This is a genomic window from Microbacterium sp. NPDC058389, assembly GCF_042722305.1.
Classification (GTDB): domain Bacteria; phylum Actinomycetota; class Actinomycetes; order Actinomycetales; family Microbacteriaceae; genus Microbacterium.
Window position 1 is genome coordinate 56,965 of sequence record NZ_JBHXJQ010000017.1, and the last position, 42,508, is coordinate 99,472.

General features: G+C 72.1%; 41 protein-coding genes and 2 tRNA genes (1 of these 43 cut by a window edge). 30 read left to right on the top strand and 13 right to left on the bottom strand.

The genetic code is table 11. The features are described 5' to 3' along the window. The 5 genes from ACFWJ8_RS17990 to ACFWJ8_RS18010 form a co-directional block, all read left to right on the top strand. A protein-coding gene (locus tag ACFWJ8_RS17990; RefSeq protein ID WP_378814116.1) for a hypothetical protein crosses the window boundary here: on the top strand, positions 1–288 show its 3' portion. 672 nt of this gene lie to the left of the window's left edge; only the last 288 of its 960 coding nucleotides appear in the window; its start codon lies off the left edge, out of view; it ends in the stop codon at positions 286–288. Positions 289–323: 35 nt separating this feature from the next. After that, positions 324–1,127: an inositol monophosphatase family protein gene (locus ACFWJ8_RS17995; RefSeq protein ID WP_378814118.1), complete on the top strand. Its 804-nt coding sequence runs from the start codon at positions 324–326 to the stop codon at positions 1,125–1,127. Between the two features lie 379 nt (positions 1,128–1,506). Further along, the gene (locus tag ACFWJ8_RS18000) at positions 1,507–3,234 is read left to right on the top strand and encodes a peptidoglycan DD-metalloendopeptidase family protein (RefSeq protein ID WP_378814120.1); all 1,728 of its coding nucleotides are present in this window, start codon (positions 1,507–1,509) and stop codon (positions 3,232–3,234) included. A 63-nt stretch (positions 3,235–3,297) separates the two neighbouring features. Then, positions 3,298–3,369, top strand: a tRNA-Thr gene (locus ACFWJ8_RS18005). A gap of 35 nt (positions 3,370–3,404) precedes the next feature. Continuing rightward, positions 3,405–3,478 (top strand) — tRNA-Met (locus ACFWJ8_RS18010). A 137-nt stretch (positions 3,479–3,615) separates the two neighbouring features. Here the strand turns inward: ACFWJ8_RS18010 and ACFWJ8_RS18015 are convergent. Then, positions 3,616–3,966: a metallopeptidase family protein gene (locus ACFWJ8_RS18015; protein WP_378814122.1), complete on the bottom strand. Its 351-nt coding sequence runs from the start codon at positions 3,964–3,966 to the stop codon at positions 3,616–3,618. A 296-nt stretch (positions 3,967–4,262) separates the two neighbouring features. On the opposite strand from ACFWJ8_RS18015, the gene ACFWJ8_RS18020 reads away from it, so the two are divergent. The 4 genes from ACFWJ8_RS18020 to ACFWJ8_RS18035 all read left to right on the top strand — a co-directional run bounded on the left by ACFWJ8_RS18020 (position 4,263) and on the right by ACFWJ8_RS18035 (position 7,329). Then, positions 4,263–5,522 carry a DUF1524 domain-containing protein gene (locus ACFWJ8_RS18020; protein ID WP_378814124.1) on the top strand — a complete coding sequence of 420 codons (1,260 nt, stop codon included), beginning with the start codon at positions 4,263–4,265 and terminating at the stop codon, positions 5,520–5,522. An 82-nt stretch (positions 5,523–5,604) separates the two neighbouring features. Continuing rightward, a complete protein-coding gene (locus ACFWJ8_RS18025; RefSeq protein WP_378814126.1) occupies positions 5,605–5,940 on the top strand; it encodes a nuclear transport factor 2 family protein in 336 nt (111 codons plus the stop codon). Between the two features lie 117 nt (positions 5,941–6,057). Continuing rightward, positions 6,058–6,357, top strand: coding sequence for a sigma factor (locus ACFWJ8_RS18030; RefSeq protein WP_378814128.1), 300 nt, complete (start codon positions 6,058–6,060; stop codon positions 6,355–6,357). 57 nt (positions 6,358–6,414) lie between these two features. Further along, positions 6,415–7,329, top strand: coding sequence for an NADP-dependent oxidoreductase (locus ACFWJ8_RS18035; protein WP_378814130.1), 915 nt, complete (start codon positions 6,415–6,417; stop codon positions 7,327–7,329). A gap of 23 nt (positions 7,330–7,352) precedes the next feature. Here the strand turns inward: ACFWJ8_RS18035 and ACFWJ8_RS18040 are convergent, their stop codons facing one another. Together ACFWJ8_RS18040 and ACFWJ8_RS18045 are read right to left on the bottom strand one after the other, a co-directional pair. Further along, positions 7,353–8,156 (bottom strand): hypothetical protein, encoded by an 804-nt coding sequence (locus ACFWJ8_RS18040; RefSeq protein ID WP_378814132.1) that lies wholly within the window; start codon positions 8,154–8,156, stop codon positions 7,353–7,355. A 114-nt stretch (positions 8,157–8,270) separates the two neighbouring features. Next, a complete protein-coding gene (locus ACFWJ8_RS18045; RefSeq protein ID WP_378814134.1) occupies positions 8,271–8,612 on the bottom strand; it encodes an ATP-dependent DNA ligase in 342 nt (113 codons plus the stop codon). Between the two features lie 271 nt (positions 8,613–8,883). Here ACFWJ8_RS18045 and ACFWJ8_RS18050 point away from each other — a divergent pair, with 271 nt between their 5' ends. Continuing rightward, positions 8,884–9,219 (top strand): hypothetical protein, encoded by a 336-nt coding sequence (locus tag ACFWJ8_RS18050; protein ID WP_378814136.1) that lies wholly within the window; start codon positions 8,884–8,886, stop codon positions 9,217–9,219. Between the two features lie 24 nt (positions 9,220–9,243). Here ACFWJ8_RS18050 and ACFWJ8_RS18055 read toward each other — a convergent pair whose 3' ends face one another. The 3 genes from ACFWJ8_RS18055 to ACFWJ8_RS18065 form a co-directional block, all read right to left on the bottom strand. Beyond that, a complete protein-coding gene (locus ACFWJ8_RS18055; RefSeq protein WP_378814138.1) occupies positions 9,244–9,801 on the bottom strand; it encodes a hypothetical protein in 558 nt (185 codons plus the stop codon). An 82-nt stretch (positions 9,802–9,883) separates the two neighbouring features. Then, entirely contained in the window at positions 9,884–10,285 is a 402-nt protein-coding gene (locus ACFWJ8_RS18060; RefSeq protein WP_378814140.1) for a hypothetical protein, read from the bottom strand. Positions 10,286–10,289: 4 nt separating this feature from the next. Beyond that, a complete protein-coding gene (locus ACFWJ8_RS18065) occupies positions 10,290–11,051 on the bottom strand; it encodes a CDP-alcohol phosphatidyltransferase family protein (protein WP_378814141.1) in 762 nt (253 codons plus the stop codon). A 74-nt stretch (positions 11,052–11,125) separates the two neighbouring features. On the opposite strand from ACFWJ8_RS18065, the gene ACFWJ8_RS18070 reads away from it, so the two are divergent. From ACFWJ8_RS18070 to ACFWJ8_RS18115, 10 genes are all read left to right on the top strand, one after another. Next, positions 11,126–12,121, top strand: a complete 996-nt coding sequence (locus tag ACFWJ8_RS18070) for a zinc-binding alcohol dehydrogenase (protein WP_378814143.1) — start codon at positions 11,126–11,128, stop codon at positions 12,119–12,121. Next, on the top strand, positions 12,118–12,513 hold the full coding sequence (locus tag ACFWJ8_RS18075; protein ID WP_378814145.1) for a 6-pyruvoyl tetrahydropterin synthase family protein: 396 nt from the start codon (positions 12,118–12,120) through the stop codon (positions 12,511–12,513). Before ACFWJ8_RS18070 ends, ACFWJ8_RS18075 begins: the two co-directional genes overlap by 4 nt. Next, positions 12,510–13,625, top strand: coding sequence for a glycosyltransferase family 4 protein (locus ACFWJ8_RS18080; RefSeq protein ID WP_378814147.1), 1,116 nt, complete (start codon positions 12,510–12,512; stop codon positions 13,623–13,625). Before ACFWJ8_RS18075 ends, ACFWJ8_RS18080 begins: the two co-directional genes overlap by 4 nt. Beyond that, positions 13,622–14,440, top strand: coding sequence for an SAM-dependent methyltransferase (locus ACFWJ8_RS18085; protein ID WP_378814149.1), 819 nt, complete (start codon positions 13,622–13,624; stop codon positions 14,438–14,440). The genes ACFWJ8_RS18080 and ACFWJ8_RS18085 overlap by 4 nt, the downstream gene beginning before the upstream one ends. Positions 14,441–14,451: 11 nt before the next feature. Continuing rightward, on the top strand, positions 14,452–15,420 hold the full coding sequence (locus ACFWJ8_RS18090; RefSeq protein WP_378814151.1) for a lysylphosphatidylglycerol synthase domain-containing protein: 969 nt from the start codon (positions 14,452–14,454) through the stop codon (positions 15,418–15,420). Between the two features lie 10 nt (positions 15,421–15,430). Then, on the top strand, positions 15,431–16,183 hold the full coding sequence (locus tag ACFWJ8_RS18095; RefSeq protein WP_378814153.1) for a RibD family protein: 753 nt from the start codon (positions 15,431–15,433) through the stop codon (positions 16,181–16,183). After that, positions 16,180–17,862: a CDP-alcohol phosphatidyltransferase gene (locus tag ACFWJ8_RS18100; RefSeq protein WP_378814155.1), complete on the top strand. Its 1,683-nt coding sequence runs from the start codon at positions 16,180–16,182 to the stop codon at positions 17,860–17,862. The genes ACFWJ8_RS18095 and ACFWJ8_RS18100 overlap by 4 nt, the downstream gene beginning before the upstream one ends. An 18-nt stretch (positions 17,863–17,880) precedes the next feature. Beyond that, entirely contained in the window at positions 17,881–18,375 is a 495-nt protein-coding gene (locus ACFWJ8_RS18105) for a GNAT family N-acetyltransferase (RefSeq protein ID WP_378814157.1), read from the top strand. A 19-nt stretch (positions 18,376–18,394) separates the two neighbouring features. After that, a complete protein-coding gene (locus ACFWJ8_RS18110) occupies positions 18,395–19,396 on the top strand; it encodes a LacI family DNA-binding transcriptional regulator (RefSeq protein ID WP_378814159.1) in 1,002 nt (333 codons plus the stop codon). 113 nt (positions 19,397–19,509) lie between these two features. Then, positions 19,510–21,393, top strand: a complete 1,884-nt coding sequence (locus tag ACFWJ8_RS18115; RefSeq protein WP_378814161.1) for a glycoside hydrolase family 127 protein — start codon at positions 19,510–19,512, stop codon at positions 21,391–21,393. 21 nt (positions 21,394–21,414) lie between these two features. On the opposite strand, the gene ACFWJ8_RS18120 is transcribed toward ACFWJ8_RS18115, so the two are convergent. Continuing rightward, positions 21,415–22,797, bottom strand: a complete 1,383-nt coding sequence (locus tag ACFWJ8_RS18120; RefSeq protein WP_378814162.1) for an alpha/beta fold hydrolase — start codon at positions 22,795–22,797, stop codon at positions 21,415–21,417. Between the two features lie 325 nt (positions 22,798–23,122). Here ACFWJ8_RS18120 and ACFWJ8_RS18125 point away from each other — a divergent pair, with 325 nt between their 5' ends. From ACFWJ8_RS18125 to ACFWJ8_RS18150, 6 genes are all read left to right on the top strand, one after another. After that, entirely contained in the window at positions 23,123–25,219 is a 2,097-nt protein-coding gene (locus tag ACFWJ8_RS18125) for a heavy metal translocating P-type ATPase (RefSeq protein WP_378814191.1), read from the top strand. 88 nt (positions 25,220–25,307) lie between these two features. Beyond that, positions 25,308–26,264 carry a DUF2510 domain-containing protein gene (locus tag ACFWJ8_RS18130; RefSeq protein ID WP_378814163.1) on the top strand — a complete coding sequence of 319 codons (957 nt, stop codon included), beginning with the start codon at positions 25,308–25,310 and terminating at the stop codon, positions 26,262–26,264. After that, the gene (locus tag ACFWJ8_RS18135) at positions 26,261–27,067 is read left to right on the top strand and encodes a sulfite exporter TauE/SafE family protein (protein ID WP_378814164.1); all 807 of its coding nucleotides are present in this window, start codon (positions 26,261–26,263) and stop codon (positions 27,065–27,067) included. Before ACFWJ8_RS18130 ends, ACFWJ8_RS18135 begins: the two co-directional genes overlap by 4 nt. A gap of 62 nt (positions 27,068–27,129) precedes the next feature. Next, complete coding sequence (locus tag ACFWJ8_RS18140) at positions 27,130–27,579, top strand: MaoC family dehydratase N-terminal domain-containing protein (protein ID WP_378814166.1); 450 nt, start codon at positions 27,130–27,132, stop codon at positions 27,577–27,579. Beyond that, positions 27,576–28,007 (top strand): MaoC/PaaZ C-terminal domain-containing protein, encoded by a 432-nt coding sequence (locus ACFWJ8_RS18145; protein WP_378814168.1) that lies wholly within the window; start codon positions 27,576–27,578, stop codon positions 28,005–28,007. The genes ACFWJ8_RS18140 and ACFWJ8_RS18145 overlap by 4 nt, the downstream gene beginning before the upstream one ends. A 3-nt stretch (positions 28,008–28,010) precedes the next feature. Continuing rightward, a complete protein-coding gene (locus ACFWJ8_RS18150; protein WP_378814170.1) occupies positions 28,011–29,147 on the top strand; it encodes a UDP-N-acetylmuramate dehydrogenase in 1,137 nt (378 codons plus the stop codon). A 233-nt stretch (positions 29,148–29,380) separates the two neighbouring features. Here the strand turns inward: ACFWJ8_RS18150 and ACFWJ8_RS18155 are convergent, their stop codons facing one another. Then, the gene (locus ACFWJ8_RS18155; protein ID WP_378814172.1) at positions 29,381–30,583 is read right to left on the bottom strand and encodes a pyridoxal phosphate-dependent aminotransferase; all 1,203 of its coding nucleotides are present in this window, start codon (positions 30,581–30,583) and stop codon (positions 29,381–29,383) included. Between the two features lie 147 nt (positions 30,584–30,730). On the opposite strand from ACFWJ8_RS18155, the gene ACFWJ8_RS18160 reads away from it, so the two are divergent. Further along, entirely contained in the window at positions 30,731–31,036 is a 306-nt protein-coding gene (locus ACFWJ8_RS18160; protein ID WP_378814174.1) for a hypothetical protein, read from the top strand. Positions 31,037–31,205: 169 nt separating this feature from the next. On the opposite strand, the gene ACFWJ8_RS18165 is transcribed toward ACFWJ8_RS18160, so the two are convergent. Then, the gene (locus ACFWJ8_RS18165; protein ID WP_378814176.1) at positions 31,206–32,801 is read right to left on the bottom strand and encodes an isocitrate lyase; all 1,596 of its coding nucleotides are present in this window, start codon (positions 32,799–32,801) and stop codon (positions 31,206–31,208) included. 25 nt (positions 32,802–32,826) lie between these two features. Further along, positions 32,827–34,491: a malate synthase A gene (gene aceB, locus ACFWJ8_RS18170; protein ID WP_378814177.1), complete on the bottom strand. Its 1,665-nt coding sequence runs from the start codon at positions 34,489–34,491 to the stop codon at positions 32,827–32,829. A gap of 208 nt (positions 34,492–34,699) precedes the next feature. Here aceB and ACFWJ8_RS18175 point away from each other — a divergent pair, with 208 nt between their 5' ends. Continuing rightward, positions 34,700–36,178 (top strand): helix-turn-helix domain-containing protein, encoded by a 1,479-nt coding sequence (locus tag ACFWJ8_RS18175; protein ID WP_378814179.1) that lies wholly within the window; start codon positions 34,700–34,702, stop codon positions 36,176–36,178. A gap of 179 nt (positions 36,179–36,357) precedes the next feature. Here the strand turns inward: ACFWJ8_RS18175 and ACFWJ8_RS18180 are convergent, their stop codons facing one another. Then, positions 36,358–37,566 carry an MFS transporter gene (locus ACFWJ8_RS18180; protein ID WP_378814181.1) on the bottom strand — a complete coding sequence of 403 codons (1,209 nt, stop codon included), beginning with the start codon at positions 37,564–37,566 and terminating at the stop codon, positions 36,358–36,360. A 53-nt stretch (positions 37,567–37,619) separates the two neighbouring features. Between ACFWJ8_RS18180 and ACFWJ8_RS18185 the strand changes: the two genes are divergently transcribed. Next, entirely contained in the window at positions 37,620–37,937 is a 318-nt protein-coding gene (locus ACFWJ8_RS18185; RefSeq protein ID WP_378814183.1) for an ArsR/SmtB family transcription factor, read from the top strand. Positions 37,938–37,939: 2 nt separating this feature from the next. On the opposite strand, the gene ACFWJ8_RS18190 is transcribed toward ACFWJ8_RS18185, so the two are convergent. Beyond that, complete coding sequence (locus tag ACFWJ8_RS18190; protein ID WP_378814185.1) at positions 37,940–39,343, bottom strand: NAD(P)/FAD-dependent oxidoreductase; 1,404 nt, start codon at positions 39,341–39,343, stop codon at positions 37,940–37,942. Positions 39,344–39,430: 87 nt separating this feature from the next. Next, positions 39,431–40,963, bottom strand: a complete 1,533-nt coding sequence (locus ACFWJ8_RS18195; RefSeq protein WP_378814187.1) for a PucR family transcriptional regulator — start codon at positions 40,961–40,963, stop codon at positions 39,431–39,433. A gap of 92 nt (positions 40,964–41,055) precedes the next feature. Here ACFWJ8_RS18195 and gabT point away from each other — a divergent pair, with 92 nt between their 5' ends. Continuing rightward, positions 41,056–42,417, top strand: a complete 1,362-nt coding sequence (gene gabT / locus ACFWJ8_RS18200; protein WP_378814189.1) for a 4-aminobutyrate--2-oxoglutarate transaminase — start codon at positions 41,056–41,058, stop codon at positions 42,415–42,417. The last annotated feature ends 91 nt before the right edge of the window (positions 42,418–42,508 follow it).

Sequence of the window (42,508 nt, forward strand, 5' to 3'; positions counted from 1 at the left end):
GCCTACGGCGGCCGGCCGGCCGCCCACCACGAGCTGCTGCCGTGGCCGACGTACGTCGACGCCGTGACGCCGCTGCCGATGCTGCCCGACGGCTCGCCAGACTGGAACGCGTACTACACGGGCTACCCGACGCCGGGTGCGCACGTGTTCACGCCACAGCAGCCCCAGGTCGAGGCGACCCCGGCGGCCGTCGCGCCGCAGGCTCCGGTGGCGCCGCAGGCTCCCGCCGTGGCGCCGGGATACGAGGGCTATCCGCCGCCGCCCCCGCTGCCGCCGCAGCACCCGTGACCCGCGGTTCACCCCGGGCCCAATAGCGTGGGGGCATGACCGTCGCCTCAGACCTCGAAGCCCTCGCCGTCGACATCGCCCGAGAAGCAGGCCACCTCGCCCGGGTGCGGCGGGAGGCGGGCGTCGCCATCGCGGCGACGAAGTCCGCACTCGCCGACATCGTCACGGAGGCCGATCGCGAGGTCGAGGAGCTCATCCGCACCCGGCTCGCGGCCGAGCGCCCCGACGACGGCTTCCTCGGCGAGGAGAGCGGCGCCGGGCGCGGCGCGTCGGGCATCACGTGGGTGGTCGATCCCATCGACGGCACGGTCAACTACGCGTACGGCATCCCGCACTACGCCGTCAGCATCGCGGCCGTGACCGGCGAGCCGACGCCCGAGCAGTGGGAGGCGCAGGCCGGCGCGGTGTTCGCACCGGTCGCGGGCGAGATGTTCCGGGCCGCGCGGGGCGAGGGCGCCTGGCTCGGCGACACCCGCCTCGCCGTCACCGCGGAGGTGGGACCTGCCGGTGCGCTGCTCGCCACGGGCTTCGGCTACGACCCGGCCACGCGGCCGGCCGACCTCGAACTGATCGCGCACGTCATGCCGCTGCTGGCCCGGGATCTGCGTCGCAGCGGATCAGCGGCGCTCGACCACGCCTACGTCGCCGCCGGGCGCCTGGACGGCTACTTCGAGCGCGGATTGGCGCCGTGGGACCTCGCTGCCGGGTCGCTCCTGGTCACCGAGGCGGGCGGGCGGTACGGACGGAACCAGCCGGACGGCTCGTCGCGTGCACCGCTCATCGTCGCGGCGGGGCCGGGGCTCTTCGACAAGCTTGCGGAGGCCGCCGGGCTTCGCTGAGCCGGCGTCTCATCGAATCCTCACGAAGCGAAACGGCCAAAATCCGAGCCGCACATGGCATTCCCAGGGCGCCCGGTGTAGCGTTTACCCGATCGTTACCTTCGCCGCCCGAACGGCGAGGGTGGTCATAGCCCGATACGACCGCCTTGCCGCGCACCCCCCTCGCGGCACGACCCGAGAGCCCCCCGCCGCTTTGCCTTTTGACGCTCCCCAGGCTGAATCTGCGCCTACGCGCCGTTCCAGCCGTACCGCCGCCACGCCTGTTCAGGCGACGTCGGAGACCCCGGGAGCGAGCCGCGCCAACGCGCGACGCCAGGCGGCGGGCACCGGTCCGGAGCGCCCCGCGGTCGTCTGGGGACGCGCTGCAGAGCCGAAGCGAGTGGATGCCGCCACCCCGACCGTCGCGGCGCCCGAGGCTGCCACGACGGCGGTGCCGGCGACGCCGGTCGCACCGGTGACGCCGACCGCGCCCACCCCGGCTGCACCGCTCGCCGTCACTCCTGAGGCGCCGGCGCCCGCGCCGTCGTCCGTGACGCTTCCCGTCGCCTCGACTCCGGTCGTCGAGCCTGTCGCGCCCGCCACGCGAGTGCGTGCCGCTGCGGCGTCCGCCGTGTCGTCGACCGAGCAGCTCAGTCGCCGCGCGCGCCGCGGATCGACCGGTGAGCAGCCCGACGTCTCCGTGCCGCCCATCGCGCCGGTCGCCCCCGAAGAGCCCGTGCGCACCGCCGCCGCCTTCGAGACCGAGGTGATCTCGCGTGAAGAGCCGGCGCCGCTGCGCGACACCGTGCTCGCTCCCGCCGAACCGTTCGAACTCCTCGCTCCCGTCGTCGAGCCCGCTCCTGAGCCGGCAGCCGCCGCGCAGGACTGGATGGCGGAGACGCTTGCGAAGCTGATGGCGGCCGAAGCGGCCGTAGCCCCTGCTCCCGTCCCCGCGGTCGTCGAGCCGGTGGCTCCGCAGCAGGCTGCGCCGCGACCCGAGCCGGTGCGTGCGCCGGAGCCGGTGCGTGAGCCCGTGGCCGCAGCGCCCGCACCCGAGCCGGTGCGTGCTCCCGAGCCGGTGCGTGCGCCGGAGCCCGTGCGTGCTCCCGAGCCCGTGCGTGAGCCCGTGGTCGAGGACGTCGCGCCCGCGCCGCACCCCGCCACAGAGCGTCCGCGGGCCGAGCGTCCGCGCACGGAGCGCATCGAGCCCCTCACCGGGCCGATCCCCGCTCCTTCGGCGCCCGGCGTCGATGAGTTCGAGGCGGCCGCGCGGCTGTTCTCGTTCACCGGCGAGACGCCCACGCAGCCGTCCGCCTCCACCGCCGAAGACGAGCCCGAGGCTCCCACGGCGCACGCCGCCCCTCGTCGCGCTCAGACGCGTCGCGGCTCGGCGTTCCGGCGTGTCGCGACTGCGTCGTTCTCCATCGGCGTGTTCGGTGTCGTGGGTCTGATCGCGGTCGGCATGACGACCCCCGTCGAAGCCGTCGCCGCCGTCAACGGCACCGACGCCTCGCTGTCGGTCCTCGCGCCCGGTGACGTGGCAGGCGACGTCGATGCGTCGGCGATCCAGGCGTATGTCGCTCCGGGCGACGTGCAGAGCGACCCGCTCGACCGCACCGAGAACTACGCGACGACCACGACCGCCCAGCTGGCGTCCGAGGCCGGCATCCGCAACTTCTCGAACCTGTTCCACAACGACCCGAACTCGAACATCCAGTGGCCCTTCGCGGTCGGTGTGACGATGTCATACGGGTTCGGAATGCGTTCGGGCCGCATGCACGAGGGCATCGACTTCACCCCCGGCGCCGGTTCTCCCGTCCAGGCGATCGCCGACGGCACCGTGCGCATCGCATCGGAGTCGGGTGGCGCGTACGGCGTCCACGTCGTGATCGACCACATCGTCGACGGCGAGTTCGTGTCGAGCCACTACGCGCACATGCAGTACGGCTCGCTCCAGGTCGTCGCCGGCCAGCACGTCACCGTGGGGACCGTCATCGGCCGTACGGGCAACACCGGGCGCTCGTTCGGCGCCCACACGCACTTCGAGATCTGGAAGAACGGCACCACGCCGATCGACCCGTGGCCGTGGCTGCAGGAGTACACCGACGGAACGCACACCGTCGGCTGACCCGGTTCGGAACAGGGCCGCGGCTCTGGTATTCTCTTCTAGTTGCCTGCTAGCGGGCAGCACGCCCCGATAGCTCAGTGGCAGAGCACTTCCATGGTAAGGAAGGGGTCGTCAGTTCAATCCTGACTCGGGGCTCGCAGCATTCTTCTCAACGCGGACGGATGCCTCGCGGCAGGGTAGCTCAGCTGGTTAGAGCGCACGACTCATAATCGTGAGGTCGCGGGTTCAAGCCCCGCTCCTGCTACAGATCAAATCCTCGGCTCAGCCGGGGATTTTTTCGTTGGCAGCCGATGCGTCATCCACCCGCGTCCGCCCATCGTGCAGGTTCTGGACGACTCCCTCGCGGCTCAGCGCCTGTCTCACTCCCACTGCAACGGCGCGCTACGCCCAGCCGAGCTCCTGCAGGCGGGCGTCGTCGAGCCCGAAGTAGTGGCCGATCTCGTGGACGAGCGTGATGCGCACCCGCGTACGAAGGGCGTCGAGGTCGGCGCTGTGGTCTTGCATGTTGTTCTTGTACAGCGTGATCCGGTCGGGAAGCTCGCCGAAGCCGTAGACCCCCCGCTTGGTCAGCGGATGTCCTTGGTAGAGCCCGAACAGCCGCGGGCGTTGCCCCACGGGTTGGTTCTCGATGACGATCCCCACATTCTCGAGCCCACGGACCATGTCATCGGGGAGGGCATCGAACACCTCGGCGACCATGCGCTCGAAGTCGTCGTCCGAGATCTCGACCATGAGTCCCATCATGCGCTCGCTGCGGGGCGTGGAGGCCGTCGGGGGCGAAGTGCGCCAGCCGGCCGCCGAACTCGACCCGTCCGAGACCCCGCGGACCGGTCCAGCGCGGTGAGTCCAGGCGGGATGGCGTTGCTGGGCGGGTGCAGTGAGGTCACTGAGTTACCGTTTAGAGCTTCTATAGCAGCCCCATAGATATCCAATAGGGTAGAGCAGTCGTCCTCTGGGGGAGGCCGGCGATCCCCTCGGCGCTCGCGTGCCTCACCCGACTGCGCCCTCAGCCAAGGAGCTGCACCACAATGGCGACCACCGCCTCACTCACCCCGCCGCCGGCGTCCGCGCCCGAGCCGCCCGGGCGCCGACGCGTGCCGGCGTGGCTGTGGCTGATCATCGGCGTGCTCACGATCGGGGTTCTCGTGTTCCTCGCGCCGGTCATCGCGCTCATCGCGCTGACCGTCCTCATCACGGGCATCGTCGCGCTGTCGAAGAACACACGCACGTGGCTGCGGTTCCGCAGCCCGAAGGTCGCGATGGCAGCGACCGCACTTTCTGCCGTGGTCTTCCTCGCCGCGGGCCTGATGACGACCGTGGTGTACCCGAGCGCGGCTGCCGCCGGCAGGGAAGCGCAGCAGGTCGCCCGGCCCGGCACCGCTGCTTCCGTGGCCGCGGAGGCGACTCCGACCGACCAGGCGGAGCCGGCCGACGATGGGGCGACGCGGGATCCGTTCACCGGTGAGACGGCGACGGTCGCGGACGCCGGGGCGACCGGCGACCAGACGGCGCTGGCCGTGCTCGCCACGCTCGAGGTGAAGGGGCGTGCGCCGAAGACCGGCTACGACCGTGACCAGTTCGGTCAGCGGTGGCTGGACGTGGATCGGAACGGCTGCGACACCCGCAACGACATCCTCGCCCGCGACCTCACCGGCGCGACCTTCTCAGGCCCGTGCAAGGTCCTCACCGGCGTCCTCGCCGACCCGTACACGGGGACCACGGTCGACTTCGTCCGCGGCCAGGGCACGAGCGAGCTGGTGCAGATCGACCACGTCGTCCCCCTTTCCGACGCCTGGCAGAAGGGCGCTCAGCAGCTGACCGTCGACGAGCGTGCGTCGTTCGCGAACGATCCGCTGAACCTCCTCGCTGTCGACGGGTCTGCGAACGCGAAGAAGCGCGACGGGGACGCAGCCACGTGGCTGCCGAAGAACAAGTCCTACCGGTGCGCGTATGTCGCCCGGCAGGTGTCGGTGAAGGCGACCTACGGACTGTGGGTGACCCAGGCCGAGCACGATGCCATGGCGGATGTCCTGAACGCGTGCCCTGACGAGAAGGCGGTCACCTCGGCGTATGCCGCAGCGCCCGTCGAAGCCGCGCCGGAACCCGCACCCCCCGCAGAACCGGCACCCGCGCCCCCGCAGCCGGTGCCCGCGCCGGCGCCTGTCGAGGTCTACTACAAGAACTGCGACGCAGCCCGCGCTGCCGGAGCTGCGCCCGTCCATCAGGGGGAACCTGGCTACGGCAAGCACCTGGACCGCGACGGCGACGGGATCGGCTGCGACACGTGACCGATCGCACGGTCTTCCGGATGGCGCGGCACCGCGTCGCACCGTGATGGTGGGCGCCGCGCCGCCACGCTAACGTCGGGGAATGCAACCGCGAGCGGTCGTCCAGGCCTGGGTCGAGGCATTCAACCGATCCGACGCAGACGCGCTGGGCGCGCTGTACGCGACCGACGCCGTGAACCACCAGGTCGCGCTGGAACCGGTCGAGGGACGCGAGAACATCCGCGCGATGTTCGCTGCGGACTTCGCCCGAACGAAGCTGGTCTGCATCGTCGAGAACCTCTTCCAGGACGGCGCGTGGGCGATCCTGGAGTGGCGCGACCCGCAAGGGCGACGCGGATGCGGGTTCTTCCACATCGTCGACGGAACGATCCGAACGCAACGCGGCTACTGGGACCGACTGAGCTTCACAACCGGCTGAGACCAGGGCGTCCGCCCTCCTTGCCCAGGGCGCCGAGTCAGCGCCGGCTCCGCGGTGGCGGTACCGTCATATGCCCAGCCAGCCGATCGCGTTGCGGCAACGGGCATGATGAGAGGCATGGCGCAGTCGCTGCTGGTGCCCGGGCTGGATCGGGAAGGCCTGGTGGGCCTGGCGTACCGCATGCTCGGCACGGTGGCCGATGCGGAGGACGCCGTGCAGGAGGCTTTCGTCCGCTGGTACCGCCTCGACGACGCGGCCCGTCGAGGTGTCGCCAATCCGGTGGGGTGGTTCGCCAAGACCACGAGCCGCGTGTGCTTGGACATGCTGAAGAGCGCTTCACGTCGCCATGACGTGTATGTCGGGCCTTGGCTTCCCGAACCTCTGCCCGACGACCGCTACAGCGTGCGCCTGACCTGACATCGGCGGATGCTGCGTCGTCTATGTGATGAACCCACCACGAGCAGGAGGACAGCAATGCAGGCAATCACCGTGACCGACCCCGACGCCGGCACCGCGGGGATGACTCTCACCGACCAGCCCGAACCGCACGCGTTCGAGAACGATGTCATCGTTCGCGTCCGCGCGTCCGGCTTCACTCCCGGGGAGCTCACCTGGCCGGGAACCTGGACCGACCGCGCGGGACACGACCGCACGCCCAGCATCCCGGGACACGAACTCGCCGGCATCGTCACGGAACTCGGCTACGGCACCACCGGCCTGAGCATCGGCCAGCGTGTGTTCGGACTGGCGGACTGGACGCGCAACGGGACGCTCGCAGAGTACGCCGCGGTGGAAGCACGCAACCTCGCTCCGCTGCCGGCCGACATCGACTTCGTGACGGCGGCCAGCCTCCCCATCTCCGGGTTGACCGCCTGGCAGGCGCTGTTCGACCACGGACGCCTGGAGGCCGGCCAGAGCGTGCTCGTCCATGGTGCGGCCGGCGGCGTGGGCTCGGTCGTCACCCAACTTGCTCGCGAGGCGGGCGCCCACGTCATCGGCACCGGCCGTGCCGCCGACCGAGATCGAGCCCTGGAGTATGGCGCGCACGAGTTCGTCGCCCTCGGCGTCGACGACCTGACGTCCGTCGGACACGTCAATCTCGTCATCGACGTCATCGGCGGAGAGATCGGCGATCAGTCCATCGACCTCGTAGGGCCCGGCGGCGTTCTCGTCACCGTCGCCGGCCCCCCCACGCGGCAGCCGAAGGACGGCCGCGCCGTCTTCTTCGTCGTCGAAGCCGACCGAGACCAGCTCACTGGGATCGCCCAGCGTGTCCGCTCAGGACAGCTCCGCACGAACATCGGCACGGTCCGGCCCCTCGCCGAAGCCGTGGACGCGTTCAATCCCACCGCTCGCACCGTCGGGAAGACCATCATCACCGCCGGATGAGCGCAGACCGACCGTACCGGCGGTCACCCGGGATCGCCGAGCGGCTGCGTTCCCGTCCCTTCGCTGACCTGGTCGATCCCGATGAGCTCTTCGCGCGCGCCCGGACCTCCGGCGGCCTCCAGCGCGAGCACCGGGCCGACGCCCGGTGCGTAGAACTTGAGCTCTGCGACGTCGGGCTCGAGCCCGTCGGTGTCCCAGGTGAGCAGGACATCGGTGTAGTGGCCGGTCGGCGCGTCCGCCATGGCGTGGACGCTGAGCACCTCGCCGTTGTCTTCGGCCTGTCCCGCGTAGTACTCCTGCCGGTACGTCATGCCCTGCGTCGGGTCGGCCGGGATGAGGATGCCGGGCAGCGCGCCGTCGACGCCGGCTTCGAAGGACCCCTCCCGCGAAGTGATCCGGCCGTCCTCGAATTCGGCGGTGTCCTCGCCGAGGTACCAGACCGCACCGTCGGCGTCCTGCGCGTACCAGTCGAACGTGTCCTCGAGGATCTCCTCGCCGCGGAAGACGGTGTCCCGCACGACGCGAGCGGTGATGCCGTCGGCCATCTCGCGAGTCTCGGATGTCGCCACCACCGTGACCCGCAGTTCTTGGCCGTCGGGATCGATCTCCCGGTAGGTCCACCGGGTGCCGGGCGTCATCGGCCAGTAGGGGTTGTCGATGTCTGCGGTGAAGTCGGCAGCATCCAGGGTGACGGCCTCATCGCCCTCAGGGAGCGGGGAAGGGGTCGCACCCGGTGACTCGGGCGCGGCCGTGCACCCGGTGAGCACCGCAGCGCCGCACGCGACGACGACCACCGCCGTCCAGAGGGACCGCACCCTCCTGTCCATAGGGGAGATTCTCCTCCCACCGGCTGCCCACCGACAGGCGGGTAGCCGTGAGCTGCGAAGGGTGGCTCACGCGCCGCCGCACTCACCGTGACGTGGTGAACGGCCGGCGACGTGTCACGCGGGCTCTGCGCCCTCCGTCACCATCTCGGGGATGCCCTCCTCAGCGGGCTCGGGCACGACGTGCAGGCCCTCAGGCGAGTTGGCGACGATCGCGAGCGCTTCGAGCCAGGTGCGGTTCAACGAGGGACGACGACTGCCCGCGAATTCGAACACGAGGGATGACGCCGGGTGGACCCAGATCGTGGTGCGACCGTCACCCGTGGACGGATCGTTGCGCCATGACAGCGGGAAGGACTCCGCGCGCCGCAGCTTGTCGCTGATCACCACGACGAGGTGCGCGAGCGTGCGGTCGTCCAGGTCGAATCGGACGGAGCCTTCATAGATCAGTCGGCCCATGGGGCGCACCTCCACAGCGCCCGGCAGAGGCGGGAATCGGGCGCAGGGTCAGCCTACTTGCGCCGAGCCTGTTCGGCGCGGGGTGATCCCGACGTGCTCGGCCGGCGCCCGAGCGCCGTCGGGTCCGGGTAGACCGCGGGCCGCGCACTGTCAAGGCCCTCGCCGGTGCACGGTCGGGCGCCTAGCCTCAGGCAACGGGGGAAGGTGCCGGGTGCCGAGATGAGGAAATCCGATGACGCCGAATGAGCCGCAGCGCGGTAGCGTCCGTCGTATGGGAACTCTCTACTACGGGGCGCAGGACACGCCGATCCACATCGAGGATCGTGCCCTCGCGCATCTGAAAGTGGTGATCGCCACCAAGCTCCGCCGAAACGAGAGCTTCACGCTGTCCTGGCAGCATCCCGAAGAGGAGCCGCGGGGCCGCTCGACGATCTGGCTGCACCCCTCGATCCCTCTGATGTTCGTCTTCGATGACCCCGAGCCGCCGGAGCTCAGCCGGGCATGGATCGAGAAGCTCGCGCATTCGGCGAACACGTCGGGCGGCATCCTGCTCGTCGACGAACTGCTCCTCGATCCTGAGACCGAGGCGGAACTCACGGACGACTGACTCCGAGCGCGTCGCACCGCGACGTCAGGCCCGGTCGGGCTTGACGTCGCGCGCGTCACCGGTGTCGCCCGGGCTCGGCGCGGCATCCCGTGATCGCCCCGTGCCGGCCGCCCGCTCGCCGTCCTCGCGGTAGTCGGGTCGCGATGGCTGGACCGGCTGGTCGGCCAGCTCGCCGCCCTCGCGACCGCCGAACGGACGACCGTGGTCGGCGTACTCGTCGCGGGCGAATGTGAAACGCCACTCGCCCAGCCGGAACTGCGCGCCCGAGCGGAGCACGATCGCCTCGGCGCCATCGAGAGAGGCCCGGGGCTCGGGGGTGGTGTTCGTCTGCGCCTCTCCGTGCGGCAGCAGCAGATACTCGTCATGCTCGTCGTGGCGGATCTCGGCGTGGACGGGCGCGGTGCCGGCGACCCGCAGGTCGGCGTCATCGCCCGAGCCGATCGTCGTGCGGTCGCTGTCGAGCGGGAACTCGAAGCGGTCGGCGCCCGACACGATGAGACGCGGACGACCTTCGCCCCACTCGCCGTGCGTGGTCGTGGGGATGTAGGCGCCGGTGTCGGCGGCATCCACTCGTTCGGTCATGGCGTTCGCCCCCTTCGGATGCCCCCACGGTAGGCGCGCCGTGCAGGCGGGGAACGGGGGTTGACCGTGCCGGCGGCCGGTGCTACCCCGCCGTGACCGGCTTCGGCCGCAGCACCATCGCGGTGGTCACCGCCAGCAGCACGATGCCGATCGACTCGACGATCACGGTCTCGGGCACCAGCATGAAGTCCCACGTCTCGGTGATCCCGAACAGCCCCACGGTGAGCGCGAGGATCAGCGCGAGGAGTGTCGCGATGAGGAACAGCAGACTCAGCACCGTCGCCAGCTGCAGCAGCCGGCCCTGCAGGAACAGCATGCCGATCGCGAGGACGAGCGCGCCGACGGCGTTCAGCACGAACATCACGCCGAGGATGCCGCCGACTCCGTTGAACACGAGGTACAGATGGATGCCGCCTGCCGCGAGCAGTGCGATCGCGCTGAGGATCCGCATGACGCGGAGCGCGGGGGTGGTGGGAGATGCCATCGTCCTACCTGCTTTCGTCTCGGGCCCCGTCGGAATCCCGGGTGAGGGCCTCCTGGGGTGACACGTAATCCGTGTCCGCGCGGTTCATCCGGATGAGCCACACGACGTCGCGGCCGAACGACTCGACCAGCAGGCCGAGGGCGGCCGCCGCGACGAGCACGTTCGCTGGCGGCGGCAGCAGCTGCGTCGCCACGACGGTGAGGGCGACCCCGCAGGCCGCCGTCACGACCTTGCGCCAGTACCGGTAGGGGAGGGTGCGGTCGAACCAGGGCACGAGCCAGGCCACCACGACGAACGCGTACCGCATGAGCCCGATCGCCAGCACCCACCAGCCCACGACCCTCGCGTCGTAGACGCTCAGCACGAGCAGCAGGAACGCATCCACCTCCATGTCGAAGCGGGCTCCGAGCTCGCTGACACTGCCGGTGCGCCGGGCGACGTAGCCGTCGACCCCGTCGAGCGCCAGCGCGACCGCGACGATCCCCACCAGGAGCGCAGTGGACGCCTCGCCTCCGACGGATGCGACGACGAGGGCCGTCGCGACCCCGACGAGCATCGAACGCGTGGCGGTCACGGCGTTGGCGGCCCCGAACCGCGTCGCGCCGCGTCGGCGGAGCCCGAGGGAGACGAGCAGCGACGATACGACGAGGTACGCGATGCCCGCCGCCCAGGCGAGCGGCGGCAGCGGAACCAGCGCCCCGACGACGAACAGGGCGACGATTCCGGCCGCCGCCCACCACCACGGTGTCGACTGAACTTTTCGCATGGGGGCTCCGTGTTCCCTTCATGGTTCTCATGGGTGACACGACACAGGCACCGGATTCGGTTCATGCTGAGCATGTGGATGCCGCGACCTCCTGGTGGACCGTCGGCCCCGGCTGGGGCGAATTCCGGTCGGAGCCGCTACCCGAACCCGGTGACGGCGAGGCCGCGGTGCGGACCCTGTGGACCGGCATCAGCCGCGGGACGGAGTCGCTCATCGCCCGCGGCTCGGTGCCGACGTCGGAGCGGGAGCGCATGCGTGCCCCGTTCCAGGACGGCGACTTCCCGTTCCCCGTCAAGTACGGGTACCTCAACGTCGGTGTCGTCGAGACCGGCCCGGCGGCGTTGCAGGACCGCACGGTGTTCTCGCTCTTCCCGCACCAGTCGCGGCTCGTCGCACCGGCCGACGCGCTCGTGCCGGTCCCGGCGGCGGTGCCCGCTCGGCGCGCCGTGCTCGCGGGGGCGGTGGAGACCGCGGTGAATGTCCTGTGGGATGCCGCACCCGCGGTGGGCGATCGGGTCGTGATCGTCGGGGCGGGGATGATCGGCTGCGCCGTCGCGCGCCTGGCCGCCGGCATCCCGGGATCCGACGTGACTGTGGTCGACGTCGACCCGTCGAAGCAGGCCGTGGTGGAGGGTCTGGGGGCCCGGTTCGCGCTCGCGCCCGAAGCGGGGCACGAAGCGGGGGACGTGCCCGCGGCGGACGTCGTGATCGAGGCGAGCGGCAACGGCGCCGGACTGCAGTACGCGCTGCGCGTCGCGCCCACCGACGGCGAGGTGGTCGTCGCGAGCTGGTACGGAGGGCGGGCGGTGTCGCTGGAGCTCGGCGGGGACTTCCACTCGCGACGACTCACGATCCGGTCGAGCCAGGTCGGCGCGGTGGCGTCGAGCCGGCGGTCGCACCGCACGACCCGGGAGCGGCTGACGCTGGCCCTCGCGCTGCTCGAAGACCCGGCGTTCGATCTGCTGCTGGGCGCGACCTCATCGTGGCGACGACTGCCCGAGATCACCGCGGCACTCGCCGAGGGCACCGCGGGCGAGCTGTGCGAGACGATCGATTGGAGTGTGCGATGACGTTCACGGTGACGGTCCGCGATCACCTGATGATCGCCCACAGCCTGCGTGGCGAGGTCTTCGGTCCGGCGCAGCGACTCCACGGCGCGACCTTCGTCGTCGACGCCGGGTTCCGCGCCGACACCCTCGACGAGCACGGCGTGGTCGTCGACATCGGCCGGGCGTCGGACGAGGTGCGTGCGATCGTCGGCGCGCTGTCGTACCGCAACCTCGACGACGAGCCGGACCTGCAGGACGTCAACACGACGACCGAACGGCTGTGCCAGCTCATCGGCGACCGGCTTGCCGCCCGAGTGCGCGAAGGCGCGTTCGGCGAGGCCGGGCTGACCGGCATCGTCGTGACGCTGCACGAGTCCCACATCGCGTGGGCGTCGTACGAGGTGGCGCTGTGACGACGCAGGCGGTCGCCGAGCTTGCGCGCGCCGCCGGGCGGGCGACGCGGCGGGCGGTGACGTTCCTCGTGGCGGACGGCATCGACGACCCGGCGCGCGTGAGCGGCGGCAACGTGTACGACCAGCACGTGCGGGACCGCCTGAGCACCGCCGGCTGGCTGGTGTCCACCGTGCCCGTTGCCGACGCCGCCGGCGTCGCTTCAGCGCTCCGGGCGCTGCCCGACCGGGCCACGGCGCTCGTCGACGGACTCGTCGCGGCGTGGGCGCCCGACCATATCGAGGCGGCGGGCGCGCGTGTGCGGCTCGTGGTGCTCGCACACATGGTCGCCGCCGTGTTCCCGGGCGTCACCGCCGCGGAGGTCGAGGCCGAGCGTCGCGCGCTCGCCGCCGCGCATCGCGTCGTCGTCACCAGCCCGTGGACGGCCCGCGAACTCGAGCGGCGAGGACTGGTGGATGCCGGTCGCCTGAGCATCGCGGCGCCCGGGGCAGCGGCTGGGCCCACGCGGCCGGAGGCTCGGCGCATCGCGCCAGCGATGCGCGGAGAAGCCGTGGGGACCGGTCGTTCCGCACCCGGCCGAGGCCGCCGGCTGCTGTGCGTGGGAGTGGTGGCGCCCCACAAGGGGCAGGATGTGCTGCTCGCCGCGCTCGCCCGGCTGCCCGAACACGACTGGGCGTGCGCGATCGTGGGATCCGCCGATGCCGCCCCCGGGTTCGCGGCCGAGGTCCGGCGCGGCGCCGCCGGGTTCAGCGGCCGGGTCCGCCTCACCGGCGTGCTCGGGCGCGCAGCGCTCGCGGCGGAGTACGCGCGCGGGGGGTTGCTCGTGGCACCCTCGCGGGTGGAGAGTGCGGGCATGGCCATCGCCGAAGCGCGGGCGCGCGGCATCCCTGTCATCGCGGCCGCCGTCGGAGGGATCCCCGACACCGTCGCCGGCGGTGGCGCGATCCTGGTGCGCCCCGACGACCCTGCGGCGCTCTCAGCGGCCCTGCACGCGTGGATGACCGACCCGGCACTGCGACGCCGGCTGCGCCGGGAGGCGCGCTCCGCACGCACCGGACTGCCCTCCTGGAACGACACCGCGGCGGCGGTGGGCGCGGCCCTGGAGTCGGCGTGACCACCGCCATCTCGACGGCATCCGCTCCGTGGCTGGCGCTGCGGGCGCCGGCAGACGACGTCGCCCGCTCCGCGGCGCTCGCGGCGGCGCTCGCGGCGCTCCTCCCCTCAGGACCGGTCGAGCTGCACGACCTGGGCGCCGGCACCGGCGGCCTGACGCGGTGGCTCGCGCCGCGCCTCGGCGGCCCCCAGCGGTGGGTGCTGCACGACGGCGACGCCGGCATCCTGGACCACCTCGATCTCCGGTCGGTCGTCGACGATGCCGGCCGACCGGTCGCGGTGCGGACCGTCGTCGAGCACCTCGGCGAGCTGCCGCCGGGAGCGTTCCGTGGCGCGGCCGGCGTGACCGCCTCCGCGCTGCTCGACGTCCTCACCCGGGAAGAGGCGGAGCGCGTCGTCGCCGCGTGCCTTGACGCCCGGGTGCCGGCCCTGTTCGCGCTGTCGGTCACCGGCGAGGTCGTCCTCGGCCCGCCCGACCCCGCCGACGCCGCCATCGGAGCGGCGTTCAACGAGCATCAGCGCCGTGACGAGGACGGCCGCCGGATGCTCGGGCCCGAGGCCGTCACGGTGCTCGCGGCGCTGTTCGCCGACGCCGGATGGCACGTGCGCCGAGACCCCACGCCGTGGCGACTCGGCCCTGTGGACGCCGCGCTGACGGGGGAGTGGCTCGACGGCTGGGTCGGCGCCGCCGTGGCGCAGCGACCCGAGCTCCGCGCCGAGGCGGCCGCCTACCTCGCCCGTCGCCGCGCGCACGTGGCGGACGGGGCGCTGCACGTGATCGTCCATCACGAGGACGTGCTGGTGTGGCCGCGCTGACGGCTGTCACTGTGCCCGGTGCCCGTCGGGTGCCGGGGCGACCGGCGCTGCGCCGCGCTGCCCGCATCGGGGCGGGGGCTGTCGTCGTCGCCGCGACGGCGCTCGTCGTCGGCGTCGGCCCCTTCCTCCACGGCATCGCCGCGATCTCGGCCCCCGCCGTCGCGGCGGCGTTCGTGCTCATCGCGGTCGCCACCGCCGCCGCCGCGTGGCGCTGGCGCGTCGTGGCCGCCGGATTCGGGCTGCCGCTGTCGTGGCGCGAGGCGTTCGGCGCGTACTACCGGTCGCAGTTCCTCAACGCCGTGCTGCCCGGCGGGGTCGTCGGCGATGTCCACCGCGCCTACGCGCACGGCAGACCGTACGAGCAGGTCGCGGCCGCCGCCCGTGCCGTCGCGGCCGAACGGGTCTTCGGACAGGTCGTGCAGCTGGCGCTCACGATCGTGGTGCTCGTGCCGCTCGCGGCCGTGCAGTCGGCGTGGGGCTCGCCCCTCGCCCCCGTCGCGTGGGGCGCGGGCGCGCTCGCCGGGCTCGTCGCCGTCACCGTCGGGATCGCAGCGGCCGTGCCGCGCTCGCGGCGACTGCTGCAGCGGGAGTACGGGATGCTGCGTCCCCTGCTCGCGCGACCGATCGCGGTGGCGACGATCGTGCTGGCCTCGATCGTGGTCGTCGCCGCCCACGTGTCGCTGTTCGTCGTGGCGGCGGCGGCGACGGGGGTGACCGCCGACCCCCGCGGACTCGCGGCGGCCGCGCTGGTCGTGCTGGCGGCATCCGCCCTCCCGATCAACGTCGGAGGGTGGGGACCGCGCGAGGCGGCCGCGGGGGCGGCGTTCGCGCTCGCGGGACTCGGCGGCGCGGTCGGGGTGGCGACGTCGACGGCGTTCGGGGTGCTCGCGCTGCTGGCCGTGGCGCCCGGGGCGCTCGTGCTGCTCGCCCGGCGACGGGCACGTGCCTCGGCCGGGACCGGGGGTGAGAGCGATGGGTGAGCGGCCCTATGTGACCCTCAGCTGTGCGATGTCGATCGACGGCTACCTCGACAGTGCGGCGCCGCAGCGGCTCGCGATGTCGAACGCGGCCGATCTCGATCGCGTCGACGACGTGCGGGCGCGCAACGACGCGATCATGGTCGGCGCGTCCACCGTGCGCCGCGACGACCCGCGACTGCTGGTGCGCGACACCGCACGTCGCGCCCGCCGTCTGTCGTCCGGACGCACCGAGTCGCCGGTGAAGGTGACGGTCACGGCATCGGGCGACCTGTCGCCGGACGCCGCCTTCTTCACGACGGGCGAGTCGGCGCGCCTCGTGTACTGTCCGGCCGACCGTGCGGCCGCGCTGCGCGCGCGGCTGGCAGGGCTGGCGACGGTCGTCGGACTCGGCTCCGCCGACTGCGTGTCGATGGCGGACCTGCTCGACGACCTCGGCGAGCGGCAGGGCATCCGCCGGCTCATGGTCGAGGGCGGCGGCCGTGTGCTGACCCAGTTCCTCGAAGCCGACCTCGTCGACGAGCTGCACCTCGTCGTCGCCCCGTTCTTCGTGGGCGAGACCGGTGCGCCGCGCGCCGTCGGCCCCGGAAGCTTCCCGTGGACGGCGTCGCGACGTGCGCGGCTGGCCGACACACGGCAGATCGGCGACGTCGTACTGCTGCGCTACGCCCTCTCGGAGCGCTGCGACCTCGACGACCGCGGCAACCCCGGGACTGATGCGTCCGGCGCGGCCGCTGTGGCGCCCCGGGCCGAGCCGGTGCCGTGAACGCGCGGGTGCGGGACGCCGTGTCTCCGGCAACGCCGTCCCCGGAACCCGCGTCGGCGCGTCGTCGCACCGCCCTCGCGTGGGTCTCCACCGCGGTCGCGATCGCACTGCTGGTCGCCGTTCCGGTCGTGCCCGGCCTGCTCGCCTGGGACGGCGCGGCGCTGCTGCGCATCCCCGTCGAATCGCTCGTCGTCGTGCTCGTCCTCGCGATCGTGCCGTGGCGGATGCCGCGCCTCCTGCTCGCCGCCGCGTTCGGGCTGTTCGTCACGCTGGCGCTCGTGCTCGCGGGCATCGACCGCGGCTACGAGGCCGCGCTCGGCATCCACTTCGTCCCGCTGGACTGGCCGCAGCTGGCCGACGCGCACGGCGTCGTCGCGGATGCGATCGGGCGTCCGCTCGCGAACCTGCTCGTCGCCGCCATCGTGCTCGTGATCATCGGGTGCGTCTGCGGTCTCGCGTGGGCAGCCCTGCGTGTGGCGGGCGTCGTGCGGCGCTCGGCCGACGGGCGGGCGGTGCTCGCCGGCGCGACGGCGGTCTGGGTGGCGGCCGCGCTCGTGGCGCCGCCGCTGCGGACGACGGATCCGGTCGCGGCGGCGGCATCCGTCGGCTCGGTGGGCACGGCCGTCTCGCGGACGGTGTCGGCGCTCAAGGAGCAGGAGGCCGTCGCCCGCGACATCGCCGACGACGCCTATGCGGGCACCCCCGGCGACAGCCTGCTCACGGCACTGCGCGGCAAGGACGTCGTGATCGCCTTCGTCGAGAGCTACGGGCGCGTCGCCCTCGAGGGCGACGGCATCGCGGACGGCGTCGGCGCGGTGCTGAGCGACGGCGAGGCGGCGCTCACCGCCGACGGCTACACGGCGCAGAGCGCGTGGCTCACCTCGCCCACGTTCGGCGGGCGCAGCTGGCTCGCCCATTCGACGCTGCAGTCAGGCGTGTGGATCGACACCCAGACCGCGTACGAGCAGGTGGTCGCGAGCGACCGGCTGACTCTCACCCGCGTGTTCGCAGACGCCGGCTGGCGCACGGTCGCCGACGTGCCGTCGAACACGCGCGCGTGGGACGAGGGCACGACGTTCTACGGCTACGACGCACAGCTCGACGCGAACGACGTCGGCTATCGCGGCCCGAAGTTCGGCTACGCCCGCATCCCCGACCAGTACACGCTCAAGCACTTCGCCGACACCGAGCTCGCCGGAGACCACGACCCCGTCATGGCCGAGATCGACCTGGTGTCGTCCCACACGCCATGGGCGCCGCTGCCGCAGCTCGTGCCGTGGGACGAGATCGGCGACGGCTCCGTCTACGACGCCCAACCTGCGCAGAGCCAGACCGCGAGCACGGTGTGGCAGAGCCCCCGCACGGTGCAGCGGTACTACGGCATGTCGGTGCAGTACTCGCTGGGTGCGCTCGTGTCGTTCCTGCAGAACACCGACGACCCGGATCTCGTCGTCATCGTGCTCGGCGACCACCAGCCGGCATCGGTCGTGAGTGGAGCGGATGCCTCGCACGACGTGCCGGTCACGGTCATCGCGCGCGACCCTGCCGTGTTCGGTGCGACCGCCGGCTGGGGCTGGCAGCCGGGCCTCCGGCCGGGCGACGCGGCGCCGGTGTGGCGCATGGATGCGTTCCGCGACCGGTTCCTCGCCGCCTTCAGCACTGCGTCGCAGGCCGGGTGAGGCTGGCAGGATGTCGGGATGACGTTCACCCTGCGCGCCCCCGTGCTCGCCGACGCCGACGAGCTGGCGGCCCTGCACGTGTCTACGTGGCAGGAGACCTACACCGAGCTGCTGCCGGAGGGCTACTTCGACGACGGATACCTCGAACGCCGCCGCGAGATGTGGACCCGCATGCTCGGCGATCCGCGGGACGACCTGATCGTCCGGGTCGCCGAGGATGAGGGGCGCATCATCGGCTTCGCGGTGTCGGGCCGGCCGATCGGGCCGCTCGCTGCCGAGGCTCCCCGCGACCGCCACCTGTACATGCTGTACCTCGCGGCAGACCACCACGGCGGCGGAGCAGGACAGGCGCTGATCGACGGCGTGCTCGGCGACGGCCCTGCCATGCTGTGGGTGGCGAAGGAGAACCCCCGCGCCGTCGCGTTCTACCGTCGCAACGGCTTCGAGTTCGACGGCGTCGAAGAGATCGACGAGGGCGCCCCCTCGATCACCGACGCGCGCATGGTGCGTTAGCCGACACGAGGAGGACACGATGGGCGGAGCCACGATGGCCGACGTCGCGCGTGTGGCCGGGGTGTCGAAGAAGACCATCTCGAACTACTTCAACGGCTACCCGTACATCCGCCCCGACACCCGCGCGCGCATCGAGGCGGCGGTGGCCGAACTCAACTACACGCTCAACGTGTCTGCCCGCAATCTGAGCTCGGGCCGCACCGGCACGATCGCGCTCGCGATGCCCGAGATCGCGCACCCGTATTTCGCCGAACTCGCGCAGTCGGTCGTGTCGGCCGCGCAGCGCCGTGGCCTGAACGTCGTCGTCGAGGTCACCGACGGCGATCGCGCGCGCGAGCTCGCCCTGCTCCGCGGTGAGAACGGCCGCTACGTCGACGGGCTGCTGCTGCACGCGATCGCGCTCACGGCCGACGACATCGCCTCGTCGACGCTCGACGTCCCCGTCGTGCTCATCGGCGATCGTGTCCACGAGAGGCGCTTCGACTTCGTGACGGTCGCCAACGTCGAGGGTGCGTACGAGATCACTCGACTGCTGCTGCAGAGCGGTCGCCGCCGCATCCTCGCCGTCGGCGTCGACCGCGACGAGGCCGACACCGCCGCGGCGCTCCGCTTCGCCGGCTATGCGCGAGCGCTCGCCGAGGCGGGCGCCGACCTCGCCGACGAGCTGCTCGTGGGCCCGGTGCCGTGGAACCGCGCCGAGGGGGCACGGGCGGTCGCCGCCGCCCGCGAACGCGGCGTGGAGTTCGACGCCGTGTTCGGCTTCAACGACGCTCTCGCGCTGGGGGCGCTCGGCGAGCTGCAGCGTCGCGGCGCGCGCGTTCCCGAAGACGTGGCGGTGGCGGGCTTCGACGACGTGCACGAAGCAGCGCTGAGCTTCCCGCCGCTCACGACGCTCGATCCGGGTCGCGAGTGGATCGCCGAGCGCGCCGTGTCCCGGCTGGCCGAGCGCCTGGCGGCGGGCGACCTGCCGCCCGAGCTGTTCGTCGCGGCGCACCGCATCGTGCGACGCGCGTCCGCCTGACGTCGCGGTCGCCGGCATCCGCTCGTTCCGCTTTACGTGCGTAGTGCACCGGTGTACTGTCGTGCCATCCGGTTAGTACACCGGTGTACTGGATCGGCTCATCCAGGAGAGACATGACCAGCCTCACCGCCGCGCTCGCCGCGCCCGCCGTTCCCGCTCGTGCGATCGCCAGGCGGCCCTTGGACGTCCGACGCGTACGACTGGCGGGCGGCATGCTCGGCGACTGGCAGCGCCTCAACCGCGACGCGACGATCCCGCACTGCGTCGAGCGGCTCGAGTCCACCGGCGTGATCGACAACCTGCGCCGGCTCGTCGGCGAGAGCGATGCCCCGTTCCGCGGACCGCTGTTCGCCGACTCCGACCTGTACAAGACCCTCGAGGCGATCGGCTGGGAGGCGGTCCGCGGCGACGTGGCCGAGTTCGAGCCGTTCGTCACCGATGCGGTGCGCCTGCTCGGCACGGTGCAGGAGGACGACGGCTACCTCGACAGCTACTACCAGGGCCCGCACGCGGGGGAGCGGTTCACCGACCTCGCGCAGGGGCACGAGCTGTACAAGCTCGGGCATCTCGTGCAGGCCGCCATCGCGTGGGCGCACGCCGGGCGCACGGAGCTGCTCGGCATCGCCGTGCGCTACGTCGAGCTGGTGCACGCCACGTTCGGCCCCGGCGGCCGCGACGACATCGACGGGCACCCCGAGATCGAGACGGCGCTGGTCGAGCTCGCCCGGGTGACGGGAGACGACCGGCATCGTGCGCTCGCGGCCCGCATGGTCGAGCTGCGCGGTCACCGTTCGATCGGCGAGGGCGAGTTCGGCGGCGCGTACTACCAGGACCACACCCCCGTGCGGACGGCGCGGGAGGCGACCGGCCACGCCGTGCGCCAGCTGTACCTGCTGGCGGGTGTCGCGGACCTCGAGCTCGACGAGCCCGGGTCCGGCTATCGCGAGACGCTCGATGCGCTGTGGCGCAGCATCCATCACGAGAAGATGTACGCGACCGGCGGCCTCGGATCCCGCCACCGCGGCGAGTCGTTCGGCGACCCTTACGAGCTGCCCGCCGACCGCGCCTACTCGGAGACGTGCGCAGCCATCGCGAACCTGCACTGGAACTGGCGCATGCTGCTGCTGGACTCCGAGCGGGACGACGCCCGGTACGCCGACGAGCTCGAACGCGGGCTCTACAACGCGATCGCGGTCTCGACGTCGGTCGACGGCCGCTCCTACTTCTACTCCAACCCGCTGCAGCTGCGCACCGGGCACGGGCACGAGGAGGACGCGCCGTCAGCCCGGCTCGACTGGTACTTCTGTGCGTGCTGCCCGCCCAACCTCGCGCGACTGCTCGCATCGGTGAACGGCTACCTCGTGACCGAGTCGGATGCCGCCACGCAGTTCCACCTGTACGCCGCCGGGGACTACGACCTCGGATCGGGCGTGACGGCGACCGTCGACACGGACTTCCCGTGGAGCCCGCGCGTGGCGATCGCCTTCTCGGAGCCCACCACGCGCGTCACGCAGCTGCGGGTGCCGGCCTGGGCGGACGGGGCGACGCTGTCGGTCGACGGCGGGGAGGCGGTTTCGGTCTCGCCGGGCTACGCCGACGTGCCGGCCGGCGTGACGTCGGTCGCGCTGCTCCTGCCGATGGACGCGGTGTTCGAGCGGGCGCATCCGTGGGTCGACGCCGCCCGAGGTGCGGTGGCGCTCCGGCGCGGACCGGTCTACTACTGCCTCGAGGCAGCCGACCTGCCGGACTCGGTCCGGCTCGAGGATGTCGTGATCCCGGCGCTGCCGACGGCGTGGGACCGCGGCTGGGACGCCGGCCTCCGGGCCCCCGTGCTGGAGATCCTCGGGGCACGCGTGCTGCGCCGCGGCCACGCGCTGTATGCGCGGGACGCCGGCGAGCCCGCGACGGTCGACCTGGGGCCGGTGACCGCCATCCCGTACTTCCGGTGGGCGAATCGCGCGCCGGGCGCCATGCGGGTCTGGATGCCCACCCGCTGACCCCGCGCTGACCCCGCTGGGTCAGCGCGCCTCGTCCGAGTCGTCCGACCACGCGGCGAGGTCGACACCGTGGTTGTCGGGCGACGCGAGCGTCCACCATTTCGGTACGTGCGAGTCGTCGGCCAGTCGGCCGCCCGCGGCCAGCGCGGCGGCGACGCGGCTGTCGACGAGGTCTCGCGGCACCGAGACGTCGATGTGCGTCCGTCCCCGGCCGGACTTCGGCGGGTCCATCGTCTGGAACCACAGGTGAGGGCTTCGTCGCAGCGGATCCACCGCGTCGTCGGCGCCCAGGGGGTCGTACCCGAGCGCCGCGGTCCAGAACGGGCGGACGCGTGCGTCCGGGCTCTGCACCACCGCGATCCCGAGCACGGTGAGCACCGACGGGTCGGGCTCGAGGTCCAATCGCCGGGCGGCGCGCGAGACGGCTGCGGCGAGTTCGGCGTCGGCGGCGCTGAGTGCCCCGTCGCGTCGGCTGAAGGTCTTCACGAAGACGCCTTCGGGCCGCACATCGAGGTCGGGGAAGTGACCCTGCTCCTCGGCGATCGCGACCACCTCGGCGACGAGCCGTGCGCCGTGGCCGAGCGACTCGGCGCGGAAGAACGCGTGGGCCCCGCCGTAGAGCACCCGCCAGTCCTCGACGCCTTCGGAGGCGTGGAACGCCCGGGCGCTGATGACGTCGACGTCGGGCTCGATGGTGCCGTCGCCGATCGGCGGCTGCGCGACGATGACGCGCGCGAGCTGCTGCGGTCGCGTGAGCATCGGCCAGTGCCCGGTGGGCAGGTCGACGAAGGTGACGTCGCGCAGGCGCGTGAACTCCTGCACGGGAGGGGCGCCCGCCGCGATCCAGCCCCGCAGGTCGGAGACGGAGTACTCGGTCGCGACGGCGGTGACGGGGATGTCGAAGCGGCGCTCGTCGTGCAGCTGCTGGATGCCTGTCACCACGCCCGCAGGCGACGGCACGGCGTACGCGCGGAAGGCGGCCATGCCCCCTTCGCCGAGGTCGCGCAGGTCGGCGTCGTCGAACTCGCCCCAGTCGGGCAGGGGCAGCTCCGCGCCGACGGGCTCGTACCCGTTCAGCAGCGGGCTGCCGTCGGGGGTCGGGAAGCCGCCGACGAGGATCAGCCGCGCGACGCGTTCGGGCCTCGCGTCGGCCGCCGCGTACACGATGCCCGCGCCGGCGGAGTGCCCGACCAGCACCACCTGCTCGCCGGGGGCGGCGTCGATCGCCTCGACGACGGCCGCGACATGATCGGCGAGCGAGATCGTCGAGCGGTCTGCATCCACCGATCCCATTCCCGGCAGCGTCACCGGGACGGGTCTGTGGCCGGCGGCCTCGAGCGCGGGCGAGACCTCGTACCAGGCCCACCCGCCCATCCACAGACCGGCGACCAGGATGATGTCCATTTCGGCTCCTCTGGCGAATCGGGGTCACCGCCAGTGTGGCCCGGGGCGCCGACATCCGGAACCGGTGCATCGGCACGGGAATACCCGAACGCGTCGGCGCATTGACCGTTATACCCCTAGGGGGTATAACGGAACCGTCCCCTTCGATGAGGAGAACCTCGTGACCGATCCGCAGCGCGACCACCACGACCATGGCGGCGGCGCCCACGCCTCCCACGATCATGCCGGGCACGACCACTCTGGGCGCGCCCACGACGGGGGAGTGGATGCCGCCACCGCCGTGGCCCCGTCCGCCGACGCCCACGCGGGTCACGACCACGCCGCGATGGCGGGCGACGGCCATGACGCCCACGCGGGCCACGATCACGCCGCGATGGCGGGCCACGACGCCCATGTCGAACACGACGCCCACGCGGGTCACGGCGGCCACGCGGGTCACGGGGCCGACCACGTCGCACGGTTCCGCCGGCTGTTCTGGATCAACCTGATCCTCGCGGTGCCCGTCGTCGCCTTCTCGGGCATGTTCGCGATGGTGCTCGGCTACACGCTGCCCGACGCGCCGTGGGTCGCCTGGGTCTCGCCGCTGATCGGCACCGTCATGTACTTCTGGGGCGGCTGGCCGTTCCTCACCGGTGCCGTGTCGGAGCTGCGGGCGCGCAGGCCTGGGATGATGCTGCTGATCGGCCTCGCGATCACGGTGGCCTTCTTCGCGTCGTGGGGAGCGAGCCTCGGGCTGCTGCACCACGAGCTGGAGTTCTGGTGGGAGCTGGCGCTGCTCATCGTGATCATGCTGCTCGGCCACTGGATCGAGATGCGCTCGCTCGCGCAGACCACCTCCGCGCTCGACTCGCTGGCGGCGCTGCTCCCCGACGAGGCGGAGCGGGTCGAGGGCGATCGCATCGTGACCGTCTCGCCGTCCGACCTGCGCGTCGGCGACGTCGTCGTGGTCCGCCCAGGCGGCAGCGTGCCGGCCGACGGCCGCATCGTCGACGGCGGCGCCGACATGGACGAGTCGATGGTCACCGGCGAGTCCCGGCCCGTCACGCGCACCGTGGGTGACCAGCTGACCGCGGGCACGGTCGCGACGGACTCCGGGCTGCGGGTGCAGGTCACCGCGACCGGCGACGACACCACGCTCGCCGGCATCCGCCGCCTCGTCGCCGACGCGCAGAACTCGACGTCCCGCGCGCAGCGCCTGGCCGATCGCGCCGCGGGCTGGCTGTTCTGGTTCGCGCTCGGTGCGGCCGCGTTCACCGCGGTGGTGTGGAGCGCGCTCGGGATGCCGGACGAAGCCGTCGTCCGCACGATCACGGTGCTCGTGATCGCGTGCCCGCACGCGCTGGGGCTTGCGATCCCGCTCGTCGTCTCGATCGCGACCGAGCGTGCGGCGCGCGGCGGCGTCCTCGTCAAGGACCGCCTGGCGCTGGAGAGCATGCGCACGATCGGCGCCGTGCTGTTCGACAAGACCGGCACCCTCACCAAGGGTGAGCCGACGGTCGTCGACATCGCCGCCTCCGCGGGCCTCGACGCCGACGGCGTGCTGGCTCTCGCGGCATCCGCCGAGGCCGACAGCGAGCACCCGCTCGCCCGTGCCATCGTGCGGGCGGCGCGGGAGCGCGGCCTCGCGATGGCTCCGGCGACGGGGTTCCAGTCCGCGCCGGCGGTGGGCGTGACCGCGACCATCGCGGGAACCACCGTGCGGGTCGGCGGTCCGCGCCTGCTCGACGAGGTCGGCGGCTCGGATGTGCCGGCCGCGGACGCCTGGCGGGAACAGGGCTCGATCGTGCTGCACGTGGTGCGCGACGGCGAGGTCGTCGGCGGGCTCGCGCTCGCCGACGAGATCCGCCCCGAGTCCCACGAGGCCGTCGAGGCGCTGCACAAGCTCGGCGTCGAGGTGGTCATGATCACGGGGGATGCCGAGCCCGTCGCCCGCTCGGTCGCCCAGGCCTTGGGCATCGACCGCGTGTTCGCCGGCGTCCGCCCCGAAGACAAGGAGCGCAAGATCGCCGAGCTGCAGGCCGAGGGGCTGAAGGTCGCGATGGTCGGCGACGGCGTGAACGACGCGCCCGCGCTCGCCCGCGCCGACGTCGGCATCGCCATCGGCGCCGGCACCGACGTCGCGATCGGCTCGGCGGGCGTGATCCTCGCCTCGAGCGACCCGCGTTCGGTGCTGTCGGTCATCGAGCTGTCTCGTGCCAGCTACCGCAAGATGACGCAGAACCTGTGGTGGGCCGCGGGCTACAACCTCATCTCGGTGCCGCTCGCAGCGGGCGTGCTCGCCCCCATCGGCTTCGTGCTGCCGATGTCGGTCGGCGCGATCCTGATGTCGCTGTCGACGGTCGTCGTCGCGCTCAACGCGCAGCTGCTGCGTCGCCTCGACCTCAGCCCCGAGGCGAGCGTGCGCGCGGTCCTCGATCGCTGACCGGAACGAGGGATGCCGCGGCCCGGACGCTCCCGGGCCGCGGCAGGCGGCATCCGACCCACGCGCCGCGCGGGGATAGGGTTTGAGCATGACGACGACTCCTCCCGGCTGGTACGACGACGGTCACGGCGCGCTGCGCTGGTGGGACGGCGTCCAGTGGACGGAGCACGTCGCCCAGCCCGACCCTGAGCCGTCCGTGGCGCCGACCGAGGCCGAGATCGTCGCCACGCAGCTCGGGTTCGAGCCCGAGGCCGCCCAGCCCGTGGCGCCCGTCGCCCCCGCGGCGCCCGCGATCGATCCGGGCGTCGCCGCCTACCTCGCGCAGCAGAACCCCGCCGCGGCTGCGCCGCAGCAGCCGGTCGCCGAGCCCGCCGCGGCTGCGCCCTACGGTGCGGTCCAGCCCGAGGCTCCGCAGTACGGCGCGGCACCGCAGTACGGCGCGGCGCCGCAGTACGGCGCGGCACCGCAGTACGTGCCGCAGTATCCGGCCGACCCCGCGTACCCGCAGGCGTCATACCCCGGCGGCGCGTTCACGGCGGCGACCGAGCCGCGGAAGTCGAAGCTCTGGATCATCTGGGTGGTGCTCGGCGTCGTGCTGCTCGGCATCGTCATCGCGGTGGCGGTCGTCGTGCCGCTGCTGATCCTCAACGTGTCGTCGGGCGGAAGCGCCGCGCAGACCGACGACGAGAAGGCGGCCGTCGCCGCCGTGCAGTCCTACGACCACGCGTGGCAGACGGGCGACTGCGACGAGCTGCTCGCCGTGACCACCGAGGAGTTCCGCGCGGCGAGCCAGTACGTCGACTGCGAGACCTTCCAGAGCGACGCCGCGAACTTCGACGACACCTTCGACGACTACACCCTGGCGGTCACCGGCGTCGAGTCGGCCGAGGACGAGATCGACGTCACGACGAACGAGACCTACACGCTCCTCGTCGACGAGAACGGCGACCCCGCCGACCCGGCGTCCGGAGCCACCGTCTACCACTACACGCTCGTGCCGGACGGCGCCGCGTGGGTGATCGACGACCTGTACTACGACGAATGAGCGCCCCTGGCACGGAGCGTCGCCCCCACGACACGCGCTTCTATCTCACCTGCATCGGCATCGGCCTGGCCGCGGGTGTGCTGTCGGGGCTCTTCGGTGTCGGCGGCGGCACCGTCATCGTGCCGTTCCTCGTGCTGTTCCTGCATTTCGACCAGCGGCTGGCGGCCGGCACGTCGCTCGCGGCGATCGTGCCGACGGCGACCGTCGGGGTGATCTCGTACGCCGTGACGGGCTCGGTCGCATGGATCCCGGCGCTGCTGCTGGCGCTCGGCGCCGTCGTCGGCGCGCAGATCGGCACCTGGCTGCTGCCGCGGCTGTCGCTCACCGTGCTGCGGTGGGCCTTCGTCGGATTCCTCGTCGCGGTGATCGTGAGCCTGTTCCTCGTGATCCCGTCGCGGGACGCCGAACTGGTCCTCACCTGGTGGAGCGGAGCGGCACTGGTCGTGGTGGGTGTCGGGACCGGCATCCTGTCGGGTCTCATCGGCGTCGGCGGCGGGATCATCGTGGTGCCGGTGCTGATGGTGCTGTTCGGCACCAGCGACCTCGTCGCGAAGGGCACGTCGCTGCTCATGATGATCCCGACGGCGGTGTCGGGGACGGTCGGCAACATCCGCCGCGGCAACGTCGACCTCGCCGCCGCGGCCGTCGTCGGCCTCGCGGCCTGCACCACGACCGCGCTCGGCGCGTGGATCGCGACGATCGTCGACCCGTTCCTGGGCAACGTGCTGTTCGCCGTGTACCTGACGTTCATCGCCGTGCAGATGGGCCTGCGCGCCTGGCGGGGCCGCCGCCGCCCCGCCTGAACCGCGTCGCGCGAGGTGTACCGGCCGCGGAGGCCGCCCGGGCCGCTCGGTAGGATGGCTGGGTGCCAGTGAACCCCGAGCTCGTCGGTCGCGACTTCCCGCCGACGCCCCCCTACCTCGTGGGTCGCGAGAAGGTGCGCGAGTTCGCGCGCGCCGTCTTCGCCGACGACCCGCAGCACACCGACCCCGCGGCCGCGCAGGCGCTCGGCTACGCCGACGTCGTCGCGCCGCCGACCTTCGCGATCGTCGTGACCGACGCCACGCTGCAGCAGCTGCTGTCGCAGCCGGACTCGGGCATCGTGCTGCAGAACGTCCTGCACGCCGAGCAGAAGTTCCGCTACTCGCGGCCGATCGTGGCCGGCGACGAGCTCACCGCGAGGCTGTCGGTCACCGGCATCCGCGCGATGGGAGCCGCCGCGATGGTGACGAGCGAGTCCGAGATCACCGATGCCACGGGCGCGCACGTCGTCACCACGACGTCCGTCCTGCTCGTGGGGGAGGGCGACGCATGAACGACGCTTCGACAGGCTCAGCGGCCGCCGGCCTGACCGTGGGCGACGTCGTCGCCGAGCGCACGGTGCATCTCACCCGTGAGTCCCTGGTGCGCTACGCAGGGGCATCCGGGGACTTCAATCCGATCCACTACCGCGACGACGTCGCGGCGGCCGTGGGGCTGCCGGGCGTGCTCGCCCACGGCATGCTGACGATGGGCCTCGCCGTCGGCACGATCGAGCCGTGGCTCGGCGACAGCGGCCGCATCCTGGACTACGGCGTGCGCTTCACGAAGCCGGTCGTCGTCGACCCCGAGACCGGCGCGGACGTCACCGTCGTCGCCAAGGTCGGCGCGGTCGACGAGGAGTCCGTGCGCATCGACCTCACCGTGTCGCATGACGGCACCACGGTGCTCGTCAAGGCGCAGGTGCGCGTCCGGACCAGCTGACGCATGCCCGACGTAGACCCCATCCCGCTGTCGCGGCTCACGACGCTGCGCACCGGCGGCACCCCCGAGCGCATGATCGACGCGCACTCGACCGACGAGCTGGTCGCGGCGCTGCGCGACGTGTGGGCCTCGGGTGACGAGTGGCTCGTCCTCGGCGGCGGTTCGAACCTGTTCGTCGGCGACGACCCGTTCGAGGGGACCGTCGTGCGCGTGCTCACGAACGGCATCGAGCGGCTGCCGTCGCCCATCCCCGGGCGTGCCCGCATCCGCGTGCAGGCCGGACACGACTGGGACGCGGTCGTCGCGTACGCGGTCGCCGAGGGCCTCGGCGGCATCGAGGCGATGTCGGGCATCCCCGGCACCGTGGGCGCCGCCCCGGTGCAGAACATCGGCGCGTACGGCCAGGAGATCGTGCAGACGCTCAGCGAGGTGGAGCTGCTCGACGAGTCGACGGGCGACGTGTCGCTCGTGCCCGCGCCGGAGCTCGGCCTGGGCTTCCGGACGTCGGTGCTCAAGCACCACTACGGCTCGGTGCCCGCCCGCCGTGCGGTGATCCTGTCGGTCACGCTCGACCTCCCCGAGGTGGGATCCGGCGCCCGCCGGATCGCGGGCGACCAGCTGCGCACCGCACTCCGCCTCGCGCCCGACGACGAGGTGACCCTCGAGTGGGTGCGTGACCGCATCCTCGAGACGCGACGCAGCAAGGGCATGGTGCTCGACGCCGACGACCCCGACACATACAGCGCGGGCTCGTTCTTCCAGAACGCGGTCGTCTCGGCGGCCTTCGCGCGCACGCTCCCCGACGAATGCCCGCGGTGGCCGGTGCATCCCGACCTCGACCCGGTGCTCGTCATCCCGCTGGCGGACTTCGACGGCTACGTGCCGGCGCCGGCCGCCGTCGAGTCCGACGTGAAGGTGAGCGCCGGCTGGCTGATCGAGCACGCCGGAGTCCGCAAGGGCTTCAAGCTCCCGCGCTCGCGCGCCGGGCTCTCGACGAAGCACGCCCTCGCACTCACCAACCGCGGCCACGCGACCGCGGCCGAGCTCGCCGAGCTCGCCCGCTTCATCCAGGGACGCGTGCAGTCCGAGTTCGGCCTGGTGCTGCAGCCCGAGCCCGTCCTGGTGAACGTCGAGCTCTAGTCCTCTTCGTCGCACCGCTCGTCGTCGACGTGCTCGAGCAGCGCCTCTCGCTGTGCGGGCGCCAGGTTCGCCAGTGCGGCGACCACCTCGGCCACCGTCTTCAGCCGTCGTCCCATGGGGTGTCCTCTCGTCGGTCCTCATGAGGGACGACGAACGGCACCGCGCGATCTCGACAAAGAGAAACGTGGATGCCCTCAGGCCGAGGCATCCACGTTCCGAGAGGGTGTTGCGCGTCAGGACGCGAACAGGCGCTGGAGGCGCTGCACGCCCTCCAGAAGCGCGTCGTCGCCGAGGGCGTACGACAGGCGCAGGTAGCCCGACGGGCCGAAGGCCTCACCGGGGACGACCGCGACCTCGGCCTTCTCGAGGATGAGGTCGGCGAGCTCGAGCGAGGTCGTCGGGGTGACGCCCGCCCACTCGCGGCCCAGCAGGCCCCGCACGTCGGGGTACGCGTAGAACGCGCCGAGCGGCGTGGGCACCTCGACGCCGTCGATCTTCGACAGCTCCGCGACGATCGTGCGACGGCGACGGTCGAACGCCTGGCGCATCTGCTCGACCTCGTCCTGCGGACCGGTGAGGGCAGCGAGCGCCGCGCGCTGCGCGATGTTGTTGACGTTCGAGCACAGGTGCGACTGCAGGTTGCCGGCGATCTTGATGGCGTCCTTGGGGCCGAGCATCCAGCCCAGGCGCCACCCGGTCATCGCGTACGTCTTCGCGACGCCGTTGACGAGGATCGTCTGGCCTGCCGCCTCGGGGACCGCCTCCACGATCGAGACCGCGCGGGTGCCTTCGTACACGAGGTTCTGGTAGATCTCGTCCGAGATGATCCAGATGCCGTGCTCGACGGCCCACTCGCCGATCGCCTGCGTCTCTTCGAGCGTGTACACCGATCCCGTAGGGTTCGACGGCGACACGAACACGAGAGCGACGGTGCGGTCGGTGCGCGCGGCTTCGAGCTGCTCGACGGTGACCTTGTAGTCCTGGTCGGCCCCGGCGAAGACCTCGACGGGGATGCCGTCGGCCAGCGCGATCGCCTCGGGGTAGGTCGTCCAGTACGGCGCCGGCAGCAGCACCTCGTCGCCGGGGTTCACGACGGTCTGGAAGGCCTGGTAGACGGCCTGCTTGCCGCCGTTGGTGACGATGACCTGCGACGGGTCGATCTCCAGGCCCGAGTCGCGCAGCGTCTTGGCGGCGATCGCCTCGCGCAGCACGGGGAGACCGGTCGCGGGCGTGTAGCGGAAGTTCGCCGGGTTCTGCAGCGCCTCGGCGGCGGCATCCACGATGAACGAGGGCGTCGCGAAGTCGGGCTCACCGGCGGCATACGAGATGACGGGGCGGCCGGCGGCCTGCAGCGCCTTCGCCTTGGCGTCGACCTTGAGGGTCGCGGACTCGGCGATGGCGGAGAGCTTGCGGGAGAGCGGTGCGCGTTCGGTCACGCCTCGAGCGTAGTCCGCGCGCGGGCGCGGGTCAGCCGCTGATCGACGACGCGTGGCCCGTGAGTGTGTGCGAACCCGGTGTGGGTACGACGATCCGTCCGGCCCGTGTCTGTTGTCACGGCGGCCCGGAGCGGTACGGTGTGCATCGTGGATGCCTGGACCTGGGGTGCCGTCGCGTTCGCCGTCGTCCTCGTCATCGCCGGCGGCATCGCGTGGTGGCTCGCGCGCGGGTGCGTCTTCACGATGATCGGCGCGACCGGGGCCATCGTCGGCGGGCTGGCCGCCCTCTTCAGCGTCGTCCTGCTGCTCGATCCCGATGCGGCACTGCGCGTCGCGGCGATCCTCACGATCGGCTCGGGGGCCTGGCTGCTCGGCTGGGCCCTCGCAGGCGGCATCCGCGGGCAGCGGGCGCTGCGCGCGGAAGAGGCGGCGCGGGTGATCCCCCGGGCCTGATCACGATGCGTCCGCGCGCCGCCGCGATCGTCGCGATGGCCCTCGGCGGGATCGCGCAGCTCGGCGGCCGCGCAGCGCTCTCGGATGCCGGCGTCAGCTGACCCGTACGACGGATGCCCCGGACCGTTCGGCCCGGGGCATCGGCGTTGGCTTCGTCTCTCGTGGGGAGTCAGCCGAACTGGTTCATCGTGTTGTGCGCACCGCCGGCCTTGAGGGCCGCGTCGCCGGCGAAGTACTCCTTGTGGTTGTCGCCGATGTCGCTGCCGGCCATGTTCTGGTGCTTGACCGTGGCGATGCCCTCGCGGATCTCGCGACGCTGCACGCCCTTGACGTAGGCCAGCATCCCCTCGTCGCCGAAGTAGCCCTTCGCGAGGTCATCCGTCGACAGCGCCGCCGTGTGGTACGTCGGCAGGGTGATGAGGTGATGGAAGATGCCCGCGCGCGCCGAGCCGTCGCGCTGGAACGTGCGGATCTTCTCGTCCGCCAGCAGTGCCAGCTCGGTGCCGTCGTACGCGACGCTCATGAGGTCGGCACGGTCGTAGGCCGACACGTCCGCGCCCTGCTCCACGAGCAGGTCGTACGCCTGCTGGCGGAAGTTGAGGGTCCAGTTGAACGACGGGCTGTTGTTGTACACGAGCTTCGCGTTCGGGATCTCGGCGCGGATCGCGTCGACCATGCCGGCGATCTGCTCGACGTGCGGCTTCTCGGTCTCGATCCACAGCAGGTCCGCGCCGTTGCGCAGCGACGTGATGCAGTCGAGCACGACGCGCTCCTCGCCGGTCCCGGGGCGGAACTGGTACAGGTTGCTGGCCAGGCGCTTCGGGCGCAGCAGCGTGCCGTCGCGCTTGATGACGACGTCACCGTTGCCCAGCTCGTCCTGCGAGATCTCGTCGACGTCGAGGAACGCGTTGTACCGGTCGCCGAGGTCGCCGGGCTCGTGGGTGACGGCCAGCTTCTGCGTGAGCCCGGCGCCGAGCGAGTCGGTGCGGGCCACGATGACGCCGTTGTCGATGCCGAGCTCGAGGAACGCGTAGCGCACCGCGTTGATCTTCGCGATGAAGTCCTCGTGCGGGACGGTGACCTTGCCGTCCTGGTGGCCGCACTGCTTCTCGTCCGAGACCTGGTTCTCGATCTGGATGGCGCAGGCGCCCGCCTCGATCATCTTCTTGGCGAGGAGGTACGTGGCCTCGGGGTTGCCGAAGCCCGCGTCGATGTCGGCGATGATCGGCACCACGTGGGTCTCGTGGTTGTCGATCTGCGACTGGATGAAGTCGACCGCGGTCTCGTCGCCGGCCGCGCGGGCGCGGTCGAGCTGCGTGAAGAGCAGGTCGAGCTCCCGGGCGTCGGCCTGGCGCAGGAACGTGTAGAGCTCCTCGATCAGCGCCGGCACCGCGGTCTTCTCGTGCATCGACTGGTCGGGGAGCGGACCGAACTCCGAGCGGAGCGCGGCGACCATCCACCCCGACAGGTAGAGGTAGCGCTTGTTCGTGGACTTCAGGTGCTTCTTGATCGAGATGAGCTTCTGCTGCCCGATGAAGCCGTGCCACACGCCGAGCGACTGGGTGTAGACCGACGAGTCGGCGTCGTACTCGGCCATGTCGCGGCGCATGATGTCGGCGGTGTACTGCGCGATCGCCAGTCCCGTGCGGAACCGGTTCTGGGCACGCATGCGGGCGACGGACTCGGGGTCGATGGCATCCCAGCTCGGCCCGGTCTGCTCCTTGAGCGCCCGGATGGCGTCGATGTCGGCGTGGTAGGAGGTCATGTCTCTTCCTTCTTCGGGGAGTCGGTCACTCGGAGTCGGTCAGGTAGCGGTTGTAGGCCGGGAGGGTCAGGAACGCCGGGAAGTCCTGGCCCAGGGCGACCTCGCGGAAGATCTCCGCGGCGTCGTCGAAACGGTCGCCGTCGCCCCGCTCCACCTCGGCGAGCACCTCGGCGATGAGCCCCTCGACGTAGTCGCGGGTGATCGGGGTGCCGTCGTCGGTGGTGCGGTCCTGGTGGATCCACTGCCACACCTGGCTGCGGCTGATCTCGGCGGTCGCGGCATCCTCCATGAGGTTGTCGATCGCGACGGCGCCGAGGCCCCGCAGCCACGCTTCGAGGTAGCGGATCGCCACCGACACGTTCGCGTGCACGCCCGCCGTCGTGATCGGACGCCCGATGTGCACATCGATCAGGTCGGCCGCGGTGACGTGCACCTCGGGGCGCTGACGCTCGAGCTGGTTGGGACGATCGCCCAGCACCGCGTCGAACTCCGCACGCGCGGTGGGGATCAGGTCGGGGTGCGCCACCCACGTGCCGTCGAAGCCGTCGCCGGCCTCGCGCTTCTTGTCGGCTGCGACCTTCTCGAACGCGCGCGCCGTCACCTCGGGGTCGCGGCGGTTCGGGATGAACGCGCTCATGCCGCCGATCGCGAAGGCGCCGCGCTTGTGGCACGTCTGCACGAGCAGCTCGGTGTAGGCCCGCATGAACGGGACCGTCATCGTCACCTCGCTGCGGTCCGGCAGCACGAAGCGTGCGCCACGGCCGCGGTAGTTCTTGATGATCGAGAAGATGTAGTCCCAGCGGCCCGCGTTCAGGCCCGCGACGTGGTCGCGCAGCTCGAAGAGGATCTCCTCCATCTCGAACGCCGCGGGCAGCGTCTCGATCAGCACGGTCGCGCGGATCGTGCCGTGCGGGATGCCGACGTACTGCTCGCTGAAGGTGAAGACGTCGTCCCACAGCTTCGCCTCTTCGCTCGACTCGAGCTTGGCGAGGTAGAAGTAGGGGCCGCGGCCGTTCGCGATGAGCTGCTGCGCGTTGTGGAAGAAGTACAGCCCGAAGTCCACGAGCGACCCCGACGCGGCGAGCGTGCGGCCGGTGCGGTCGGTGAAGCGCAGGTGCTGCTCGGGCAGGTGCCAGCCGCGCGGGCGCATCACGATCGTGGGCGTCTCGGTGGCGGTGACCTCGTATCGCTTGCCCTCGGGGCTCGTGTACTCAAGCTCCCCGCGGATCGCGTCGCGCAGCGACAGCTGGCCCTCGACGACGTTCTTCCAGGTCGGGCTGGTGGCGTCCTCCTGGTCGGCCAGCCACACCTTCGCCCCGGAGTTCAGGGCGTTGATCGTCATCTTCGGGTCGGTGGGCCCGGTGATCTCGACGCGGCGGTCCTCGAGCCCGGGGCCGGCGCCGGCGACCTGCCAGTCCGCGTCCTCACGGATGTGGCGCGTGTCGTCGCGGAACTGCGGGTCGTGGCCGTTGCCGATCTCGAAGCGGCGCCGCATGCGGTCGGCGAGACGGTCGTGGCGGCGGGCGCCGAAGCGCTGGTGCAGCTCGATGAGGAACGTGATCGCCTCGGGCGTGAGGATCTCGTCGTAGCGGGGGCCGAGGCGGCCGGCGATCTCGATCATGGGCTGGTGGATCTGGGTGGGGATCGGTCCGGTGCGGATGCGCATCGGGGTGGCGGTTGCAGGTGTCATGTCCCTGCCTTCCTGTGAGCGACTGCGTGAGAGAGGGGGAGGGATGCCGCGCTCCGGCGTGTGGTCCGGGTCCCGGCATCCCCGTGATCCGCGTCTGGATCGATCGGGGTTGGTCGTGTGTCCACTATCCGGTGAAGTTCAGGGCCTCAACTGACCAAATCGGGTGTGAAGTTTCGAGAGATTTCTGTTTTCGTGACAGAATCGGTCCATGACGACGCTGACGACGACCGATCGCCGGGCAGAAGAACCCGACGATGGAGAGGTGGACCCCCTCACCATCGGACGCCGCATCCGGCAGCTGCGCACCGACCGCGGCACGACGCTCGAGGAGCTCGCCGCGGCCGTCGAGCGTGCCCCGAGTCAGCTGTCGATGATCGAGAACGGGCGTCGTGAGCCGAAGCTCTCGCTGCTGCAGGCGATCGCCCGCGCGCTCGGCTCATCGATCGACGCGATCCTCGAGTCCGAGCCGCTGGATGAGCGGGCGACCCTGGAGATCTCGCTCGAGCGCGCGATGCGCGGGCAGACGTTCCAGGCGCTCGGCATCCCCCCGTTCCGCATCGGCAAGACCGTGCCGACCGAGGCGCTGAAGGCGATGCTCTCGCTGCAGGGCGAGATCGAGCGGCTCCGCGACGAGCGCGCCGCCACCCCCGAGGAGGCGCGCCGCGCCAACGTCGCGCTGCGCAAGCTCATGCGCACGCAGAACAACTACTTCCCGGAGCTGGAGGAGCAGGCCCGGCGCATCCTCGACGCGGTCGACCACCCGGGCGGACCGCTCACCCAGCGCACGGCATCCGACATCGCCGCCCACCTCGGCTTCACGCTGCACTACGTGCCCGACTTGCCGCAGACGACCCGCTCGGTCGCCGACATCAAGAACGGGCGCCTGTACCTGTCGAGCCGGCTCACCGCGAAGGGCGACCCGCGCACGGCGGTGCTGCAGGCGCTGTCGAGCCGCATCCTCGGGCACCGCGAGCCGACGTCGTACGCCGACTTCCTCCGTCAGCGCGTCGAGACCAACTACCTCACCGGGGCCCTGCTCATCCCCGAGGCGCACGCGGTGCCGTTCCTGCAGGACGCCAAGAACGACCGCGCGATCTCCATCGAAGACCTCCGCGACGCCTACTCGGTGTCGTACGAGAGCGCCGCGCACCGCTTCACGAACCTCGCGACGGTGCACCTCGGGCTGCCCGTGCACTTCCTCAAGGTGCACGAGTCGGGCGTCATCACGAAGGTCTACGAGAACGACGACGTGAACTTCCCGACCGACCGCCTCGGGTCGATCGAGGGGCAGATGTGCTGCCGCAAATGGACGTCGCGCGTCGTGTTCGACGTCGACGATCATTTCAACCCGTACTACCAGTACACCGACACCGGGAACGGCACGTACTGGTGCACGGCACGCGTCGAGATGTCGAGCGAGGGCGCGCACTCGGTGTCGGTCGGCGTGCGGTTCGACGACACCAAGTGGTTCCTCGGCCGCGACACCCAGAACCGCGGAGTCTCGAAGCACTCGGTCGAGGTTTGCTGCCGGCGTGCCCCTGCCGACCTCGAGTCCTCATGGCGCGACCAGTCGTGGCCCAACGTCCGCACCCCGCGAACGCTGCTCGCGACGCTGCCGACGGGATCGTTCCCCGGCGTCGACACGACCGACGTCTACGAGTTCCTCGAGGCCCACGCCCCGCGCTGACCGGCACCGCGCTGTCGCCGAGATCAGGCGATGCGGCGGAAGGAGGCCGATCCGGCGCCGATCGTCCTGTATGCCCGGATCGTCTGATCCGGGCAGGTTCCTAGGAGGAGCGAGCGGATGCCGGGGCCGGGGCATCCGTCCGAGCTGGCAGCGCTCCGACGCTGGGAGCTCGGCTGGCGTCAGGCCGCGGTGCGCGACACGTCGGAGAGGGCCGGTCGCGGGGTGCGGCGGCGGTACGCGACGAGGAACAGGGCGATCGCGCCGGCGGTCGCCATCGCCCCGGCCACCGGGATGAGCGCCGCGCCGCCGACGGCCTCTGCGGCGTTGCCCAGGGGTGGGGCGATCGCGATTCCGAGGTACATCGCGGTCGAGAACCACGACATCGTGAAGCCGGCCGATGCGGGGGCCAGCGACACCAGGCGATGCTGGATCGGGATGGTGATCGCGAACGCGGCGGCGCCCCACACCGCGAAGACGACGATCAGCCCCGCGTACGAACCTTCCAGGGGAGCGATGGCGATGAGGCACACGAGCTGCACCGCCAGCGCCCCGACGGCGGCGGTGCGGCTGCCGAGTCGATCGGTGAGCGCGCCCGCCAGCGCGTTGCCCACGACGCCCGCCGCGCCGTAGACGAGCAGCAAGGTGGCCAACTGCACCCCCGAGCCGCCCGTGGCTGGTGCCGACACGGCGGCGCTGAAGATGTACACGATGTTGAAAGCGGCCACCGTGAGTACGACGGCACCCAGCGTGAGCACGACGCGGGCGTCGGCGAGCGGCGCGAAGCGGGCGCGCAGTGTTCCGGCACCGCCGCCCGCGGGCAGGCGGAAAGCCGTGAAGAGCGGCACTGCCCACAGCAGGCCCGCGACAGCGAGGATCGCGAGGGGCGCGCGCCACCCGACCGCGCTCCCGAGGGCGGTGCCGACGGGGGCGCCCAGCGCGGTCGCGAGCGTGAAGCCCGCGCCGACGATCGCGAGCGAGCGGCCCCGGCGTTCGGCCGGCCCGAGCTGCGCGGCCACCGCGGTGGCGGTCGGCACGAGCGCCGCACCGCCGAGCGCCGCGACGATGCGCCCGATGGTGAACCACTCGACGCCGGTGGCGACGGCCGTGATCGCCGCACCGGCGGCGAACAGCAGGGCGCCGCTCGCCATGAGCACCCGCTGCGGCACGCGCGGCAGCAGCACCGCGATGGCCGGCGCGGCGAGTGCGACCACGAGCGCGTAGGCGGTCACGGTGTAGCTCACCGCACCCTCGGTGGTGTGCAGGGAGCCGGCGATGCGGGGGAGCAGGCCCGCGATGACGAAGGCGTTGGTGCCCACCAGGAAGGTCGCACCGGCGAGTGCGATGAGCCGGCCGAGGGTTCCGCGGTACGATTGTTCGATCGTCGTCATACGGTCACCGTAGAGCATTGTTCGATGATCGTCAAACAATAGTGGAGGATGCTGTGCCCGCCGACGCCGTCGACCCGTACCCGGTGCCCGCCATCGACGAGGTCGATCTGGTCAGCGTGCTGCGCGCGGTGGCCGATCCGGCGCGGCTGTCGATCGTGCGCGTGCTCGCCGACGGCGAGCCGCACTCGAAGGGATACGACGTGTGGGGGCTCGACATCCAGAAGTCGACCCTGTCGCACCATTTCAAGACGCTTCGCGAGGCGGGTCTCACGCGCACCATCGTGAGCGGCCGCACCCACGCGATCCAGCTGCGCCGTGCCGAGCTCGACGTGCGGTTCCCGGGTCTCATCGAGGCGCTCGTGCGCGAGTGAGGTCAGTGGCGCCCCGCGACCCGGTCCGCCACGTGGGCGGGCCACGCGGTGCGTGACGAACGACCGGATGCCTCGGCCCGGTCGGCCATCCGGTACGCGGTGTAGATCGCGTTCACGGCGGTCCACCGCAGCGGCTCGATCTCCCAGCGCTTCGCCCGGTGGCCGACCCAGGGGAGCCTCGTCAGCTCGGTGTCGCGCTCGAGCACGAGGTCGGCCAGCGTGCGGCCGGCGAGGTTCGTCGCGGTCACGCCCGTGCCGACGAAGCCGCCCGCCCAGCCGAGACCCGTTGTGCGATCGTGCACGACGGCCGCCGACCAGTCGCGGGGGACGCCCAGCACCCCGGCCCAGGCGTGTGCGACCGGGATGCCGGCGGCATCCGGGAAGAAGTCGCGCAGCAGGCGCGTCAGCGACGAGATCGTGCGTCGCTGGGTCGAGCCGTCGGTGTCGACGCGCGACCCGTACCGGTACGGAACTCCCCGTCCGCCGAACGCGATGCGGTCGTCGGCGGTGCGCTGCGCATACATGTACACGTGGGCGAAGTCGCCCAGGGTCTCGTGGGAGCCCCAGCCGACGGCATCCCAGAAGCCTGCCGGAAGCGGGTCTGTCACGATCATCGACGAGTTCATCGGCAGCCAGGCGCGGTGCTCGCCGCGGAGGTCGGCGGTGAACCCCTCGGTGGCGCGCAGCACGTGGGTGGCGCTCACGGTGCCGCGGTCGGTGACGGCGCGGCCCGGAGCGATCTCGGTCACGCGGGTCTGCTCGTGGATCGTGACGCCCAGCCGCTGAACGGCGCCGGCGAGGCCGCGCACGAGCTTGGCGGGGTGCACGCGCGCACAGTGGGGGTGCCAGACGGCGCCGAGCGCGCCGGCGATGCGGATCCGGGATGCCGCGCCCCCGGCATCCATCAGCTCCACGTCGGTGCGGGGCCAGTCCTGCTCGGCCGCGGCGAACGCCTGCAGCCGGGCGAGCTGCGCGGGCGTGCGGGCGACCTCGAACTCGCCGCCCTTCACGATGTCGGCCTCGATGCCCTCGCGCAGGGCGACCGCGATCACCTCGTCCACGCTGTCGTTGAGCGCGCGCTGCTGCGCGATCGCCGCGTCGCGTCCGTGCGTGGCGGCGTAGCCCTCGCGGCCGCCCGTGACCGAGTTCGTGAGCCAGCCGCCGTTGCGGCCCGACGCGCCGAAGCCGGCGAAGCGCTGCTCGAGCACGACGATCCGCAGGTCCGGCTGTGCGCGCTTCAGGTAGTACGCGGTCCACAGGCCCGTGTAACCGGCGCCGACGATCGCGACATCGGCGTCCAGGTCTGCGGGCAGCGGCGCGCGGGGCGCGGGCGCGCCGCCGAGGCTCCGCCACCACCACGACACCTCGCCGTTCGGGACAGGGTCGACGGGGGTCGGCTCGCTCATGCGCTCATCCTGCCGTGCGGGTCGCTCGGCGTCCTCTGCCGATGTGTCGCGAAGTCCGCAGCGGCCGGACCGACTGACCGCGTCGGATCAGGCGTCGAGCGCGCGCAGCGCCGCCCACAGCTCGGCGCGCGTCGCGAACGACGACAGGTCGCGCCCGAGCACGCGCTCGACGAGCGCCAGCCGGGTGCGCACCGTGTGGCGGTGCACGCCGAGCGCCTGGGCGGTGGCCTCGTGCGAGCAGTCCTCGTCGAGCCAGACCTGCAGCGTCTCGACGAGGTGTGTGCCCTGCGAGGTGTCGTGCTCGTACAGCGGGGCCAGTTCCGCGCGTGCGAGCGAGCGCGCCTCGTCGGTGAACGCCGACAGCACCCCCGCGCGCGACACGTCCGCGAAGGCGGTGATCGCGCCCAGGCCGCGGTCGCGGGCGACGCGGGCCTGGCCCACCGCGGCGGCGAAGCCGTCGTAGCCGGCGGGATCCGACAGGCCGATCCGCAGCTCGAACCGTTCGGCGAGGTCACGCAGCGCCGACAGGTCGCCGGCGGGAACGACGAGCACGAGGCCGTCGTCGGTGCGTCCGAAGAACAGGGCGCCGCGCCGCTCGTCGGCCCACAGCTCCAGCAGCTCGGCGATGCCGTCGACGCGTGCGGAGGCGGCATCCGTCAGTCCCACCGTCACCGGCGCGGGCGGAAGCGGCCCCCACAGCTCACGCGACGTGCGCCGTGCAAGCGCCGGGTCGCCGGCCAGGAGGGACTGCACGAGCCCCGCCCGCAGCGCGCTCCGGGCGCGCACGAGTCCCTGCTGCTGCTCGAGCGCGAGCCCCGCCATCGCGATGACGGACGTCACGACGACGCGGCCCTCCTGGTCGAGGTCTCCTGCGGCGATCGCGATGACGCCGCGCAGGTGGCCGCCGCGTCCCAGGGTCTGCAGCGTGAAAGGGGTGTCGTCGATGCGCAGCGACGAACCCGCGCGGGCGCCGCGGTGCAGCACCGCGGTGACCTCGCGCTGCAGAGCCGCGGCGGTCTCGGGATCAAGCCCGCCCAGCGGGTGCTCCCGCGCCGGCTCGCCGGCCGCGTCGAACATGCCCACCCACGTGTCGAGCTGCTTGGCGAGCTCGGCGACGGTGGCGCCGAGGCCGTCGGGTCGCAGCGCCGCGAGCGCGATCGCCCGCTGGGCCGCGAGTGCCCAGCTGCGCCGGGCGTACGCCTCGGCGGCGATCGCCTCGGCGTTCGCGCGCGCGACGGCGATGAAGGGCGTGCGGTACGGCACCTCGAAGAGCGGCATCCGCTCGTCACGGCACACGTCGATGAGGGCGGGAGGGATGCCGTCACGCACCACCTCGGTGCCGAACCCGAGGCCGACCACCCCGCGCGCGGCCAGCCGGTGCACATACGCGCGGTAGAGCTCCGACGCGTCCGCGCCGTCGCCGCCGGGGAACTGCGTGCCCGTGGTCAGCAGCACGAGACCCTCCGAGAGGAAGGGCGTGGGGTCGGCGAGGTCGGAGCTGTGGACCCACCGGATCGCACGGTCGAGCGCGGCCGGCTCGACGTCGTCGACGGCCAGGGTCAGCTGCAGATCGCGGCGGGCGAGGAGTGCGCGCAGCGTGGGGGCGTCGTCGGCGTCCATGTGTCCCGAGTGTACGGGTCGTACAGCCGCCCGGACAGAATGTACGTGACGGCGGGTGCGAGCGGCCGGAGCGGCGACATACGCTCCCGAGCATGAGCAGCGCAGCCGACACTCTTACCGCAACGCCCCTCGGCGGCCCGACCCTGCCCCAGGAGCGCCGTCTCGTCACCAGCATCCCCGGTCCCCGATCGCAGGAGCTGCTGGACCGCAAGGCCGACGCCGTCGCCGCCGGCGTGGGGCACACCGCGCCCGTGCAGGCCGTGGCCGCCGGCGGCGGGGTCATCGTCGACGCGGACGGCAACTCGCTCATCGACCTCGGGTCGGGCATCGCGGTCACCACGATCGGCAACGCGCACCCCAAGGTCGTCAAGGCCGTGCAGGAGCAGGTCGCGCAGTTCACCCACACGTGCTTCATGATCGCGCCGTACGACTCGTACGTCACCGTCGCCGAGGCCCTCAACCGCATCACGCCGGGCGACCACGCCAAGAAGAGCGCCCTGTTCAACTCGGGCGCCGAGGCCGTCGAGAACGCCGTCAAGATCGCCCGCAAGTACACCGGCAAGCAGGCCGTCGTCGCGTTCGACCACGGCTACCACGGCCGCACCAACCTCACGATGGCGCTCACCGCCAAGGCGATGCCCTACAAGAGCGGCTTCGGCCCGTTCGCGTCGGAGATCTACCGCGCGCCGCTGTCGTACCCGTACCGCGACGGCCTCGACGGCGGCCTCGCCGCCAAGAAGGCCATCTCGATGATCGAGAAGCAGGTCGGCGCCGACAACCTCGCCGCGGTCATCATCGAGCCCATCCAGGGCGAGGGCGGCTTCATCGTCCCCGCCGACGGGTTCCTTCCCGCGATCGTCGAGTGGTGCCGCGCCAACGACGTGGTGTTCATCGCCGACGAGATCCAGACCGGCTTCGCCCGCACCGGCCGCATGTTCGCGAGCGAGGTGTTCGGCATCGTCCCCGACCTCATCACGACCGCCAAGGGCATCGCCGGCGGCCTGCCGCTGGCGGCCGTGACCGGTCGCGCCGAGATCATGGACGCCTCGCACGCGGGCGGCCTGGGCGGCACCTACGGCGGCAACCCGATCGCGTGCGCCGCCGCGGTGGCCGCGATCGACGTGTTCGAGAACGACGGCATGCTCGAGCGCGCCCGCGAGATCGAGGCGATCCTCAAGGGCCGCCTCGGCGCGCTGCAGGCCGCCGACCCGCGTGTCGGCGACGTGCGCGGCCACGGCGCGATGATCGCGGCCGAGTTCGTCGACCCCGCGACGGGAGAGCCGGATGCCGCGCTCACCGCCGCGGTCGCGAAGGCGTCCATCGCACAGGGCGTCATCGTGCTCACGTGCGGCACCTACGGGAACGTGATCCGTTTCCTGCCGCCGCTGTCGATCACCGACGACCTGCTCCACGAGGGCCTGGACGTCGTCGCAGCAGCGCTTGCGGCATCCTGACCCCGATTCCGTCTGACAGCAACCGATCCTCCGGATCGACTCCCGCGGGGGCCCCACCCGCCGCCGCGGGTCCCCCAGCCCACGCCAAAAA

Excerpts from the sequence above, each read along its gene's own strand:
- ACFWJ8_RS17995 (WP_378814118.1), top strand. The coding sequence starts at position 324 with ATGACCGTCGCCTCAGACCTCGAAGCCCTCGCCGTCGACATCGCCCGA.
- ACFWJ8_RS18015 (WP_378814122.1), bottom strand. The coding sequence starts at position 3,966 with ATGGTCGAGATCTCGGACGACGACTTCGAGCGCATGGTCGCCGAGGTG.
- ACFWJ8_RS18020 (WP_378814124.1), top strand. The coding sequence starts at position 4,263 with ATGGCGACCACCGCCTCACTCACCCCGCCGCCGGCGTCCGCGCCCGAG.
- ACFWJ8_RS18025 (WP_378814126.1), top strand. The coding sequence starts at position 5,605 with ATGCAACCGCGAGCGGTCGTCCAGGCCTGGGTCGAGGCATTCAACCGA.
- ACFWJ8_RS18030 (WP_378814128.1), top strand. The coding sequence starts at position 6,058 with ATGGCGCAGTCGCTGCTGGTGCCCGGGCTGGATCGGGAAGGCCTGGTG.
- ACFWJ8_RS18035 (WP_378814130.1), top strand. The coding sequence starts at position 6,415 with ATGCAGGCAATCACCGTGACCGACCCCGACGCCGGCACCGCGGGGATG.
- ACFWJ8_RS18040 (WP_378814132.1), bottom strand. The coding sequence starts at position 8,156 with ATGGACAGGAGGGTGCGGTCCCTCTGGACGGCGGTGGTCGTCGTCGCG.
- ACFWJ8_RS18045 (WP_378814134.1), bottom strand. The coding sequence starts at position 8,612 with ATGGGCCGACTGATCTATGAAGGCTCCGTCCGATTCGACCTGGACGAC.
- ACFWJ8_RS18050 (WP_378814136.1), top strand. The coding sequence starts at position 8,884 with ATGGGAACTCTCTACTACGGGGCGCAGGACACGCCGATCCACATCGAG.
- ACFWJ8_RS18055 (WP_378814138.1), bottom strand. The coding sequence starts at position 9,801 with ATGACCGAACGAGTGGATGCCGCCGACACCGGCGCCTACATCCCCACG.
- ACFWJ8_RS18060 (WP_378814140.1), bottom strand. The coding sequence starts at position 10,285 with ATGGCATCTCCCACCACCCCCGCGCTCCGCGTCATGCGGATCCTCAGC.
- ACFWJ8_RS18065 (WP_378814141.1), bottom strand. The coding sequence starts at position 11,051 with ATGCGAAAAGTTCAGTCGACACCGTGGTGGTGGGCGGCGGCCGGAATC.
- ACFWJ8_RS18075 (WP_378814145.1), top strand. The coding sequence starts at position 12,118 with ATGACGTTCACGGTGACGGTCCGCGATCACCTGATGATCGCCCACAGC.
- ACFWJ8_RS18105 (WP_378814157.1), top strand. The coding sequence starts at position 17,881 with ATGACGTTCACCCTGCGCGCCCCCGTGCTCGCCGACGCCGACGAGCTG.
- ACFWJ8_RS18110 (WP_378814159.1), top strand. The coding sequence starts at position 18,395 with ATGGGCGGAGCCACGATGGCCGACGTCGCGCGTGTGGCCGGGGTGTCG.
- ACFWJ8_RS18115 (WP_378814161.1), top strand. The coding sequence starts at position 19,510 with ATGACCAGCCTCACCGCCGCGCTCGCCGCGCCCGCCGTTCCCGCTCGT.
- ACFWJ8_RS18120 (WP_378814162.1), bottom strand. The coding sequence starts at position 22,797 with ATGGACATCATCCTGGTCGCCGGTCTGTGGATGGGCGGGTGGGCCTGG.
- ACFWJ8_RS18125 (WP_378814191.1), top strand. The coding sequence starts at position 23,123 with ATGGCGGGCGACGGCCATGACGCCCACGCGGGCCACGATCACGCCGCG.
- ACFWJ8_RS18130 (WP_378814163.1), top strand. The coding sequence starts at position 25,308 with ATGACGACGACTCCTCCCGGCTGGTACGACGACGGTCACGGCGCGCTG.
- ACFWJ8_RS18135 (WP_378814164.1), top strand. The coding sequence starts at position 26,261 with ATGAGCGCCCCTGGCACGGAGCGTCGCCCCCACGACACGCGCTTCTAT.
- ACFWJ8_RS18145 (WP_378814168.1), top strand. The coding sequence starts at position 27,576 with ATGAACGACGCTTCGACAGGCTCAGCGGCCGCCGGCCTGACCGTGGGC.
- ACFWJ8_RS18150 (WP_378814170.1), top strand. The coding sequence starts at position 28,011 with ATGCCCGACGTAGACCCCATCCCGCTGTCGCGGCTCACGACGCTGCGC.
- ACFWJ8_RS18165 (WP_378814176.1), bottom strand. The coding sequence starts at position 32,801 with ATGACCTCCTACCACGCCGACATCGACGCCATCCGGGCGCTCAAGGAG.
- aceB (WP_378814177.1), bottom strand. The coding sequence starts at position 34,491 with ATGACACCTGCAACCGCCACCCCGATGCGCATCCGCACCGGACCGATC.
- ACFWJ8_RS18175 (WP_378814179.1), top strand. The coding sequence starts at position 34,700 with ATGACGACGCTGACGACGACCGATCGCCGGGCAGAAGAACCCGACGAT.
- ACFWJ8_RS18180 (WP_378814181.1), bottom strand. The coding sequence starts at position 37,566 with ATGACGACGATCGAACAATCGTACCGCGGAACCCTCGGCCGGCTCATC.
- ACFWJ8_RS18190 (WP_378814185.1), bottom strand. The coding sequence starts at position 39,343 with ATGAGCGAGCCGACCCCCGTCGACCCTGTCCCGAACGGCGAGGTGTCG.
- ACFWJ8_RS18195 (WP_378814187.1), bottom strand. The coding sequence starts at position 40,963 with ATGGACGCCGACGACGCCCCCACGCTGCGCGCACTCCTCGCCCGCCGC.
- gabT (WP_378814189.1), top strand. The coding sequence starts at position 41,056 with ATGAGCAGCGCAGCCGACACTCTTACCGCAACGCCCCTCGGCGGCCCG.